The organism is Gellertiella hungarica (assembly GCF_014197145.1).
Lineage (GTDB): Bacteria > Pseudomonadota > Alphaproteobacteria > Rhizobiales > Rhizobiaceae > Gellertiella > Gellertiella hungarica.
Genome location: NZ_JACIEZ010000005.1, coordinates 56,189 through 111,479, shown reverse-complemented (window position 1 = coordinate 111,479; position 55,291 = coordinate 56,189). Strand labels below are relative to the sequence as shown.

Genomic DNA, 55,291 nt, shown 5'->3' with positions numbered 1-55,291 from the left:
ACCGCCGCATTCTCGTTCCGGCCTCGGGCTTCTACGAGTGGCACCGGCCGCCCAAGGAGAGCGGGGAGAAATCGCAAGCCTACTGGATCCGTCCCAAGAAGGGCGGAATCGTTGCCTTTGCGGGGCTGATGGAAACCTGGTCGTCCGCCGACGGTTCGGAGGTCGACACGGGCGCGATTCTCACCGTTGGCGCCAATGCTGCCATAGCCCGCATCCATGACCGCATGCCCGTCGTCATCGCGCCCGAGGACTTCAGCCGATGGCTGGATTGCCGTACGCAGGAGCCGCGCGATATCGCCGATCTCCTGCGACCCGCCGACCCCGACTTTTTCGAGGCGATCCCCGTCTCGGACAGGGTGAATGCCGTGCGCAATGTCGGTCCCGAGCTGCAGGAGCCCGTCGGCGAGGCGCAGGCGGCTGCAGCGCCCGCTCCACGCAAGGCAGCCGGAGGCGGAGGCAGTCGCGGAGAGAGCGGCGACGACCAGATGTCGCTTTTCTGACGCCGCATCGTCCTGAAACACGAAACCCGCCGGAAAGGCGGGTTTGAAAAGGCTGGGTATCCGGGGACGGGCGTTTCGGGAGGCCGTCCGCTGATCCGGTCAGGCCGGCTTCTTCTGAAGGCTCTTGGGCTTCAGCATCATCGCTGCTGCCAGAACGGCCTTCAGGCCCAGTGGTCGGTATTGTGCGGAAAGGTCGGTCTTTGCCGGCTTGTGGGCAGCACCCTGCTTGGCGCTCATCTTGTGGTTCCCCTCGAAAATCGCGATTTGCTGACGTTGCTTCGCTTGATGCTAAACTTTGTCCAATTCGGGGCATTGGCAAGCAGTTTTTTAAATTTGGAGGCGAATCCATCAAGAATGCGAGTGGAATCGCACCGGTTTCGTCGAAAACGGCGCGAAAACCGACATTTTCTGTCCAGGTCAGATGTTCCGGTCGATTTCCGATTCCGCGCCCGGAGGGCCGACTTCGCCCGCGTCGCCGACGGTCAGCGTGCCATACTGGCGATGCCAGGCGCGCGCGCCGAAGGGGAGCGAAGCGAGATAGGCAATCACCGTCGCCACCAGCACTTCCCAGGTATAGGTCATCAGCATGGCGACATAGAGCACGACCAGCAGCATGAGGGGCAGCACGAGATCGCGCGGAATGCGCCGCTTGCTCGACTTGCCCGACCAGACCGGCAGGCGCGAAACGAGAAGAAGCGCTATGGTGATGGTGTAGAGCGCGCTGACATGGGCGAAATAGACCGAGGCGGGAATGCCGAGGAAGCCGAGATAGACCGGCAGCATCACCAGCATGGCGCCTGCCGGCGCCGGCACGCCGACGAAATATTCAGACTGCCAGGACGCCTTCACCTTGCGCTCGTCCATGACGTTGAAACGGGCAAGGCGCATGCACATGGCGATGGCATAGACGAGGGCCGCGATCCAGCCGAAGGATCGCGCCTGACCGAGCGCATAGACGTAGACCACGAGCGCGGGGGCGACGCCGAAATTGACGATGTCGGCCAGCGAATCCATCTGCGCGCCGAACTTGGACGTCGCCTTCAGCAGCCGCGCGATGCGCCCGTCGATGCCATCGAGGAACGCGGCCAGCAGAACCATGCCCACCGCCATCTCGTAGCGGCCGTCGAAAGCCAGGCGCACACCGGAAAGGCCGGCGCAGATCGCCAGCACCGTGATGATGTTGGGGATCATCAGCCGAACGGGGATTTCCCGCAGGCGCGGCCCGCGGGCCGCGTCGTTGTCTTCCCTGTTCTCTTCCTGCGGCTGGATGCCTTGCATGGGAACTCCTGCCTTTGTCGAGTCTCAGCTATCAGCCGCGGCGGCCGATCAGCGGGCCCTTGTTGGAGCCGAACTCGGCGATCACGGTTTCGCCGGCAACGGCGATCTGTCCGACGATGACCCGGGGCTCCGCGCCCGCGGGCAGATAGACATCGAGGCGGGATCCGAAACGGATGAGGCCGAAGCGCTCGCCGGCGGCGATCTGGTCCAGCGGGCGGGCCCAGCAGAGAATGCGCCGCGCCACCAGGCCGGCAATCTGCACGACGCCGATTTCGCCGTGGGCGGTCTGGATGGTCAGGCCGTTGCGCTCGTTCTCGTCGCTCGCCTTGTCCAGTTCGGCATTCAGGAAGGAGCCTTCGCGATAGGAAATGCCGGTGATGCGGCCGGTCATCGGCGCGCGGTTCACGTGGCAGTTGAAGACATTCATGAAGACCGAGATGCGCAGCATCGGGTCCGTGCCGAGATTGAGGTCCGCAGGCGGTACCATCATCTGCACGGAGGAGACGCGGCCATCGGCGGGGCTGATCACGAGATCGTCGCTGTCGGGCGTCACGCGCACGGGATCGCGGAAGAAATAGGCGCACCATGCGGTGAGGATGAGGCCGACCCAGAAGAGCGGCTCCCACAGCATGCCGAGCACCACCGAGACGACGAAGAAGATCGCGATGAAGCGATAGCCTTCCTTGTGGATCGGAACGAAGGTGTTGCGGATGGTGTCGAGAAGGCTCATGGCCGGGTGTCTCCTTTTTTGGCTTTCGCTCTATCCCAGATGCGGCGTCCGGGCAATGCCCCGGGCCTGCGGCTCTTGCCGCAGGGCCTCTTCATGCGCGTCAGCGTGCGGGCGCCAGACGGTTCACCACGCCGAGTTCGTCGTCCTCGCGCACCTTCTTCAGCTGCTCTTCCGCCTGCGTGGCCTCGCGCTGGCGGTTCCACATGGAGGCATAGAGCCCGCCCTGCTCGAGAAGCCCTTCGTGGGTTCCCCGTTCGGCGATCAGGCCGTCCTTGAGCACGATGATCTCGTCGGCATTGATGACGGTCGAGAGCCGGTGAGCGATGACGAGGGTGGTGCGGTTTTTCGAAACGAGGTCGAGAGCCGACTGGATTTCCCGTTCCGTGGTGGTGTCGAGAGCGGAGGTCGCCTCGTCGAGGATGAGGATGGGCGGTGCCTTCAGGATGGTGCGGGCAATCGCCACGCGCTGCTTCTCGCCGCCCGAAAGCTTCAGCCCGCGCTCGCCCACCTTGGTCTTCGGGCCATCCGGCAGCCGGCGGATGAAATCGCCGATCTGGGCGATTTCCGCTGCCGCCATCACTTCCTCGTCGGTGGCGCCGGGCCGGCCGTAGCGGATGTTGTAGGCGATGGTGTCGTTGAAGAGCACCGTATCCTGCGGGACCATGCCGATCGCCGCGCGCAGGGATTTCTGGGTGACGTCGCGGATATCCTGCCCGTCGACCGTAATCGCTCCAGACTGGATGTCGTAGAAGCGGTAGAGCAGGCGGGAGAGGGTGGACTTGCCGGCGCCGGAAGGACCCACAACCGCCACCGTCTTGCCCGCCGGCACCTCAAACGAGATGCCCTTCAGGATCGGGCGCTCCGGATCATAGGCAAAGTGAACGTCGCGGAAGGCGATCGCACCCTGCCGGATCGCGAGCGGCACCGCATCCGGACGGTCCGTGACCTCCGCCTCCACCTCGAGAAGCTCGAACATCTGCTCGATGTCGGTGAGGCCCTGGCGGATTTCGCGATAGACGAAGCCGATGAAGTTGAGCGGCTGCGCGAGCTGCAGCAGCATGGCATTGACGAAGACGAAATCGCCGATCGTCTGTTCGCCGCGCTGCACGGCAAGCCCGGACATGATGAGCATGACGGTCGTTCCGAGCCCGAAGATGACGCCCTGTCCGAAGTTCAGCCAGCCGAGCGACGTCCAGACATCAGTGGCGGATTTCTCATAGCGGGCCATGGAGGCGTCGAAACGCTTCGCCTCCATGTCCTCGTTGCCGAAATACTTGACGGTCTCGAAGTTCAGCAGCGAGTCGATGGCCTTGGTATTCGCTTCCGTGTCGCTGTCGTTCATCGCCCGCCGGATGGAGATCCGCCAGTCGGATGCCTTTACGGTGAACCAGATATAGGCCCAGACGGTGACGGCGGTCACGGCGAGGTAGGAAAAGCCGTAGCCCCACCAGAAGATGGCCGCCGTCAGCACGAATTCGAGAATGGTCGGGACCGAATTGAGGATCGTGAAGCGGACGATGGTCTCGATGCCCTTGGTGCCCCGCTCGATGATGCGCGAGAGACCGCCGGTCTTCCGCTCCAGATGGAAGCGCAGCGACAGCTGGTGCATGTGCACGAAGGTCTTGTAGGCAAGCTGCCGCACCGCATACTGGCCGACGCTGGCAAACAGGGCATCGCGCAGCTGGTTCAGCCCGAGCTGCAGGATCCGCGTGAGATTGTAGGCGATGATCAGCGCGAGGGCCCCGACGAGAAAGGCCGGCACCAGCCCCTGCAGGTCCAGCTTGCCGTTCAGCGCATCGGTGGACCACTTGAAGAAGTAGGGCACCAGGATGAGGATGAATTTCGCGATGACGAGAAAGAGGGTGGCCCAGACGACGCGCATCTTCAGGTCCGGGCGTTCGGAAGGCCACATGTAGGGCCAAAGGTTCTTCAGCGTCCCGAACGGATTGGTCGCATCCGCCGAAACGATCTTGTTCTTTCCCGCCATGCCTGTCTCCTGAAGGATGCGATCCGCTGGCATTCGGGCCCGCGCCGCAATCCGGAAAATGCCGATGCTGAAAACACGTGAAGCGGCGATCCCCCGAACCGCCGCTTCAAGCGAGATATGCCCTCGTGGAGCCGATTACAATGGCGGGGCGGGCGGTTTTCGCGAGCCGCCCACGCCTTTCCCGACCCTTACTGGATCTTCTGGCCGTGCAGGCGCTGCTTGTGCAGCTCCTCGGCGTTCGGCAGGGCCTTGTCCGGCACGCCGAACACCTGACCGGGCAGGATGCGGTCCGGATTGCGGATCTGCTCCCGGTTGGCCAGGTAGATGGTGGTATAGCGCACGCCGAGGCCATAGACGCGGCGCGATATCTGCCACAGCGTGTCACCCTTGCGGATGATGACGGTGTTCTTGCTGCCCGTCAGCGGTGCCTGCTCCACCTTGGTCGGCTCTTGCGAAGAGGCTTCCGGCGCGGCGGGCTTTGCGGCCTCCGTGGCAGCGGAAAGCGCCTTGGCAGGGGCTTCGTCTGCCGCCGGTTCCGTGGCGGGCGCGGGCTCCGTGCCCCCGGCGACCGGCGCGACGGCGGCTCCGGCCGGCGATACGGTCTTGCCGATCAGCTCGCCGATCCGCGCGAGCTCCGCGCCGGCATTCGCGCCGCTGTCGGGGAGGGCCTTCAGGATCGCGAGCGCCTTGAGCGCGTTCTCGCGGGTGGTTGCGACCATCTGCCGGCTGGCTTCGTCCGCACCGGCAGGCAGCGTGAAGTCGGCAAGCGACTGCAAGGCGATGACCGTGGCCGAGCGGGCGGCCGCGAATTCTTCCGCGGTCGGCGTCTTGCCGTCGGCATAGAGCTTTTCCAGCAGGCCGAACGCCTTGACCGCCTCGGCGCGGCGCTGGTCGAAGGCACCGTCGCCGAGCGGCTGCAGCGGCGATCCCGTGGCAGCCGCATCGGTGGCGCCGGGCGTTGCAACGGCCGCAACCTGTTCTCCCTCGGGCCGGTCGAAGGGCACTTCCGCGCGGAAGGCAATCTTGCCATCCGATCCTTCCTGGTCGACCCGGATCTTGTGGCTGCCGACCGAGAGCGGCAGAACCCCGTCGACGACGAAATGTCCGTCGTCGCCGGTGGCGCTTTCGCCGATCTTCTTGTCATCGGCATAGGCGATGACTTTGGACTTCGGATCGGCGGTGCCCGCGACGAAGATCCGGTCGCCTTCCAGTTCGACGGCGGAGATCTGAAGTGCCGCCTTCACCCCAGCATCGGCCTGTGGGGCAGGAGCGCCGGTTTCCGTCGCGGCCCCTGCGGCGTTCGCATCGGCGGTTGCAGCCGGTGCGGCAGCGGGCGTGGCGGCAGCGGTTTCCTGGCTGGCGGGCGTCTTCGTGCCGGGTGCGGTGATCACGCGGCTTGCCTCGCCGGGCTTGGAGACCATGGCGAGCAATTCGCCGTTCGGCTCTTTCGGAACCGAGACGGTGGCCACTTCCTCCGAAAGCGTTGTCTTTCCGTCCTTGCCGGTCGCCTTGAGCGTGAGCTGGTGGTCGCCCGGGGAAAGGGGATTTTCGAAGACGGCGGCAAAATCTCCGCCTGCGCCGGCTTCGGTGGTGGACACGACCGCGTCGCCGTCGAGGATCTCGACCTTCGCGCCTTCGGCGGCCTGTCCGGCGATCACGGTCGAACCATCGGGCTCCACACGAAGCAGGTCGAACCTTGGAACGGCCGGGAAGGCCTCGGTCGGCTGTGCCGGTGCGGTCTGGGCCGTGGCGCTTTCGGTGGTCGTGGCATTGGCCGGGGTTGCGGCCGGCGCTGCGTCCTGTCCGGTGGAGGCTGCGGCCGGTGCGGCCGGTGCTTCACCGGTCTTGGCGGCATCCGTCTGCGTGGCGGCGGCCGGTGCCGCGGCGGCAGGGGCTGCGGACTCGACCGGCTTTCCGGAAAGGGCAGCCTGGATATTGTCCAGCGCCGCCAGAATGCCTGCGGCATCCTTCGGCAGGGCCTTGACGATCTCGAGCGCCCTGGCGGCGTTGTCCTTGGCCTTCTTCAGCATGTCGGCGGCGGCCCCTTCGGCGCCAGCCGGAATCTCGATGCCCGTGACGCCGGAGAGGGCGGCCTCGATCTTGCCGCGAGCGGCGTCGATCGCGGCCTGATCCGGCACCTTGTCGTCCGTGAAGAGGTCCTTCATGGCGAGGGTTGCGGCACCCGCATCTGCAATCAGGCGGCTTGACTTGTCGACGGTCGCGCCCAGATCAACCATGTTGCTGGCCTGCTTTGCGGTGGCGCTCGCGGTGTCCGCGGCCTTTCCGGCAGCGTCCTTCAAGGCGTCTGCATTGTGCCGCCAGGCATAATAGGCGCCTCCACCGAGAAGCACGACGAGGATGGCGATCAGCACGCCCTTCTGAGTTTGGTTCATGCAAGTCCCTCCGGGCATCCCGCCCGCAAGGTGCGGTCAGGACACATCGCAAATGTCAGGTCTGAAAATCCCCCTGTCCGAACGATCATTCGGACATTCTGAAAATTGCTACCGATTCTGCCGCCGTTCCACAAGCGTTCTCCGCCCAGGACAGGCGTCCGACACGATATTTATCAACGACCAAGCTTGACGCGGGCGTTCATTCGGGGTTCCCGTCAGGCCATGTCTATTTCCGATGTCTCGATTCGATCCATCTGCGTCTATTGCGGTTCCCAGCCCGGCAACGACGCCTCCTATGTCCGGGCCGCCGAAATTCTCGGCGAGTCCATTGCCGATCACGGCCTGCGTCTCGTCTATGGTGGCGGCACGACCGGCATCATGGGCACCGTCGGCCGGGCGGTGAAGGCCCATGGCGGCGGGGTGACCGGCATCATTCCGCAATTCCTCTTCGGGCGCGAGAACGTTGCCCGCGACAGCGCCTTCATCGACGACCTGATCGTCACCGGCGACATGCACGAGCGCAAGCACAAGATGTTCGAGCGCGCCGATGCCTTCGTCACCCTGCCTGGCGGCATCGGAACGCTGGAAGAGATCGTCGAGATCATGACCTGGGCCCAGCTCGGCCGCCACCGCAAGCCGATGGTTCTCGCCAACATCAACGGCTTCTGGGATCCGCTGATGGATCTCGTCAATCACATGCGCGGCGAGGGCTTCATCCATACCGGCCACCTCGTGCAGCCGATTCTGGTGGCCGATCCGGCCGACATCGTCCCGGCCATCCTGAAGGCTGCAAAGGAAAACGGCGCCCCCGAAGGAGACGCCGCCGTCATTTCCCGTCTTTGAGGCCGGAAGGGCTTCAGCGGCTCTTGCGCGCCTTCTGGAGCATCGATCCCGTATAGACCACCAGTGCCAGCCAGATGAGCGGAAAGGCGATCATCTGCGCATGGCCGAAGGGCTCGCCGAACACGAAGACGGCGAAGATGAAGATCATCGTCGGTGCGATGTACTGCATGATGCCGATGGTCGACAGCCTCAGAAGCTTGGCGCCGTTCGCATAGAGCATCAGCGGCACGGCGGTGACCGCGCCGCAGCCGACCAGCAGCGCCGTATCCGAAAGCGGGCTGGCGCTGGTCAGGAAATGGCCCTTGCCCGTCGATTGCAGGTAGATGATGTAGCCAAGCGCCGGCAAGGCCAGGATCATCACCTCGAGGAAGAAGCCCTGGTTCGGCCCGACGGGGAGCGTCTTGCGGAAGAGGGCGTAGAAGCCCCAGGATATCGTCAAACCCAGCGAAACCCAGGGCAGGCCCCCGGCCTCGTAGGTCAGAACCGCAACGGCGGCGACGGCAAGCGCGATGGATACCTTCTGGGCACCCGTCAGCTTTTCCTTCAGCAGAAGCGAGCCGAGCGCCACACTGAACAGCGGGTTGATGTAATAGCCGAGCGCCGTATCCAGCGCCCGGCCGGCACCGATGGCCCAGACATAGAGACCCCAGTTCACGGTGATCAGCGCTGCGGTCATGCAGGCAAGCAGCAGCGTGCGCGGCGACCGCAGTGCCGCCTTCAGGTCGTCCGTCCGCTTCAGCACGATCAGCACCAGCCCGGCGATCGGCAACGACCAGATGATGCGGTGCGCAATGACTTCCGAGGGCGGAATATGCGCAACCGCCTTCATGTAGACGGGCAGGAACCCCCAGAGAAGATAGGCTGAGAGCGCATAGAGAAAGCCGCCGAGCGTATCCTCGTTCTTCGGCAAGGCCGCCGCGCTTTGATCGGTCATGGAAATAGCCTTTGCATGGAATGAAAGCAGGGGAGTACCCCACAACCCGTCCGGGCACCAATTCATTTCTCTGAAGGGTGTGTAAATTGGGGTGGTGGAAGCATGTGCCTGCGCGCTTATCGGGGCTTTCAGGCTTGATGCAGCATTGCCTAATTGAGGCTTTCCATATGTTCCCGATGTGGTAACCTTCGCTTCAGGATGCCGGTTGAAATCGGCATCCCGGGGCTTCGAAAACCCCGTACACGATGCGGCCGTGCCTTGATCGGCACGTCCCGAACCCATTAGCGTCTTGGCCATGGCGGCCGGGAGGCCTCGGTCATGTCCAGAACTTCGGTTTAAAAGCCGGGGCGGTCGTTCGTGTACGGCTTTTCGAACTCCCGGTCACCGGTGGCTGCTGAATGGCTGCCGGTGGCTCCCAAACCCGAGGGAGAACCGCCGGATGGACATAACCCAGATGTACATGGCTTCGCCGGACTGGCTGAAGCTCGCCTTCATCCTTGCGCCCTGCCTGACCGCCGTCACCGCGCTTGCACTCTGGGCCTATGTGAAGATCAGGACCACCCCTCCCCAGAAGGACAACAGCGACGGCTTCGTGACCTACAATGTCGATGAGATCGAGACGCAGTTCGTGGCGCTCAAGGAATGAGGGTTGCCTTCTGATGAAATGAAAGTTAGAAAAGAAGAATATATGTGAAGGATCTCGCGCCCATGACGATGTTTAGTTATCATAAGGGGATGGAAAAGGCGCAGATCATGCACCAGCCGGATGGCAAGCTTTTGGTTCTCGATCCGACGACCGACACTTATGTCGAAGTGCCGGGCGCTGGCTCAATGAGGGAAACCTCCTTCAAGCTGGACAAGCGGATTGATCTGACGAGACCGATTTACGAACAGGTGGTTGCGCTAGGCAGTCGTAACCCCCGTGAAACCCTGAAGAATACCTGAAATCGTGACAGGGGCTTTGCTGGATAGCCACACACTGTACTGGCTGGTGGCTGAGCCTGAGCGCCTTTCTGTACCCGCACTACTGGCCATATCCGAAAGCAGCCGGAACTCCAGACTTTACATATCACCCATCTCTGTCTGGGAGCTGGCCACGGCTGCATTGAAACCGCAGGGGAGAAATCCTCCCAAGCTCGGCACGGGTTCGCCATCGGCCTGGTTCAAGCAGGCTTTTCGTGCAACCGGGTCGCGGCTCGTGCCCATACGCGCAGAGATTGCTCTGGCAGCGGCGGAAGTGGCGCAGCATACCGGCCATAAAGATCCTGGCGACTGCTATCTGATTGCAACTGCGCGCGTGAGGGATGTGCCGGTCATCACCCGAGATCGGGTGATTCTGGATATTGCCGCCAGCGGGTTCGTCAAGGCGCTTCCCTGCTGACCCTCACTCAGCCGCAATCCGCCCGGCCAGATCCCGGTTCTTCATCAGCTTGTAGATGATCGAGTCCATCAGGGCCTGGAAGGAAGCATCGATGATGTTGTCGGAGACGCCGACGGTCCACCAGCGGATGCCGGTGGCATCGGTGGATTCGATCAGCACGCGGGTGATGGCCTCCGTGCCGCCGTTGAGGATACGCACCTTGTAATCCACGAGTTCGAGGTCCGCGATCTCGGCCTGGTAGGAGCCCAGGTCCTTGCGCAGCGCCAGATCCAGCGCGTTGACGGGGCCGTGGCCCTCGGCGACGGACATGACGGTGGTGCCGTCTACGGCCATCTTCACCACCGCTTCGGATACGGTCTTCAGGTTGCCATTGGCGTCGAAGCGCCGCTCCACCATCACGCGGAAGCTCTCGACCGAGAAGAAGTCCGGCACGGTGCCGAGAATGCGGCGGGCAAGAAGCTCGAAGCTGGCATCCGCACCCTCATAGGCATAGCCGGTCGCCTCGCGCTCCTTCACCAGCGCAATCAGCCGGTCGAGCTTCGGATCGTCCTTGTCGACGCTGATGCCGCGCCGCTTCAGCGCGTTGAGGAAGTTCGACTTGCCGCCCTGGTCCGACACCATGACCTTGCGGAAATTGCCCACCGTTTCCGGCGGCACGTGTTCGTAGGTCTTCGGGTCCTTCAGCAGCGCCGAGGCATGAATGCCCGCCTTCGTGGCAAAAGCCGAAGCGCCGACATAGGGAAGCTGGTGGTCGGGCGAGCGGTTGAGCAGCTCGTCGAAGGAATGGGAGAGGTGGGTAAGGCCGGAAAGCCGATCCGCGTCTATGCCGATCTCGAACCGGTCCGCATAGACAGGCTTCAGCGCCAGCGTGGGGATGATCGTCACGAGGTTCGCGTTGCCGCAGCGCTCGCCGATTCCGTTCAGCGTCCCCTGGATCTGCCGGACACCCGCTTCCACGGCGGCCAGAGAATTGGCAACCGCCTGCCCGGTATCATTATGCGCATGGATGCCGAGATGACTGCCGGGAACGCCTGACGCAATCACCGCGGCGACGATCTCGCGCACCTCCTGCGGCTGCGTGCCGCCATTGGTATCGCAGAGCACGATCCAGCGCGCGCCGGCTTCATAGGCCGTGCGGGCGCAGTCGAGTGCATAGGCCGGATTGGCCTTGTAACCGTCAAAGAAGTGTTCGCAATCGACCATGGCTTCCCTGGAAGCCGCGCGCGCCGCCTCGACACTGTCGCGGATCGAGGCGAGGTTCTCCTCGAGCGAGCAGCCGAGCGCCACATGCACATGGTAATCCCAGCTCTTGGCCACGAAACAGATCGCGTCCGCTTTGGCCTGCAGAAGAACCGCAAGCCCGGGGTCGTTGGAGGCCGAAACGCCGGCACGCTTCGTCATCCCGAAGGCGACGAAGCCGGCCGATGTCGTGCGCTTCTGCCTGAAGAAGGTGGTGTCGGTCGGGTTCGCGCCCGGATAGCCGCCCTCGATGTAATCCATGCCGAATTCGTCCAGCAGCCTGGCAATCGCGATCTTGTCCTCGACGGAGAAGTCGATGCCGGGCGTCTGCTGCCCGTCCCGAAGCGTCGTGTCGAAGAGGTATATCTTTTCGCGGTTCATGATTGCTGTCCGTATCGGAAAGGTGTTGGTCAAAGCTGTGCGAAATGGTCGGTGGCGCGCACCAGCGCATCGGTAATCCCGGGCTCCATGGCGGAATGGCCGGCGCCCTCGATGATCTCGAAATGCGCCTTCGGCCAGGCCTTGTGCAGCGCCCAGGCATAGCGCAGCGGGCAGGGCATGTCGTAACGGCCGTGGATGATGACGCCGGGAATGTCCTTCAGCCGGTCCGCATTGCGGATCAGCTGGCCTTCCTCCAGCCATCCGGCATTGACAAAGAAGTGGTTCTCGATGCGCGCGAAGGCGAGGGCAAAGTCATCCTGGACGAAGGTGCTGGAGTTCCCGGCATCCGGCAACAGCGTGATGGTCTCGCCTTCCCAGAGGCTCCAGGCCTTGGCACAGGCTATCTGAAGCGCGCGGTCGCTGCCGGTCAGGCGGCGATTATAGGCCAGCATCATCTCGTGCCGCTCTTCAGGCGGGATCGGCGCGATGAAGCGCTCCCACTTTTCCGGAAACATTTCCGAGACGCCGAACTGGTAATACCAGTCGAGCTCTGCCCTGGTGAGCGTATAGACGCCGCGCAGCAACAGCTCCGTGACCCGCTCCGGATGGGTTTCCGCATAGGCGAGCGCCAGCGTCGAGCCCCAGGAGCCGCCGAAGACCTGCCATTTTTCGACGCCCACCATCTCGCGCAGCCGTTCGATGTCCGCGACCAGATGCCAGGTGGTGTTCGCCTCCAGATTCGCATGCGGGGTGGATTTGCCGCAGCCGCGCTGGTCGAAGAGCACCACGTCGTAGATTTCGGGATTGAAGAAGCCGCGCTGCATCGGATTGATCCCGCCGCCGGGACCGCCATGCAGGAAGACGGCCGGCTTGCCGCCGGGCTTTCCGACGCGCTCCCAGTGGATCACATGCCCGTCGCCCACATCCAGGTGCCCGGTCGCATAGGGTTCGGTGATCGGATAAAGCTTGCGCAACGTCTCGGTCATCGGCATGTCCTCTCAGCGGTTCACATAGATCAGCACGCCCGCCACCACGAGCACGATCACCACACCCTTGGCGATCAGGCCGTAGAGCAGCCATTTCGGCATGCCGAGTTCGGGTTTTTCAGGGGGTATGGTCATGACCCTATCCTTCCGGCGGCGCTGGCGCGGAGCTTGATGCGCCGCAATCGTGAAGGGCGCTGTGTTTGCCGCACGGCACCGCCTGCAGGGCGTTTCCCTTGCCGGACCGCACCCCCCTCTGCCCTGCCGGGCATCTCCCCTTCAAGGGGGGAGATCGGGATGGGCTTTAGGTGGGCAGTCCCCAGCCATCGTTCATGCGGATGAGACGGCGATTGTTTGGGGAAACAACAAAACGCAATGTCGATCTCCCCCCTTGAGGGGGAGATGTCCCGGCAGGGACAGAGGGGGGTGCAGCACGGCAAACCCGGCGTTTTGCCTTGACTGAGGGGGGTATGCGTCCGCAAACTCCACATCCTACCGCTTCACCTCCCACGTGGTCACGCGTTCGCCGGTCGCCGGATCCTTTCCGTCCTTGAGCTGCACGCCCCTGGCGGAGAGGTCGTCGCGGATCTTGTCGGCCTCGGCAAAGTTCTTCGCCTTCAGCATCTCGAGCCGCATGGCCACGAGCGCCTCGACGGCGGCGGAAAGATCCTCGCTCACCTCCACCTTCTTCGGCTTGATGCCGAGAAGGTCGGCGCTTGCCGCAAAGCGGGCGGCGGCTTCGGGCGAGGACGATGCCTCGGCCGCAAGCGCATGCAGTGCCTGGATGGCCGCAACCGTATTGAGATCGTCGGAAAGCGCCTCCAGCACCCGTTCGTCGGGCGCCGCACCGTTTGCCTCCGCCACCGGCCATTTGGCGATCAGCCGCTCTGCCTCTTCCAGCCGCTTGGCCGAAAAATCGATCGGCTCGCGGTAGTGCGTCATCAGCATGGCAAGACGCAGCACTTCGCCGGGCCATTTGCGGCCGGCGAACTTATCCGTCTCCAGAAGCTCGTGGATGGTGAAGAAGTTGCCCTCGGACTTGGACATCTTCCGCCCCTCGATCTGCAGGAAGCCGTTGTGCATCCAGACATTCGCCATGACCGGCGTGCCATGGGCGCAGCGCGACTGGGCGATCTCGTTCTCGTGGTGCGGGAAGATGAGGTCCAGCCCGCCGCCGTGGATATCGAAGACCTTGCCGAGATAGCGCTCGCTCATGGCCGAGCATTCGATATGCCAGCCCGGACGGCCACGGCCCCAGGGGCTTTCCCAGCCGGGTTCGCTTTCGGAAGAGAGCTTCCAGAGCACGAAATCGCCGGGGTTTTTCTTGTGTGCCTCGACGGCGATGCGCGCGCCCGCCTGCTGCTCGTCGAGATTGCGCCTGGAAAGCTGGCCATAATCCGGCATGGCGCGGGTGTCGAACAGCACCTCGCCTGATGCCTCGTAGGCAAAGCCCTTGGCGATCAGCGTCTCGATGATCGCGATCATCTTGGCAATGTTTTCCGTCGCGCGTGGCTGCACGGTCGGCTCGAGGCAGCCCAGCGCCTTCGTGTCCGACTGGTACTGCCGGTCGGTCTTCTCCGTCACCAGCCGGATCGCGTCGTTGAGCGGCAGGCCTGGATGGTCGCGCAGCGCGCGGGCATTGATCTTGTCGTCCACGTCGGTGATGTTGCGGGCATAGGTCACATGCGCCTCGCCATAGACATGGCGGAGCAGCCGGAACAGCACGTCGAAGACGATGGCCGGGCGGGCATTGCCGATATGGGCGAAATCATAAACGGTCGGGCCGCACACATACATGCGCACATTGTCGGGATCGATGGGCGTGAAATCGACCTTCGTCCGTGTGAGCGTGTTGTAAAGCTTCAGGGTCGTGCCCATGGGATGCGTGTCTCCAAACCAAAAATGACGGAACCGGCCGGGCCGGGTCGTTTGTCATCAGGGATGGAATGAAGACGAAAACGGCCAGGCCAGCGACGTGCTAGCGAATAATAATGCAGCAGATGCAAAGGGCCGTGTTCATGGCACGCTTTATGGCGCTAAAGCCGTGGGGGCGTCAAGGGGTAAGGCGGCGCCGGATCACTCCGGCAGCCGGTATTCCTTCAGCTTCTTTTCACGGACCACATAGAGCCTGCCGGTTTCGGTCAGCTCCGGCCCGCAGAGCGGCAGGATGGCCGCGGCCACTTCGGACGGATGCGGCAGGGTTGCCGGGTCTTCGCCGGGGAAGGCCTGGGCGCGCATGGCGGTGCGGGTGCCGCCCGGATCCACCGAAACCACGCGCAGCGGCGTGCGCTGGCTTTCGCCGGCCCAGGTGCGGGCGAGGGCTTCCACCGCCGCCTTGGAGGCGGAGTAGGGGCCCCAGAAGGGAGCGCACTTGTGCGCCGCGCTCGAGGACAGGAGGATGGCGCGGCCCTGATCGGACCTGGTCAGAAGCGGATCGAGCGAACGGATGAGCCGCCAGGTGGCGGTCACGTTGACGGCCATTACCTTCTCGAACACCTTGGCTTCCACATGGCCGATCGGCGAAATGACGCCGAGGACGCCCGCGTTGGCGACCATGATGTCGAGCTTGCCCCAGCGCTCGTAGATCGCCCCGCCAAGGCCGTCGATGGCCTTCATGTCGGTGAGGTCGAAGGGAACGAGGGTTGCCGAACCGCCGACGGCCTTGATCGCGTCGTCCAGCTCCTCGAGGCCACCCACGGTGCGGGCGCAGGCAACCACGTGGGCGCCGGCCTTGGCCAGTTCGAGGGCGGTAAAGTAGCCGATGCCGCGGGATGCGCCGGTAACGACGGCAATCCTGCCTTTCAGGTCGGTGGTCATGCTCAGCCTTCTCGTTCAGTTCTGCAGGTCGGTCGATCAGCCGTTGGTTGCCAGCATGGAAACCTTGCGGCCCATCTTCTCGCCTTCCTTGTCGAGAAGCCGGGTCGGATAATCGCCGGTGAAATAGTGGTCGGTGAATTGCGGGTTTTCCGGATCGCGCTTCACGCCGCCGACCGCATCATAAAGTCCGTCTATGGACAGGAACTCGAGCGAATCCGCGCCGATGAAGCGGCACATGGAGGCAAGGTTCTCGTGCTGGTTGGCGAGCAGCTTCTCCCGGTCCGGCGTGTCGATGCCGTAGAAATCAGGATGATAGATCATCGGGCTGGCAACGCGCAGGTGCACTTCCTTCGCACCCGCATCGCGGATCATCTGCACGATCTTTACCGAGGTCGTGCCGCGCACGACGGAATCGTCCACCAGCACCACGCGCTTGCCCTCGATCATGGCCCGGTTGGCCGAATGCTTCAGCTTCACGCCGAAGGCGCGGATCTGCTGCGTCGGCTCGATGAAGGTGCGGCCCACATAATGGTTGCGGATGATGCCGTATTCGAAGGGGATGCCGCTCTGCTGGGCATAGCCGAGCGCAGCCGGCGTGCCGCCATCCGGCACGGGCACCACGACATCGGCATCCACGGGCGCCTCCTTGGCGAGGTTCATGCCCATGTTCTTGCGCGTCACATAGACGCTGCGGCCGCCGACGACGGAGTCCGGACGGGCGAAATAGACGTATTCGAACAGGCAGAGCTTCTCCGGCTGCGGCCGGGCCGGCGGGCGCGATTCGATAGAGATCGAACCGTCGGGCTGCAATTCGCAGATGACGACTTCGCCGTTCTTGATGTCGCGGACGAACTTCGCGCCGATGATGTCGAGCGCGCAGGTTTCCGAACAGAAGATCGGCTTGCCGTCGAGCTCGCCCATGACCAGCGGACGTATGCCGATCGGGTCGCGCGCGGCGATCAGCTTGGTGCGCGTCAGCGCCACCATGGCATAGCCACCTTCCATCTGGCGGATCGCGTCGATGAAGCGGTCGGTGGTGGAGGAGTGCCGCGAGCGGGCAATCAGGTGCAGCACCACTTCCGTGTCGGAGGTGGACTGGCAGATGGCGCCAGTCGCGATGATCTGCCGGCGCAGCGTCAGGCCGTTGGTGAAGTTGCCGTTGTGGGCGATGGCGATGCCGCCCTCCTCGAGCTCGGCAAAGAGCGGCTGCACGTTGCGCAGCGCCACTTCGCCGGTCGTGGAGTAGCGGGTATGACCGATGGAGGCCGCGCCCGGCAGGCGGGCAAGCGTTGCCGGCTTGGTATAGTGGTCGCCGACAAGCCCCATGTGCTTTTCCGTATGGAACTGGCGTCCGTCGAAGGAAACGATGCCCGCCGCTTCCTGCCCGCGGTGCTGGAGCGCGTGCAGGCCGAGCGCCGTCAGCGTTGCGGCTTCGGGATGCCCGAGAATGCCGAACACGCCGCATTCTTCATGCAGCGTATCGCCGTCGAGGATATCCCGGAAAGGGGTCGTGTGGCTGTCGATCATCGCTTTAAAGCCCTTCAAAAGCTTCGAATGGGAAATGCGTCGAAACGGCACCGGCGCCCGGTTCCGTTCCACCGGGCGCATCCTTCGAAGGCCCGGTCTTCATGTTCACCGGGTTCAGTTCGTCGTCGTCGCGGGTGCTTCTTCCTGCGGAGCTGCGCCATTCTCGGGCGTCGCCGGCACATCCGCGCCGCCCATGCGCTTCTTGATCTGCTCGTCGATGTCGGCCGGGAGCGCAGACTGCAGCTTGACCACAAGCGCATCCAGCATCGGCTTGGACTTCGAGTTGTTGACCCATTCGGGGCGCTGCTTCACGTCGACCAGCCAGTTCCAGAAGGCGACCGCGACCACGAGCAGAAGAATGCCGCGGGCCGCGCCGAACAGGAAGCCGAGCGTCCGGTCGAGTGCACCGATGCGGCTGTCGATGATGAAGTCGGCAATCCGCATGGTGATGAAGGAAATGATGATCAGCGCCACGAAGAAGATCACGGCGGCGGAGCCGATGGCGGCAATCTTCTGGTCATCCGTGTATTTCAGCGCATAGGGCGTGAGCAGCGGGTAGAAATAGTAGGCGGATGCCGCCGCGCCGCCCCAGCTGGCAATGGAAAGCACCTCGCGCGAGAAACCGCGCACCATGGCCAGCACGGCGGAAAACAGCGTTACGCCAATGACGATCCCGTCGAAGATGGTGATGGGCATCCGAATTTTCTCCAGGGCAGCCCGTTGTCCGGCGGGTCCGCCAAAGCCGCGTTTTCAGTTCGCCCGCCCGCCGCAAGAAAACCGCCGGGCAGGGCCTCGTCACTCGTCTTCTGCAGGCCGGAGCGCGCCGCGCGAGCCGGCGATGCGCGCCACCAGATCCGGCAGGCTGTCGATCTCGCTCCAGCGTCCGCCGTGGCCTTTCGGCATGTCTGCGGAGCCGGCGGGGAGGATGGCCGCCGAGAATCCCAGCTTCTCTGCCTCCTTGAGGCGCTGGGCGGTGTGCGCAACCGGCCGGATTGCCCCGGACAGGCTGACCTCGCCGAAATAGACGCAATCGGCCGGAAGGGCAAGACCGGCAAGCGACGAAACCAGTGCGGAAGCGACTGCCATGTCGGCTGCGGGCTCGCTGATGCGATAGCCGCCGGCCACGTTCAGGTAGACGTCATGCTGGCCGAGCCGGACACCGCAATGGGCTTCCAGCACGGCCAGGATCATCGCGAGGCGCGACGAATCCCACCCGACCACGGCGCGGCGCGGCGTGCCGAGCGACGTGGGCGCGACGAGCGCCTGCACCTCCACCAGCACCGGGCGCGTGCCCTCTATGCCGGCAAAGACCGCCGCACCCGGCGCCTTCTCGTTGCGCTCTCCGAGAAAGAGTTCGGACGGGTTCGAGACCTCCCGCAGGCCCCGGTCCGACATTTCGAAGACGCCGATCTCGTCGGTCGGGCCGAAGCGGTTCTTGACCGTGCGCAGGATGCGGTAGTGATGTCCGCGGTCTCCCTCGAAGTAGAGCACGGCATCCACCATGTGCTCCACCACGCGCGGGCCGGCGATCTGGCCTTCCTTGGTGACGTGGCCGACCAGCACCATGGCCGCGCCGGTCTGCTTGGCAAAGCGGATTATCGCCTGCACGCCGGTGCGAACCTGGGTCACGGTGCCGGGCGCGCTTTCTGCCGTGTCGCTCCAGAGGGTCTGGATCGAGTCGATGATGACGAGGTCCGGCCGTCTGCCTTCGCCGATGGTGGCGAGGATGTCTTCCACATTGGTCTCTGCCGCCAGCAGCACGTCCGTCGATGCGGCTTCGAGCCGCTGGGCGCGAAGCCGCACCTGCGCCACCGCCTCTTCGCCCGAGACGTAGATGATCCGGTGCCCCCTGCGGGACAGTGCGGCTGCGGCCTGCATCAGCAGCGTCGACTTGCCGATGCCGGGATCGCCGCCGATCAGCACCGCAGAGCCACGCACGAAACCGCCGCCGGTTGCGCGGTCGAGCTCGGAAATGCCCGTGTGGATGCGCGGCGCTTCCTCGATCTCGCCGGACAGCGATGTGAGCGTCACGGGGCGCCCCTTTTTCGGCACCTTGCCGGGCCCCGCGCCGATGCCGCCCATCGGATCTTCCTCGACGATGGTGTTCCACTCGCCGCAGCCGTCGCATTTGCCGGCCCAGCGGCTGTGGACCGTGCCGCAGTTCTGGCAGACGAATTGGGTGCGTGCCTTGGCCATGGAAGTCCTTTGCCGGGTGAACGGCCGTCAAGCTTGATCGGGTGGGAGACCTGCCTTCGTCAGAAGGATTCGCCCCTTAGATAGAGACGCTCGTAGCGCAGTCCAAGGGCCGTCAGCAAATCATATTCGATCGTGCCCGCCGAGGCCGCGACTTCGGCGATCGGGCGCTCCGGACCGAAGAGCTGGATGTAGTCCCCCGCGCGGATCGCGCCCGGCGGCAGGTCGGTGACGTCGAAGATCGACGTGTCCATGGTGACCCTGCCGACCACCGGCAGCAGATGACCGTCGAACCAGGCGCGCCCCGAGGGGGATCCGTCCTGCCGCTGCAGGATGTTGCCGCCGGAAAATCCGCGGGAGAAGCCATCGCCATATCCTGCAAAGGCAACCGCCAGGCGGCTGTCGCGGTGAAGCCGCTGGGAGGCGCCGTAGGACACCGCTTCGCCTGCCTTGGCCTCGCGCACCTGAAGGATGCGCGCCTCCGCCGTGGCGACCGTCCTCAGCGGAGCCGGGATGGGCGCGCCGCCGGTCGCGCCATAGAGCGAAATGCCGGGACGGGTGAGATCGAAATGATAATCGGCTCCGAGAGCGATGCCGCCGGTTGCCGCAAGGCTCGCTTCGATCCCCTCGAAGGCCTCGGTGATGACGCGGAACCGGGCAAGCTGCTCGGCATTTTCGGGCGCGCCGGGCGTATCGCCGCACATCAGATGGCTCATCAGCAGCACGGGCGAGAAGGCTTGCGGCAGCGACGCATCCTCCGCCAGCTCCAGGGCCTCCTCGACGGTGAGGCCGAGGCGGTTGAAGCCGGTATCCACCTGCAGCGCGCAGGGGTAGGGGCCGTAATCGGCCAGAACGGCCATCCAGTGCGTCAGCTGTTCATAAGAGGCAATCACCGGCACCAGGTCGTTCTCGAAGAAGATCTGCTCCGTACCCGGCCAGACGCCGGACAACACGAAGATCCGCGCCTCGGGTGCCACCGCCCTCAGCGTCGCACCCTCCGGCGCCGTCATCACGAAGAAGTCGCGGGCGCCGGCATCATGCAGCGCCTCGCCGCAATCCTCCACCCCCAGCCCATAGGCATCGGTCTTCACCACCGCGCCCGCCCGCGCCGACCCCGACAGCCTGCCCATCGTCCGCCAGTTCTCCACCAGCGCCTCCAGATCCACCGTCAGCCGCAACGGCGCATCTTCGAAGGCGAGCGAACCGGGAAGGGGGTAGGCGAGGTCTGACATGGGAAGCTTTCTCAGAGGATTGCGAGACTCGGACACGAGCATCCCCTACCGTAACCCGCTCTGCGGTGAAAGTGTGATGGCTCTGGTGGGGCGACGAGTTTGACGCACCGCACCCCCCTGTGCCCTGCACGGCGTCGAGTTTGCGGATGCGTACCCCCTCTGCCCCGCATGGCGTGGAGTTTGCCGATGCGTACCCCCTTCTGCCCTGCAAAACGTCGGGTTTGCCGATGCGTACCCCCCTCTGCACTGCCGGGCATCTCCCCCTCAAGGGGGGAGATCGGGATGGGGTTTATGATGGCAGTCCCCAGCCACCGTTTCAGCGGATGAGACGCTTGTTGTTTGGGGAAACCACAAAACCCACGGTCGATCTCCCCCCTTGAGGGGGAGATGTCCCGGCAGGGACAGAGGGGGGTGCGGTACGGCAAATGCGGCGCTCAATCTCCCCCCTTGAGGGGGAGATGTCCCGGCAGGGACAGAGGGGGGTGCGGTACGGCAAATGCGGCGCTCGATCTCCCCCCTTGAGGGGGAGATGTCCCGGCAGGGACAGAGGGGGGTGCGCCTCGGCAAATGCGGCGCTCGATCTCCCCCCCTTGAGGGGGAGATGCCTCGGCAGGGGCAGAGGGGGGTGCGGTGCCTCAAACTCGGCGCCCGGCACCTTCCGTCTGCGAACCCCTTCGGCGCCTTCCCCCGGGGTCAGTGTTCCTCGTACTGCGTGAAGCTCGGGTCGGCGAGATCGGCGAAGCGGGTGAACTCGGCCTGGAAGGCGAGCTTGACGGTGCCTGTCGGGCCGTGGCGCTGCTTGGCGATGATGACGTCGGCGGTGCCGCGCACCTTCTCGAAATGGGCTTCCCATTCCGGATACTTCGGATCGTCGGGATCGCGCGGTTCCTGGTTCTTGACGTAGTATTCCTCGCGGAACACGAAGAGCACCACGTCGGCGTCCTGTTCGATGGAGCCCGATTCGCGAAGGTCGGAGAGCTGCGGGCGCTTGTCGTCGCGGCTTTCCACCTGACGGGAGAGCTGGGAGAGCGCGATGATGGGAACGTTGAGTTCCTTGCCGAGCGCCTTCAGGCCCGTGGTGATTTCGGTGATTTCCTGCACGCGGTTCTCGCCGGCCTTCTTGGAGCCGGTCATGAGCTGCACGTAGTCGACCACGAGCACGTCGAGGCCGCGCTGGCGCTTCAGGCGGCGGGCGCGGGCGGCGAGCTGGGCGATGGAGATGCCACCGGTCTGGTCGATGTAGAGCGGCACCTTCTGCATCATCATGGAGCAGGCGACGAGCTTCTCGAAATCCGCATCCGTGAGATCGCCGCGGCGGATCTTCGAGGACGAGACTTCGGTCTGCTCAGAGATGATACGGGTGGCGAGCTGTTCCGCCGACATTTCGAGCGAGTAGAAGCCGACGACACCGCCATTGCGGGCCTTCATGGATCCGTCGGCCTGCACCTCGCCCTCATAGGCGGCGGCGATATTGTAGGCGATGTTGGTCGCAAGCGAGGTCTTGCCCATGCCGGGACGACCCGCAAGGATGATAAGGTCCGAACGCTGCAGGCCGCCCATCTTGGAATCGAGCGACTGGATGCCGGTCGAGATGCCCGAGAGGCCCCCGTCGCGTTCCTTGGCGGCAGCGGCCATGTCGATCGCCTGCGCGACCGCATCGTTGAAGGACTGGAAACCGCCGTCATAGCGGCCGTTTTCCGCGAGATCGAAAAGCCGGCGTTCCGTGTCCTCGATCTGCGCCTGCGGCGGCATGTCGAGCGGCGCGTCATAGGCGATGTTGACCATGTCCTCGCCGATGGTGATCAGCGCCCGGCGCAAGGCGAGATCGTAGATCGCCCGGCCATAGTCTTCCGCGTTGATGATCGACACCGCTTCAGCCGCAAGCCGCGCAAGGTACTGCGCGACGGTCAGGTCGCCCACCTTGGCATCCGCCGGCAGGTGCGTCTTGATCGTCACCGGGTTGGCGGTGCGGCCCATGCGGATGATGTCGCCGGCCACCTCGAAGATCTTGCGGTGCAGCGGCTCGAACAGGTGGATCGGCTTCAGGAAGTCGGAAACGCGGTAATAGGCATCGTTGTTGACGAGGATCGCCCCCAGCAAAGCCTGCTCCGCCTCGATGTTGTTGGGTGCTTCCCGGTAATGGGGCTCGCCCGGAGGAGGGGGTGCGATCTTGCGCGCGGCGTCATTCATCGGCGGAACCTGTCTCATCGTGTGAAGCGATAACCCTTAACCGAGCCGTCGGCCGATAAAACGGCAAATCCGGCTGCCCACAGTGATTCACAGGGCATGGGGAAAAGCCGCCGGCAAAAGCCGCAAAACCCGTCATTTCTGTTGACAGTGACATCGGGCGAATCGCTCGCGGGTCGTGCGGCAGTCTACCATCGTGATAGTGTAGAACAAAACAAAAACGCCCGGGCAAGCCCGGGCGCTCCGTTCTCCGATGGAGGAGATGATTACTCTTCGTCGCCGTCGCGGTCGGCTTCCGGATCGAAGAAGTCTTCCGGACGCAGGGCGTCTTCGTCAACGCCGTAGATGGCGTCGGCGGAGGTGAGGGTTTCACCCTTGGCCTGGCGGGCAGCTTCTTCGGCCGAACGGGCAACGTTCAGCTCGACGGAGGCTTCGACTTCGGCGTGGAGCGCCAGCTCGACCTTGTGCAGGCCGATCGACTTGATCGGGGTGTTGAGGACGATCTGGTTGCGGCCGACGTTGAAGCCTTCGGCAGCGAGGACCTCAGCAACGTCACGGGCAGCGACCGAGCCGTAGAGCTGGCCGGTTTCGCCGGCAGCGCGGACGACGACGAAGGACTTGCCGTTGAGGACGTCGGCGATCTTCTGGGCTTCAGAGCGGCGCTCGACGTTGCGGGCTTCGAGCGTTGCGCGTTCGGCTTCGAAGCGCTTCTTGTTGGCTTCGTTGGCGCGCAGCGCCTTGCCGAGCGGCAGCAGGTAGTTACGGGCAAAGCCGTCGCGAACCTTTACGGTTTCGCCCATCTGGCCGAGCTTTGCGATGCGTTCAAGCAGGATGACTTCCATTGTCTTGTTCCTTTCGGTGTAAATCGGAAATGTCAGGATTTCGGGGTGTCGGCGGCACCGGCTCCGGGAGCCGAGGTCAGCGCGATGGCCTGCCGCGTATCCATGAGGCCGAGCACCATGATGGCGATTGCCGGCAGCAGCAGGAAGAACGAGGCGGGATAGAGGAGCACCAGCAGCGGCAGCCGCCAGGGCTTGCCGCGGGTGCGGAAATGCAGGACGGCAAAGCCGGCCATCAGGAAACCGGCGCCGAAGGCACCGCAGACCGTGGCGCCGACGAGGCCGAGAGGGCCATCCACGAAGGAGAGCGCCAGCCCGCCGAGCATCACGAAGATCGCATTGCGGTTCATCCGCAGCGCCGAGTTCATGTTTTCGCGCGGACGCACGGGGCGGCCCGTCGTCGCGACGATGCGGGTTGCCAGGTAATAGGTCACGAACTGCGTCGCCACCCAGGTCATGGCCTGCGCGGCGGGGAGCACGTGCAGCAGCACGCGCTTGGTCTGTTCGATCGCGACCGGATCGGGGGCAGGTGCGCCCGGCTGGCCGGCGGAGGCCTGCATGATCATGTCGACGAGCTGGTCGATGAGCTCCGGACCGTAGCCGATCATGTAGCCGGTCAGCAGCACGGCCACCGAGACGATCAGGCAGAGATGCAGGAGGATGTTCGGCAGCGGATACCAGGCGAGCATGTCCTTCGGTCCGCCGAGCTCGACCGCGGGACGGGCGAGGTTGGCCAGATGGCTGATCCAGCCGGCCGGCAGGAAGGAAATGATCGCCACGAAGAGGCCAGCCTTCGGCGCCACGGCAACGGCAATGGTGCCCGATGCCGCAAGGACCGCAAGCGCTGCGGCCGCATGGCCCCAGCCGAGGCCGGCAATCAGGATCGGAAGCGTGGAAATGGCATAGAGCGTGAAGGACAGGCTGGCGTTCTTCAGCGCGCCGAGCACGAGAAGTGCTCCGGTCACCCCGGCCAGTATGCCGATAGCGGCAATTTTCTTGTCCAGCTTCATCACGTCTCGCTGTCCTGCGGCTTTCGCAGTTAGAGGCGCCGGCCAGTGCCGGTTCGGCCCCAACATGGGTTTTGGTTGCACGTGCTCCGATCCGCGCCCAACGGGGAAGGGAGGAGGGCAGGGCGGAAACCGCCTTGCCCGGAGTCACCGTGATGCCGCAACGGATGCGGCATCACGCAGAGCGAGTATCAGGATACGACGTAGGGCAGCAGGCCGAGGAAGCGGGCGCGCTTGATCGCCTGGGCGAGTTCGCGCTGCTTCTTCTGGGAAACGGCCGTGATGCGGGACGGAACGATCTTGCCACGCTCGGAGATGTAGCGCTGCAGCAGACGAACGTCCTTGTAGTCGATCTTCGGAGCGTTCGCGCCGGAGAAGGGGCAGGTCTTGCGGCGGCGGTGGAACGGGCGGCGTGCCGGGGAAGAGGATACTTCAGCCATCGGTCAGATCTCCTTATGCACGGTCTTCGCGCGGACGGCGCGGACGGTCGGAACGGTCACGGTCGAAACCGCGCTCCGGGCGGTCGCCATCGCGGCGCGGACGGTCGTCGCGGTCGCGCTTCTGCATCATCGCGGACGGGCCTTCTTCATGGGCTTCGACGGCGATGGTCATGTAACGAAGGATGTCTTCGTTGATGCGCATCTGGCGCTCGACTTCATGGATCGCAGCTGCCGGAGCGTCGATGTCCATGAGAGCGTAGTGAGCCTTGCGGTTCTTCTTGATGCGGTAGGTCAGGGACTTGAGGCCCCAGTTTTCGATACGGCCAACCTTGCCGCCGAAGGATTCGATGACGCCCTTGTACTGTTCGATAAGGGCATCGACCTGCTGTCCGGATACGTCCTGACGAGCAAGGAAGATGTGTTCATAAAGAGCCATTGGCTTGCCTTTCTTGCGTTTCAATGCATCCGGTTTCGGCGGCTAAGCCTCAACGACTGCTCCTGTTCGGCGCCGGGCCGAGGCAAGAAAAGCGTTTCCGAGACGGTCGAGAGCGGAGACACGGGAGGCTGGAACCCTTGGTTCCGAGCGGTGCGGCCGATGCCGTACCTGCCCTCCGTTCAGCCACCAGCCAGAAGACCGGATGTTGCGAACAGGCGCGCTTATACGCATTTTCGCGGGGGAAGCAAGGGGAAAGGCCGATTTTGCCGCCCCCTTGCCGGTTTTGCCTCAGGAATCGAGGTGCGAGCGCTGCAAGCCCCGTTCGCCGCCGTGATAGAGCGCGAGCACCGCATAGGGGATGATGTCGGGCGCTGCCTCGTGGACCTCGGCAAGGTCTTCCTCGCTCACCGCTTCGCTTTCCTCTTCGGGATCGGCGATGGCGACCAGGCCCATCAGGTTCATCAGCGCCTCGGAGACTTCCTCGTCGCTGCTCTCGAGATAGGCGTTCCAGGAATCGATCCGGAGGTCCATGGCGCGGCTGAAGCCGATCGCCCAGATCTCCCAGATGACTTCCTCCGTCTCGGCGTCGATGTCGTAGATCGGCTCGAATGTCTCGCCGGACAGCTCGTCGTCGATGCTCTTCTTGTAGTCGCGCACCAGTGCCTTGAAGGCATTGGCGTCGGCAAGGCTTTCGAAGGGGCCGTTGTCGTCCTCGCTGTCCCAGATCTCGCGCAGCCATTCGTCATCGGGGATGACTTCGGGCGAGGTGAGGATGCCGCAGAGATAGCCATTGAGCTCGCTGAGCACCATGGCCGCGTTTTCGCCCAGCGCTTCCAGGGCCTCATCCATGCGGATGGCCAGCTCGGGCAATTCGTTGAAACCGTCTGCGTCGTCCATGTCAGAATCACTTTCGTTCGGTGGGGCCGGAGCCCCGCAATAAAAAGATGCGGCGTCCCGCGACGCCGCATCTTAGGGGATTAATCGCGATCTGTCCCGGAATTACATCGGGAGGGGGTATTTACGGTGAATCCGCTCGATTCCCTTGAGCACGTCGGTGGAAAGCACGACGTCCTTCGAGCCGATCGCCACTTTCAACTGATCCATGGTCGTCGCGCCGATGATGACCGATGTCATGAACGGGCGGGTCAGGCAGAAGGCAAGCGCCATGGCGGCGGGGTCCAGGCCGTGCTCGCGCGAAAGCGTTACATAAGCGCGCGTCGCCTCCTCCTGGGAGGGCACGAGGCGACCGCCGATATCGCCGAAATCCGCCCGCGATCCCTTGGGCCGGGCGCCGTCCAGATACTTGCCGGTGAGGAGACCGCCCGCGAGCGCGGAATAGGCCAGAAGCCCCACATCCTCGTGATGGCTCACTTCCGCGAGGTCGAGATCGTGGTGGCGGTAGTGCAGATTGTACTCGTTCTGGATCGAGGCGACCCGCGGCAGGCCCTTCTGCTCGGCCAGTTCCAGATATTTCATCGTGCCCCAGGCGCTTTCGTTGGAAAGGCCGATGGCGCGCACCTTGCCCTCCTTCACGAAGCCGTCGAGGGTTTCGAGAATCATCAGGATGTCGGCCCTTGCCTTGTCGCGGTCCTGGCGGGTCACGTCGAAGCCCCAGTACTGGCGCCAGTGGAAATGCCCGCGGTTCGGCCAGTGGATCTGGTAGAGATCGATGTAGTCCGTCTTCATCCGCCTCAGGCTGCCTTCGAGGGCTTCCTTCATGCCGGCGGCATCGATCGGGCGCCCGCCGCGAATATAGGGCCGGCCGGGGCCGGCAACCTTCGTCGCCAGGATCACGTCCTGCCTCTTCCCCGTCTTTTCGAACCAGGTGCCAATATAGTCCTCGGTGCGCCCCTGGGTTTCGGCCGAAAGCGGCGTCACCGGATAAAGCTCTGCGGTATCGAAGAAATTCACGCCCTGGGCGATGGCGTAATCCATCTGTTCATGGGCCTCGGCTTCCGTGTTCTGGGTGCCCCAAGTCATGGTGCCCAGGCAGATTTCCGAAACGGACATGCCGGTGCGGCCAAGCAATTTGTACTTCATGGAAATGCTCCGTGGAAAAGGGAGTCGGCAGGATGCGAGAGGATGCCCAATGTAATGGCAAAGGCCCGCTCTTCAAGGCCGCTCCGCCGCAATATGGTTCGCTTCGCAGGCCATTTCATGCGGCGCCGCACACTTGACTCATTCTGGCAGAATGTGAATGGAAGGAAAAAATCAGCTTAGGGAGCCTGAGAAACATGGCAGTTGCATTCACCTTTCCGGGCCAGGGCAGCCAGGCCGTCGGCATGGGCAAGGAACTGGCGGCCGAATTCGCCGAAGCCCGCGCCGTCTTCGAGGAAGTGGACGAGGCGCTCGGCGAAAAGCTCTCCGCCACCATGTTCGAGGGGCCGGAAGAAACCCTGACGCTCACCGCCAATGCCCAGCCGGCCCTGATGGCCGTGTCCATGGCGCTCATCCGCGTGATGGAAGCGCGCGGTCTGGTGCTGAAGGACATGGTTGCCTATGTCGCCGGTCATTCGCTCGGCGAATATTCCGCGCTCTGCGCTGCCGGCACCTTCTCGATTGCCGATACCGCCCGGCTGCTGCGCATTCGTGGCAATGCGATGCAGGCGGCCGTTCCTGTCGGCAAGGGCGCGATGGCGGCGATCATCGGTCTGGAGCATGGCGACGTGGAGGCGGTCTGCGCCGCGGCCCGCGCCGAAGGCTCGGTGCAGATCGCCAATGACAACGGCGGTGGCCAGCTGGTCATCTCCGGCGAGAAGGCTGCGGTGGAAAAGGCCGCGGCGCTCGCCTCCGAAAAGGGCGCCAAGCGCGCGCTGATGTTGCCCGTCTCCGCCCCCTTCCATTCGACCCTGATGGCGCCTGCCGCCGACGCCATGCGCGAGGCGCTGGCCAGGGTGGAAAAGAAGAGCCCGGTCGTTCCCGTCGTCGCCAATGTCCGTGCCGCGCCGGTGACCGATGCGGACGAGATCGCCCGTCTACTGGTCGAGCAGGTGACCGGTCAGGTCCGCTGGCGCGAGACCGTCGAGTGGTTCGCCCGCAACGACGTCACTACCCTTTATGAAATCGGATCCGGCAAGGTGCTGACCGGTCTTGCCCGTCGCATCGACAAGTCGGTGAACGGCGTTGCCGTGAATTCCGCCGCCGATATCGATGCCGCGCTCGCGGCCCTCAATGCCTGATCCCTCCGGGCCGGCGACAGGCCGGTCCTCACCCTGGAAAGGATGACCTCCATGTTCGATCTTACCGGCCGCAAGGCTCTCGTCACGGGTGCAACCGGCGGCATCGGCGAGGAAATCGCCCGCGCGCTGCACAGCCAGGGGGCCATCGTCGCCCTGCACGGCACCCGCGCCGAAAAGCTGGAGCAACTGGCCAACGAACTCGGCGAGCGCGTGCATGTCATGCCCGCCAACCTGGCCGACCGCGACGCCGTGAAGGCGCTTGGCGAAAAGGCCGAGGCGGAGCTCGGCGGCGTCGACATCCTCGTCAACAATGCCGGCATCACCAAGGACGGCCTCTTCGTGCGCATGAGCGATGCCGACTGGGATGCGGTTCTGGAAGTGAACCTCACCTCCGTCTTCCGCCTGACGCGCGAACTCACCCATCCGATGATGCGCCGCCGCTTTGGCCGCATCATCAACATCACCTCGGTGGTCGGCGTGACCGGCAATCCGGGCCAGGCGAACTACTGCGCCTCCAAGGCCGGCATGATCGGCTTCTCGAAGTCGCTCGCCCAGGAGATTGCCACCCGCAACGTGACCGTCAACTGCATTGCGCCCGGCTTCATCGAATCCGCGATGACGGAGAAGCTGAACGACAAGCAGAAGGAAGCGATCATGGGCGCGATCCCGATGCGCCGCATGGGCACGGGCGCCGAAATCGCCTCCGCCGCCGTCTACCTCGCCTCGTCGGAGGCGGCCTACGTGACCGGCCAGACGATCCACGTCAACGGTGGCATGGCCATGATCTAAATCGGTTTGCAACCGCAGCCGGACACGGTGCGCTTCGGGCAAAAATGCATGTTGAACGAAGCTTTCCCGGCCATTTTCTGGCTTTGCGGCGACTGCAAACCGTGTTAAGCGGGCCATGACTGTTGAGATCCCTGGTGGTTTGACAGCATGGGAAGGGGCTTTTGGCCGCCTTCCTCACGGGACCGGGGGGATGTGAACGGAATGTGCCCGCATGATGGCGTCCGGGCTCCCGGTCGCGGCAGGCAATTTATCAGTACGGATGTCCCAGCGGCATCCAGGTGAAGTCAAAGGTCGAGGAAACCGACATGAGCGATATCGCAGAACGCGTAAAGAAAATTGTTGTTGATCATCTTGGCGTAGACGCCGACAAGGTTGTTGAAGGCGCAAGCTTCATCGACGACCTGGGCGCAGACTCGCTCGACACGGTTGAGCTGGTCATGGCTTTCGAAGAAGAATTCGGCGTCGAAATTCCGGATGACGCAGCTGACTCGATCCTCACCGTCGGCGACGCCGTGAAGTTCATCGAGAAGGCCCAGGCCTGAGCCTCGGTTTCCTAACGATATGGCGGGTCCTCGAGAGGGCCCGTCCTTTTGCCCGGGTTTCCGGGCATTTCTTTCTTGATCAGTCGAAACTGACCGACATTTAGGGGTGGATTACGGACGATGAGACGTGTCGTTATCACCGGTACCGGCATGGTATCTCCTCTGGGCTGCGGAACGGAAGTCACCTGGAACCGGCTGCTCGCCGGACAGAACGCTGCCCGCCTCGTCACCGAATTCGAAGTCGATGATCTCGCCGCGAAGATCGCCTGCCGCATCCCCACGGGGGATGGCTCCGACGGCACCTGGAATCCCGACCAGTGGATGGAGCCGAAGGAACAGCGCAAGGTCGACCCCTTCATCGTCTATGGCATGGCTGCGGCCGACATGGCGCTTGCCGACGCCAACTGGCATCCCCAGACGGAAGAAGACCAGATCGCCACCGGCGTTCTGATCGGGTCCGGCATCGGCGGCCTCGAGGGCATCGTCGAAGGCGGCTTCACGCTGAAGGAAAAGGGGCCGCGCCGTCTGTCGCCCTTCTTCATTCCCGGCCGTCTGATCAACCTCGTCTCCGGCCACGTCTCCATTCGCCACAAGCTGCGCGGGCCGAACCATTCGGTGGTCACCGCCTGCTCGACCGGCGCGCACGCCATCGGCGATGCGGCGCGTCTGATCGCGCTCGGCGATGCCGACGTGATGGTTGCCGGCGGCACGGAAAGCCCCATCTGCCGCATTGCGCTTGCCGGCTTTGCCGCCTGCAAGGCGCTTTCCACCCAGAACAACGACAATCCGCAGGCCGCCTCGCGCCCCTACGACCGCGATCGTGACGGCTTCGTCATGGGCGAGGGCGCCGGCATCGTCGTGCTCGAAGAGCTGGAGCACGCCAAGGCTCGCGGCGCGAAGATCTATGCCGAAATCGTCGGCTACGGCCTTTCCGGCGATGCCTTCCACATTACCGCCCCCTCCGAGGATGGCGATGGTGCCTATCGCTGCATGGGCATGGCCCTGAAGCGCGCCGGCCTTCAGGCCTCCGACATCGACTACGTGAACGCCCACGGCACATCGACCATGGCCGACACCATCGAACTCGGTGCCGTCGAGCGTCTGGTGGGCGATGCGGCCTCGAAGATCTCGATGTCGTCGACCAAGTCCGCCATCGGCCACCTGCTGGGTGCAGCCGGGGCCGTCGAGGCCATCTTCGCGACGCTGGCGATCCGCGACAACATCGCTCCGCCGACATTGAACCTCGACAATCCCGAGCGCGAAACGAAGATCGACCTCGTGCCCCACAAGGCGCGCGAACGGGAGATCAACGTCGCGGTTTCGAACTCCTTCGGCTTCGGCGGCACCAACGCCTCGCTGGTTCTGCAGCGCTACAAGGGGTGAAGCATTTCGTGCGGAGGCCAAGGCCTCCGGCATCTTCAAGGAAAAGCGCCCCCGGCCAGTTCGGGGGCGGGATTGGCGGGACGGGCAGAAGCCTGTAAGGCGTAACCTGTTTTCGCCGCATTGCTTGGTCATGTGTCGGGCAAACAAATCATGAGGATGACGTGAGCGACAGCGACCACACCAACGACCAGCCCGCCGCACGCGAAACCCCCGCGCAGGCGACTGGCGGCAGCCCCATCATTCCGAAATCGGCCAACGAAGCGCTGAAGCCCGAGCGGGTGCCCATGCCGCCGATGCGTTCGAAGCGGGCGCGCAGCCAGATCGTGATCTTTTTCAACTTTCTGATGACGCTTGCGGTGATCGGCACGGTCGCCCTGGCCGGCATCGCCTACTACGCGCTCTCGGCCTTCAATGCGCCCGGGCCGCTGGAGACCAACACGACCTTCCAGGTGCGGGAAAAGCTCGGCCTCGGGGAGATTGCCAACGGCCTCGAGCGCAACAACATCATTTCCGATGCCCGGATCTTCCGTGCCATTGCCCCCACCTACCTGAAGGGCGAGACGCTGAAGGCCGGCGAATACGAGATCAAGGCCGGCTCCTCTATGAAGGATGTCATGGAGCTGCTGCGTTCCGGCAAGTCGATCCTCTACTCGATTTCCTTCCCGGAAGGCCTCACCGTCAAGCAGATGTTCAATCGCATGATGGCCGATCCGATCCTCGAGGGGGAACTGCCGGCGGAAGTGCCGCCGGAGGGCAGCCTGCGGCCGGATACCTACAAGTTCTCGCGCGGCACGACCCGGATGGACATCATCAACCAGGCCCGCGCCGCCCAGCAGAAGCTCGTGGACGAAATCTGGGAGCGCCGCGATGCGTCCCTGCCGCTCGAGAACAAGCAGCAGTTCGTGACGCTTGCCTCGATCGTCGAGCGCGAGACCGGCAAGGCTGACGAGCGCCCCCGGGTGGCCTCCGTCTTCATCAACCGTCTCAAGAAGGGCATGCGGCTCCAGTCCGATCCGACCATCGTCTACGGCATCTTCGGCGGCGAGGGGAAACCGGCGGATCGCCCGATCTACCAGTCCGACCTGAAGAAGGACACGCCCTACAACACCTACATCATCAAGGGGTTGCCGCCGGGGCCCATCGCCAGCCCGGGCAAGGCGGCACTCGAAGCCGTGGCCAATCCCTCGCGCACCGATGATCTGTACTTCGTCGCGGACGGCACCGGCGGCCACGTCTTCGCCTCGACGCTGGAAGAGCACAACGTGAATGTGAAGCGCTGGCGCAAGCTGGAAGCGGCGAAGGGTGCGGGCGAGGAGATTGCTGTCGACGGTCAGCCCGCCGACGAGGCGGCTCCCGAGGCAGAGGAAGCCAAGCCTTCCAAGAAAAAGAAGAAATCGAACTGACAGGGACAGGGACCGCATCGGGAGCGGTCCGTTGCCGGGCGAAGAGCGCCAGGGGTGGAGGCAGCAGATGGCATTGCAGTCCATGACGGGTTTTTCCCGGCGGGAGGGAACCGCCGGTCGTTACCGCTGGGTGTGGGAGCTGCGCTCCGTCAACGGCAAGGGACTGGACGTGCGGCTCCGCCTGCCGACCGGCTTCGAACACCTGGAAGCCCCGCTCAAGGCGCTCGCCGGGGAACGCCTGACGCGGGGCAACGTGCAGGCCGGATTGGCCATCACCGTGGCAGAAAACCGGCTGGAAGCCGCGGTGAACCGCGATGCGCTGGCGGCTGTCCTCGCGCTCCGCGAACAGCTGGGCGATCTTGTCGACCAGAAACCCCTGTCACTCGACCAGCTGCTCTCCATCCGCGGTCTCGTGGAGTTCCGCGAAGCGGAGGATGACGATGCGCAGCGGCTCGCCCGGGACAAGGCCCTTGTGGAAGGCTTTGCCGATGCGCTTTCCGGGCTCGTCGCGATGCGCGAGGCGGAAGGGCAGGCGCTGATGGCCGTTCTTTCGGGCCACATCGACCAGATCGCGGCGCTTGGCGACATCGTGGAGAACGACCCGAGCCGCCGTCCGGAAGAAATCGCCCGCCGGCTTCAGGCGCAGGTTGCCACGCTCATGGAAGGCACCTCGTCGCTCGACCGCGACCGGCTGCATCAGGAGGTGACGCTGCTCGCCACCCGCGCCGATATCCGCGAGGAGCTCGACCGGCTGAAGGCCCATGTCTCGGCTGCACGCGACCTTCTGGCGAAAGGCGGGCCGGTGGGCCGCAAGCTGGACTTCATGGCACAGGAATTTAACCGGGAATCGAATACCATCTGTTCGAAGTCGAACAGCGCGGCAGTCACGGCGGCGGGCATCGAGCTCAAGGTCGTGATCGATCAGTTCCGCGAACAGGTACAGAATTTGGAGTAATGGCATGAGCGGGGGCTCGTCAAAGAATACCACCATCCAGCGTCGCGGCCTTATGCTCGTGATTTCCTCGCCCTCGGGGGCGGGCAAGTCCACGATCGCGCGCAATCTGCTGGAGTCCGATATCGGTCTCAGCCTGTCAGTCAGCGTAACGACCCGCAAGCGCCGCCCGAGCGAGATCGACGGCGTGCACTACAACTTCATCTCCGTGAAGGAGTTCGAGCGCCTGCGCGATACGGACGCCCTGCTCGAATGGGCCGAGGTGCACGGCAATTATTATGGCACGCCCCGCGAGCCGGTCGAAGCGGCGATGGCCGAGGGCCGCGACATGCTCTTCGACATCGACTGGCAGGGCGCGCTTCAGCTGCAGGAAAAGATGCGGGCGGATGTCGTCGCGATCTTCATCCTGCCGCCGACCATGACCGAACTGCAATCTCGCCTGCACCGGCGTGCCGAGGATACGGCCGAGGTCATCGCCACGCGGCTCAACAATTCGCGCGCCGAGATCGAGCACTGGCGCGAATATGACTACATCATCGTCAACGACGACCTGCAGCATGCCTACGAGTCGATGCGCTCCATCGTGTCGGCCGAGCGCCTGCGGCGCGACCGGCGCCCCGGCCTTTTCGATTTCGTGCGTGGCCTGCTCGAGGAAACGCCGGTCATCAGCTGAGGCGGAGCGCCTCTCCCGCAAGGGCGAGGCGCATCAAAGCAGGGCAACCGCGATCAAAGACAATTCGCCAGCGCGATGAACTCTTCGACGGAGAGCGTTTCCGCGCGCCGCGAGGGATCGATGCCGGCGCGGGAAAGCAGCGCTTCTCCGCCCACCGGCTTCAGGCTTTGCCGGAGCATCTTGCGGCGCTGGCCGAAGGCTGCTGCGGTGATCCGTTCGAGCTTGCCCGCCGCGCAAGGCAGCGGCGCCGGCCGCGGGGTCAGATGCACCACCGTGGATGTCACCTTCGGCGGCGGCACGAAAGCCTGCGGGGGAATGTCGAAGGCGGCACGCGCCTCGGTCAGCCAGCCGCAGAGGACCCCGAGCCGTCCGTAGTGGTCGTCGTCTTCGCTGGCGGTTATCCGCTCCACCACTTCCTTCTGCAGCAGAAGCGTCAGGCTGTCCCAGAAGGGAGGCCACCCCTTTTCCTTCTCGGGCAGCAGCCAGTTGATGAGGAGCTGCGTCCCGATATTGTAGGGCAGGTTGGCGATGATCTTCACCGGCCCTTCCGCCCCGGCGGCAAGGGCCGCGAAATCGGTCTTCAGCGCGTCGCCTTCGATGACGGTCAGGCGTCCGGGATAATGCGCCGCAATCTCGGCAAGCGCTGGAAGGCAGCGGCTGTCCCGTTCGATGGCGATCACGCGCCGGGCACCGAGCGCCAGGATCGCGCGGGTCAGCCCGCCGGGGCCGGGCCCGACTTCGATCACCGTCGCGCCCTCCAGCGAACCCGCCGTCCGGGCGATCTTCTGGGTCAGGTTCAGGTCGAGCAGAAAGTTCTGCCCGAGCGCCTTCTTCGCATCCAGGCCGTGGTGCTGGATGACTTCGGAAAGACGGGGCAGGCCGTCGAGGGCAGCCATCAGCGCTTGTCCTCCAAGGCACGCTCACCGAGATCGGCGGCGAGCCTGAGGGCGGCAACGAGGCTCTGCTCGCGGGCAATGCCCTGTCCGGCTATGCCGAAGGCCGTGCCGTGATCGGGAGAGGTGCGCACGAAGGGCAGGCCGAGCGTCACATTGACGGAATCATCGAAGCCGAGCGCCTTGGCCGGAATGAGCGCCTGATCGTGATACATGCAGACTGCCACATCGTAGCGCGCCCGCGCCTGCTCGTGGAACATGGTGTCGGCGGGGAGGGGGCCGAAGGCATTGATGCCCTCGGCGCGAACCTTCTTGATTGCCGGTGCGATGATGTCGATCTCCTCCATGCCCATGGCGCCGTCTTCGCCCGCATGGGGGTTGAGCCCCGCAACGGCGATCCGGGGCGCCTCGATGCCGAAGCGCTCCTGGAGGTCGCGATGGGTGATGCGGCAGGTCTCCACGATCAGCCGCTCGGTGATCTGGCCGGGCACGTCCTTCAGCGGAATGTGGATTGTCAGCGGAATGGCCCGGAGGAGGGGGCCTGCCAGCATCATCACGGGAAGCACCGGTTGGCCGGTTCGTTTCGCCGCGAGATCGGCCAAGAACTCCGTATGGCCGGGAAAGCGGAAGCCCGCCTTGTAAAGCACCGACTTGGCGATGGGATTGGTCGCGACCGAGGAAACCTCGCCGCGGAAGCAGAGATCCACCGCCTTCTCGATGGCGCCGATCGTGCCGCTTGCCGATGCGGGATGGGGATGGCCGGCCACCACGGCGGCACCCGCCGGTACCGGCAGCACGGGCAGGGCGTCGGGGAAATGCCTTAGGGCGTCGGCGGCGTCGCTCTCGCGGACCGGCACGTCAAGGCCGAGATCGCGCGCCCTCTGGGCGAGGATCGCGGGATCGCCGATATAGACAAACGGGGGTATGGCCAGCTCGGCGCGTCGGGACCAGGCCACGAGGCTGATGTCGGGTCCGATACCGGCCGGGTCTCCCTGCGTCAGGCCGACCGGCCGGGTAACGGTACGATCCAGCATGATCCCTCACAGACCGGTGATGCGGGCCTTCTTGCGAAGCTCTTCGAGGAACTGCTCTTCGCGCGGATCCTTGCCCTTCTGCTTCGCAAGGTCCTCGGCACGGAACACCACTTCGGCGGCATAGTCGTCGTTGACCTGGCGCTGCTTGCAGATCGCCAGATATTCGACGCCGCGCGGGGTTACCAGCGTGCCGGTGGTGTTGCCCTTGGCCTTCTCGATCAGCGGCTTCCACTCCGGCGGCATGGCCGGCAGGAGAACGCGCCCCAGGTTGATGATCGAAACGTCGCGCATGGTCGCGGCAAAGGCCTTGGAGCCGTCGCAGCCCGGGAAATTCTTGCGGGAGGCCTCGGCTTCCGCCTTCCGCTTGCCGGTGATCTTGCCGCGCTTCGATTCCGGAATGACGAAGACCACCTGCTGGAGGAAATATTCCGTCGTCACCGGCTTTTCCTTGCCGCCGAGACGCTGCGCCAGATCGGCGCCATTCGACTTCGCGGGGTTGAAGCGGGCGCTCATCACGCGCGGCCAGCTCATCTGCACGGCGATGTAGGATTTGAAATGCGGTGCGGTGACACCTGCCTGATCGAGGATCTTGGTCAGCTGTGCCGGCGTCAGCTTGTTGCTCTTGGCAAAGCGTGCAAAGGCGGCATCCACGTCCTCGGTGCTGACGGATGCCTGCATCCGGAGGATTTCGCGGCGCTTCAGCTCTTCGTCCACCAGTTGCTGCTTTGCCATCGCCGTCAGGTTGCCGCGCTGCTTCTGCAGGCGCAGGAAGGCGGCGCGATGCGCGATATCGCCATTGGTGATCGCCGTGCCGTTGACCGTGATGGCAACGCTTGTGGAGGCAGCATGGGCCGGTGCCGTCAGCGCGGGCAGTCCGGCAGACATGGCCAGGATGGCCGTTCCCAGAAGCAAACCGCGCAATGCCGTCTTCGCAAACATGATCCTCGTCCCTTTCCACAGCAGACCGGCCCGGCCTGCGCCTTGATCGCATTCCGGGCCGAATAGCACAATTTTTATGACCAAACAAAGGCCTGCCCGGCGGGCCGGCCTGGCCCGCACGGCATCTCCTTCGCCGTCAGCCGCCGATATTGATGTCGCCCAGCGTGCGGAAGGTCAGGCGGGCGCCGATCTTCCTGTCGACACCGCTGGTGTTCGAAACGTCCCGATCGTCGGAGTAGAGCAGGGTGAACACCAGGCACTCGTTGGTATAGGAGAAGCCGGCGGTACGCTTGCTGACGATGTTGTTGTTCATGTCCCAGGCGGCGGAGCCGAAGACCGACCAGTTGTCGTTGATCGCCACGGTCGCCGACCCCTGAACCTCGTCGGTGCTCGTCGAGTCCGCATAGATCGGCTGCGAGGAGATGTGGGTGTAGGTCACCGAGGAGGTCAGGAAGTCCCCGCTGTAGGCGAGGGTGGCACCTGTCCGCTCCGGCGAGAAATCGTCCTTGTCGAGACGCATGTTGCCGGTGAGCGAAATGCCGAAGGGTGTTTCGACGCCGAACATGGTCACGAAATCGGAGACATCTTCCTCCAGGCCGGAATCGGCGCCCGCATTGACGAGATCCTCGGTCGCAAAGGAGTTCAGACCCGCCAGGTGATAGGACTGGCCGAACACGCCGTTGAGGCCCCAGCCATTGTCGAAGCTGCCGGTGTAACGGATGCCGAGATTGGCCCGGGTCCCGCCCTCCATCCGGTCGAAGCCGGAGAACTTGTCCCGCTCGAACAGGTTGGTGCCGTCGAACACGAAGCTCTGGGCATCCTCGTTCGGCAGGCCGCCGGCATACTGCTCGTCCGGGCGGACGAAAATCTGGCCGATCGGCTCGATGATGTGCGAGCTGCTCGCGGTCGAGATCAGGATCGGATAGCGCGCCTCGAGGCCGGCGGTCACCATGCCGCGGGCCAGCGTGTCGTTGTTGTGGAAGTCGCCCGCATAGCCGAAGCGCGCGGGATCGATGGCGTTCGGCGATGTCATGTCGACATTGATGCCGTCGGCACGCGCAGACAGGATCGGCGTCAGCAGCAGGCCGCCCGGAACAGTCAGCGTGCGCTGCCAGACGGCTTCCGATGTCAGGCGCGTATATTCGCCGGGAAGCCCGCGGAAGCGGTCGAAGCTGCCATTCTCGACGGTATCGTCGAGCGTGCGGCTGATGTGGGTCAGGTTGGTCTTCACGGTCAGCTCGCCGCCGGCGATCGGCTGCGGTGCGGTGTAATCGTAGTCTAGCGTCGGGAAGACCTTGGCCTGGCGGTCTTCACGCTTGCTTGCCGGATCCGCGTCCTGCACATCGAAATAGAAGGCGCGCAGGTCGAAGTAGTTCCGCCGGCCAAGGCCGGTAAGATAGGCCGTGTTGGTGTGAACGGAACCGTTCGCGCCCGTGATGTCGTAGGTGTGCGAGAAGTTGTTGTCGCTCTGCAGCATAACATCCCAGCCGAAGGTCCAGCGCGGGTTGATGCGGAAGGCGCCGACGGACTGAACCATGCCGCGCTTGTCTTCCAGCGCGTCGCTCGTGTTGGCGGTAAATGTTCCGGGGTCGCGCTGGTCGATGCCGGCAAAGCGCAAGGTATGCGAACCGGTTTCGAATCGCTGGCGGAACTCGCCCTCGAGCAGGAGACCCTGCTCGGAAAAATAGGTCGGGCTCAGCGTGGCATCCATGCTGCCGGAGATCACGTAGTAATAGGGTACGGTGACGCCGAAGCCGACATTCTCGTTCAGCCGCATGGTGGGGAAGAGGAAGCCGGACTTCCGCTTGACCGTGTGATCCGGCACTTCGATGAAGGGCAGGTAGACAAGCGGCAGGCCGAGAAACTCGAAGCGGGCGTTCTCCAGGCGAATCGTATGCGTCTCGCCGTTCTGGATCACCTTCTGTGCCTTCACCTGCCAGAGCGGCGGCTTTTCCGGATTCTCCGCGCAGGGCAGGCAGGCGGTGTAGACGCCGTTGTGCAGGATCATGTCCCGGTCGCCGACGCGTTCGGCGCTCTCGGCCACGAGGCGGGTATTGTCCGGGGTCTCGATGCGGAGCGAATTGACGAAGCCGTCGGCAAAGGTGTCGGTGACGTCCATCGCATCCGCATAGACGCGGTTGCCCGACGGCTCCACCAGTTCGATATTGCCGGTCGCGGTCAGGCGGCCGCTCTTCTGGTCATACTCGACCTTCTGAGCGACCAGCTTGTAGCCGGCATAGTTGATCTGCACGGCGCCAACCGCCGTGACCTTGTTCAAATCCCTGTTGTAGACGAGATCGTCCGCAGCGAGCAGCAGTTTGCCGTCGCTTTCGGGCGCCTTCAGTTCCTGCGCAGTCGCGATAGAAGGAACCAGGCAAGCGGACGATATCGCAGCCGTACCCGTAAGCAGGGCGGTTGCGAGCGTCCTGATCAATTTGCGGTCTTTTGCCGCCACTAGCCGTCCTCCTGATGGAGCAGAATCGTTGAGCCCAACGCGAGCGCCACGAATACCGGGATCCATGTCGCGATAAAGGGCGGCACAACGCCGCTGCTTCCAAATGCTTTAACCAGCACCGTCACCACATAAAGCACGAAGCCCGAAACGATGCCACCCAGAATCACAGCGGTCGGCTGTGCAAAACGGCTGAATCGAAGCGTCACTGTTGCAGAAATGAGGGTCATCGCGACAAGCAGCAGCGGCAGCGAAAGCAGCGAGTGGAACTGCGTTTCCAGCGCCTTGGTGGAAATTCCGAAGGAGCGGGCGGCCTCGATTTTGTTAGAAAGATCATAAAAAGCAACGGTTTCCGGGCTTGTCAGCCGTTCGCGCACGAATTCGCGTTTCAGGTTCGTCGGCATCTTCACCTCGGGCTTCACCACGAGGATTTCGCCGGGCCGCGATTCCTTCACGTCCTTAAGCAACCAGTAACCATCTTCCAATTTTGCCGAGGCGGCATCCTGTCTCAGGATGATCCGGCCGTCCGACGAGAAGTGGATCACGACGACGCCGGAGAGCTGCAGGCCGTCGTCCATGACCGTCTCGGCGCCGATGATGGCATCGTCGTCTTCATAGATCTGGCGGATCCACGGCGGCGTCTCGTTCTTGGCATGCGGCTTCTTTCCCTGCCACTTGCTCTCGACGGTGAGCGCCGTGCGCTGACCCCAGGCGGCGAGGGGATTGAGCACGCCCACCGCGACGATGCCCGTGAGGAAGGAGGCGACGACGAAGGGAGCCATGAACTGCCAGACGGAGATGCCCGCCGCCCGCGTGACCACGAGCTCGTACTTCCGGTTCAGCGCGATCAGGGTTGTCATGCCGGCAAACAGCACGATGAAAGGCACCGTCTGCTGAAGGATCAGCGGCAGCCGAAGCGCCGTCATCAGCAGCCCTCCGGACACCGTGTAGCCGGGAAGGCCGGACATCTGGTTCGATGTCTCGTTGAAGTCGATCAGGAAGATCAGCGACACGACGCCGAGGACGAACCAGACGATGGTCATCACGTGGCGGCGGAAGAAATAACGGCTGAGTGTCCAGGGCATGTCAGGTCCGCCCGTTCTTCTGGCCGTCGGTCAGCCTGGTCACCAGCGGCTGAAGCCGGTCGCGCGCCGATGCCGTCAGTCTGTCGGCGACCTGCAGGCGCCGGCCCCGGAAGAGGAGCCAGGATGTAACCGCCACCGCGACGATCGGCACGGCATACATGGCCGGAATGTAGGCCGCATCCGTTTCCACCTGGTTGCTGAAGTAGAAAGAGGCCCAGCGCAGAAGGAAGGCAAAGCCGAGCGCCGTGACCATCGGATGCACCCGCGCCTCGCGCTGCGAGCGGGCGTCACCCGCGATCACGAGCGCGATCAGCGCATAGACCAGCGGGAAGCTCCATTCCGTCAGGCGCCGGTGGAGTTCGGCACGGAACTCGCCCGGGTTTTTCTGGAATTTCTCGTCGTTGGGATCGGGATTCCACAGGAAGGGCAGATCCCGGTCGGTGGACTGAAGCGTCGCCTGGCCGCGGGTCTGGGAAAAATTGGAGAGGTCGAAGGTGTAGGAATCGAAACGCACCACGGAAACATCCCCCGTCGTCGTCTTCCGGTGCACCTCGCCGTCGCGCATGATGAGCGCGGTACCCGCCTCGTCCACCGCACCTTCACGGGCATAATAGATCAGCTGGAAGGCGGGATTGCGCGTATCCGAGATGAACAGCCCCTCGAGCGTGCGGCCGGCAAGGCGGCGCGAGATCTGGATGTAAAGGTCGGTGTCGAGCTGCCGGAAGCTCTTCTCCTCGATCACGGAGGAGAGCAGGTCCGCATAGGCGGATGCAATCAGTTCGCGGAACGTCACGCGCACCTTCGGTTCCACCCCGTTGTCGACGACGAAGGACAGGAGGCTGAGGGCGGCTGCCAGGACCAGCACGGGTTTGAAAATCACCGAACGCCCGGCACCCGAGGCCTCGATCACGGTGAGTTCCGAGTCCGTGTTCATCGTGGTCAGCGTCTGCGAAACGCCGATGACGGTCGCGAATGGCAGGACCAGCGGCAGCACCATGGGCACGATGCAGGAGGCGAGAAGCATGAAGGAGCCGATGGACTGGCCGTTATCGGTCACGAGATTGACGCGACCCAGCACCTGCGTCGTCCAGATGATGGCGAGCACCGGCAGCAGCGCAACCAGCACCATCTTGGCGGACCGCTGAAGGATGTATTTCTCGATGATTTTCATGCATCGCCTTCTTACAGAGCTTCCCCGGTCATGGGAAGCGGCTGAGACCTGTCCACGATCAATATGACGATAATGGGCCGCGGCCGCCGCATTGGGTGGGATTTATCCGGACCGGCGCTTGCAACATCGTGTTTTTTATCGATGATCGGCGCATCTTTTGCCAGATTTCGAAAGTGGATTCCATGGCCTTCGACCTCGACATTTCCTTTGCGCCAAAGGCAGGCCTCGCCGGCGGCGATGCCATTCTTCTCACCTTTTCCGATGCGATCAGCCCATCCGGCGTGGCCGATGCCGATCCTGCGGCCGTGCTGGAGCGCGCCGTGCGTGCGGCAGAATTCAAGGGCAAGAGCGGCTCCTCCGTCGAAGTCCTGGCCCCGCATGGTTCATCTGCCGACCGGCTGGTGGTGCTGGGGCTTGGAAAGCAGGCCGATCTAGCACGGCATGACTGGCTCAAGGCTGGAGGCAGCGCCGCCGGCAAGCTCGGCAAGGCCGATACGGCGGTGATCTACCTGGATCTGCCGGGACGGGCGGCGGAGGCAGAGGAGGCGGCCGAATTCGCGCTCGGCATGCTGCTCCGCGCCTACAGCTTCGACACCTACAAGACCGGCAAGGCGGGTTCTGCCGGCGACGGCGAGGGCGACAAGAGCGAGAAGAAGAGGAAGACCGTAAAGGTCACCCTCGTTACCGCATCCGCTTCCGCCGCCGCCAGGGCCTATGCCGATGCGCAGGCCGTCGCCGGCGGCGTCATTCTCGCCCGCGATCTCGTGAACGAGCCGCCGAACGTGCTCGGTCCGGTCGAGTTCGCCGCCCGCGCAGAAGCGCTTTCCGCGCTCGGCGTCGAGGTGGAAGTGCTGAGCGAAAAGGAAATGGGCGCTCTCGGCATGGGCGCGCTCCTCGGGGTGGCGCAAGGCTCTGCCCGTCCGCCGCGCCTTGCGATCATGCAGTGGAAGGGCGGCAAGGCAAAGCAGAAGCCCGTGGCCTTCGTCGGCAAGGGCGTGGTGTTCGATACCGGAGGCATCTCCATCAAGCCGGCCTCCGGCATGGAGGAAATGAAGGGCGACATGGGTGGTGCTGCCGCCGTGATCGGCCTGATGCATGCGCTCGCCGCGCGCAAGGCCAAGGTGAACGCGATCGGCATCCTCGGCCTTGTCGAAAACATGCCCGATGGCAATGCCCAGCGTCCGGGCGACATCGTCACGTCGATGTCGGGCCAGACCATCGAGATCATCAATACGGATGCCGAAGGCCGGCTCGTGCTTGCCGATGCGCTCTGGTATTGCCAGGACCGTTTCAAGCCGCAGGCGATGATCGATCTGGCGACCCTGACCGGCGCGATCATGGTGGCACTCGGGACCGATCATGCCGGCCTCTTTTCCAACGACGATACCCTGGCCGAACGCCTTTTCGCCGCCGGTCAGGCAACCGAGGAGAAGCTCTGGCGGATGCCGCTCGGCAAGGCCTATGACAAGCTCATCGACAGCAAGTTCGCGGACATGAAGAACACGGGCGGCCGCAATGGCGGGGCGATTACCGCGGCCCAGTTCCTCAAGCGTTTCGTCAACGACACGCCCTGGGCGCATCTCGACGTTGCCGGAACCGCGATGGATTCGCCGAAGAGCGAGATCAGCCAGTCCTGGGCCTCGGGCTTTGGCGTGCGCCTGCTCGACCGTCTCGTGCGCGACCATTACGAGGGGTGAGGAAAACGGTGGCTGAAATCCTCTTCTATCATCACACGGAGCGGCGTCTCGAAGACACGCTGCCACCGCTTCTGGAGCGCAGCCTGGAGCGGGGGTGGCGCGTCGCCGTGGAGATGCGCGATGCCGATCTGATGGAGAAGCTGGACCAGCATCTGTGGACCTATCGGGAAGACAGCTTCCTGCCGCACGGAACCGAAGCCGCGCCGAGCCCGGAGGCCCAGCCGGTCCTTCTCACGACATCGCCCGAGAACCGCAACCGCGCCGATGTGCGGTTCCTCGTCGGCGGTGCTGCGGCGGAGAATGTGGACGCATACCAGCGTCTCGTCTTCCTGTTCGATGGCCTCGATCCCGATCAGGTGGAGCATGCCCGGGGGGAATGGAAGCGGCTGAAGGCCGCCGGCCACCAGCTCACCTACTGGCAGCAGAACGCGCAGGGACGGTGGGAAAAGAAGGCCTGAGGCGGCGCTGCCGCCTCCATCGGCTCAATCGTGGAAGGCCTCCGTCACGCGGCGCTTGCCCAGCATGAAGGCATCTGCCACATGGGTCAGCGGCGCGAGATCCGTATCGCTCCTGCCGGCTGAAATGATTTCGGCGAAGCGGCGATAGAGGCTCGGATACTCGTCGTCCGCCGCATTCAGCTGCTCCCTGCCGTCGATCGTCAGCTTCGATCCGCCGCTTTCCAGAACCATGAGGCCCTTGTCCGTCTCGGCGCGGATGTCCCACGTCTGCTTGCCCGTCTGGCGCCAGTCGAATTCGGCGTTGACGGCAAGGCCCGCCTGATCGCGGAAGGCAAGCGAGGCCGCGATCGGGGCGTCGCGGTTTTCCGGGAAGGTGAGTTCCGCTCCGGTGAGGAACACCGGATTGGGCAGGATATGGGTCATGATCGAGAGCGCGTTGATGCCCGGATCGAAGACACCGAGGCCGCCAGCCTGCCAGATCCATTCCTGGTTCGGGTGCCAGTGGCGAACATCCTCCTTCCAGATGATCTCCACGGAGCGGATCGCGGCCCCGGCGAGAAAGGCGCGGGTTGCCTCGACCGCCGGCGCATAGCGCGAATGCCAGCTGGCAAAGAGCGAGAGACCCTTGCTGTCGGCAAGGCGGATGAGATCCTGCACTTCCGAGAGCGTCGCGCCCGGCGGCTTTTCGAGGAAGACGTGCTTGCCGGCGTCGAGCGCCTTGCGCGCCGCGTCGTAGCGGTATTGCGGCGGCATGCACAGCGAGACCGCGTCGATGGCCGGAACCGCCTCGAGCATCGCCTCGATGCTGGAATAGGCCGGTACGCCGTCCACGGTTCCATGGCGGCTCGCGGTCGCGATCAGCTCGAAGTTGCCGTTGCCCGCAATGGCCGGGAGATGCTGGTCGCGCACGATCTTTCCGACGCCGACGATGGCAAGTTTGATGGGCGACATGGTTCCTCCGGGCTTCTGAAACAGCGCGGGCATTCTTAGCCAGCAGACCCCGAACCGGCAAGGCTTCGCGGCCGCTTGTCCGGAGATTCTTCCGGAAAATGAACACCTGTTCCAGAATGTGGAACCAGAATCTCGCTTTGGAGTTTGACAAATTGTCTCATATGGATAAAAAGTCAGTCATGATCAGCAAGAAACTCCAATCCTCCCTTCCGGTTTGCGATGCCATCGCCCGTCTGCTGCATCCCCATGCGGAGGTCGTGCTGCATGACCTGGCGAGCGAGCGGGTGGTCCATATCGCAAATGCGCTCTCGCCGCGGCGGGTGGGCGATCCCTCCCTGCTCGAGGATATGGGCGATCTGGCGGCGGCGGGCGACGTCATCGGGCCTTATGAAAAGACCAATCCCGATGGCCGGCGGCTTCGTTCCATCTCCTCGATCGTCCGGGACGGGGAGGGCGAGGCGATCGGCCTTCTCTGCATCAATCTCGACGTGGAGATCTTTGCCCGCATGGCCGGTTTGCTCACCGCCTTTCTCGCGGTGCCCGCGCAGGGCGGACGGCCGGAGGGGCTCTTTGCCGGCGACTGGCGCGAGGCGGTCAACGAGACGGTCGGGCGTTTCCTCGCGGACCGCAACGTGGCGCTCTCCGGGCTGGATGCCGCAGGAGAGGATGCCTTGCTCGCCCGGCTCGACCGCGACGGCATCTTCGGCTTCCGCAAGGCGGCCCCATATGTCGCGGAGGTCTTCGGCTGGTCACGCGCCAAGCTTTACAATCGTCTGAGCCGCGTCCGCATGACGCAAAAGGGAGAATGAATGTCCGCCCGCCCGAACAGTGCCGCCTTTGCCGCGCCCTTCCGCGACTTTGCCCTCGAGACCTATTTCTCCCGCTGGGAGTTCAAGGCCCGCTTCAATCTGGCCGGTTCGGACCCGGAAACCATGACGCTGAACGAACTGCTGGCCCTCGGCACCGAGGAGGATCGCCGGGCCTTCGGTGACATGAGCCTCGGCTATACCGAAACCTGGGGCGCGCCTGCCCTGCGCCGGACGATTGCCGGCACCTACGAGACCATGGAGCCCGAGGACATCCTGTGCTTTGCCGGCGCCGAGGAGCCGATCTATGTCGCCGCCCGCGTGCTGCTCGGGCCGTCCGACCACGCGATCATCGTGACGCCGGGCTATCAGTCCGCCGAAACCATCGCGCTCTCCATCTGCCCGGTGACCGCCGTGCCGCTCGACCCGGAACGCGACTGGGAGCTGGATGTGGACCGCGTGCGCGAGGCGATCCGGCCCAATACGCGGCTTCTGTCGATCAACTTTCCGAACAATCCGACGGGCCATGTCATCCCGCGCGAAAGTCTCGATGCGCTGGTGACGCTGTGCCGCGAGCATGGGATCTGGCTGTTCAGCGACGAGGTCTACCGCCGGATGGAGCGTCGCCCGGAAGACCGGCTGCCGCAGGTGGCCGACATCTACGAGCGCGGCATATCGCTGAATGTGCTGACCAAGGCTTACGGCCTGCCGGCCCTGCGCATCGGCTGGCTTGCCTGCCGCGACCGCGAATTCCTTCAGCGCTGCGAGCGCTACAAGCATTATCTGTCGATCTGCAATGCGGGACCTTCGGAGCTCCTCGCCGATATCGCGCTGAGGGCGGCGGATCATGTCACCGACCGCATCCGGTCCATCACCGAAGCCAATCTGGCCGTGCTGGAGGAGTTTTTCGCCCGCCACCGGGACCTGTTCGACTGGCATGTGCCAAAGGGCGGCTGCATCGGCTTCATCCGCTATCGCGGTGGCGATGGCGTGGAGGCGTTCACGGCACGGCTTGTCGAGGAAACCGGCGTGCTGCTCCTTCCGGCAAGCGTCTACCGCTCGGAGCTGGCCGCCGTCCCGGAAGACCGGTTCCGCATCGGCTTCGGGCGGAAGAACACGGCCCAGGCGGTGGAAGTCCTGGATCGCTGGCTTGGCGGGCGCTAGCGGCGGGCTTCCAGCGCCCCGGTATCAATCCGCCATCGCCTCTTCATATTCCGCCGACAGCATCAGCCACTCGTCCTCGGCCGTTGCCAGGCGGGCGGCTGCGTCGGCGCGCTCCTTGGCCTTGGCGGCGGCCTTGGCCGGGCTCTTCTCGTAGAGCGCCGGATCTGCAAGTTCCGCATCAAGTGCCTGAATCTGTTTCTCCAGTCTTGCCGTCAAGGATTCGAGTTCATTGATCTTTTTCTTGAGCGGCGCAAAGGCGGCGCGCTTTTCGGCGGCCTGCTTGCGCTGGTCCGCCTTGTTGACGGTTTCTTCGCCCGTCGCCTTTTTCGCCTCGTCCTTCTTCGGCGTCGAGACGATCTCCGCGCGATAATCCTCGAGATCTCCGTCGAAGACCTGCACGGTGCCGTCCTTCACCAGCCAGAGCCGGTCGACGGTCGCCTCGATCAGGTGGCGGTCGTGCGAGATCAGGATGACGGCGCCGGAATAGTCGTTCAGCGCCTCGATCAGCGCACGGCGGCTGTCGATGTCGAGATGGTTGGTCGGTTCATCGAGGATGAGCAGGTTCGGAGCATCGAAGGCGGCAAGGCCCATGAGAAGACGCGCCTTCTCGCCCCCCGAAAGATCCTTGGCGGGCGTGTCCATCTTTTCCGTCGCAAGGCCCATCTGGGCAACGCGGGCGCGTACCTTCGCCTCCGGCTGGTCCACCATGCGCTTGCGCACATGCTCCACGGCGCTCTGGGTGGGAATGAGGTCGTCGAGCTGGTGCTGGGCGAAGAAGCCGATCTTCAGATGCGGCGCGAGCTTCACCTCGCCCGATTCCGCCTGAAGCCGGCCCGAGATGAACTTGGCAAAGGTGGACTTGCCGTTGCCGTTCGAGCCGAGCAGGGCAATGCGGTCGTCGGTGTCGATCCTCAGGTTGAGGCGCTTCAGGATCGGGTTGCCGGGCTCGTAGCCGACAGCGCCGCCCTGAATGGCGATGATCGGCGAGGCGGCCGTCCGCTCGGGTTCCGGGAAGGAGAAGCCGAGCACCGTATCCTCGACCACGGCCGAGATGGTGCCCATGCGCTCCAGCGCCTTCACGCGGGATTGCGCCTGCCGCGCCTTGGTGGCCTTGGCCTTGAAGCGGTCGATGAAGCTCTGCAGGTGCTTGCGCGCCGCCTCGTTCTTGGCGGCTGCCTTGTTCTGCAGCTCGTCGGCCTCCGCCTTCTGCCGCTCGAACTGGTCGTAGGAGCCGCGATAGAAGGTGAGCTTCTTCTTGTCGAGATGCACGATGGCATTGACGGCGGTGTTCAGCAGATCGCGGTCATGGCTGATGATCATGACCGTGTGCGGATAGCGGCGGATGTACTCCTCGAGCCAGAGCGTGCCTTCGAGGTCGAGATAGTTCGTGGGCTCGTCGAGAAGCAGCAGGTCGGGCTCGGAAAAGAGCACCGCCGCCAGCGCCACGCGCATGCGCCAGCCGCCCGAAAAGGACGATGCCGGACGCTGCTGCGCCGCGTGGTCGAAGCCGAGGCCGGCGAGGATGCTGGCCGCGCGCGCTTCCGCCGCATGGGCGCCGATATCGGCAAGGCGGGTCTGGATCTCGGCGATCCGATGGGGATCGGTCGCCGTCTCCGCTTCCGCAAGAAGGGCTGCACGCTCCTTGTCGGCCTTCAGCACGATCTCGATCAGCGGCTCCTCGGTGCCCGGCACTTCCTGTGCCACCTGACCGATGCGCGCGTTGCGCGGCAGCGAGACGGATCCGCTTTCGGAGGGGAACTCGCCGGTGATGATGCGGAAGAGGGTGGATTTGCCAGCCCCGTTCTTGCCCACGAGCCCCGCCTTCGTTCCCGATGGAAGGGTCACGCTGGCATGGTCGATGAGAAGGCGTCCGGCGACGCGGGCGGAAAGGTCAGATATCGCGATCATGCGCGCGGTTTTGGCCGAAACCGTCGCCGATGGCAAGGGCGGCTCAGAGCCACGCCTTGCCTTCCGAGCGGAGGAAATAGATGAGGTCGAGCGTGAGGGAAGGCTTTCCGAGCGCCGTCAGCGTCGCATGGCACTGGCCCCGGTGGTGGGTCTGGTGGTTGAAGACATGCGAGAGCGTGACGCCACGCTTCTGGGTGATCCGGTCGGTCTTGCCGATGGGAGAAAAGGTGAAGCTCTCGTCGAGCGCCTCTTCCGTCAGTCCCTCCACATAGGCGGCCAGGCGCGCGTCCTCTGCGATGCGGGCGTCCCGCAATGCCTCGAAATCCGTGTAGAGCACCTGGTCCAGCGCTGTCGGCAACATGCCTTCGCCCGTCAGCCGGTGAAGCCATACCCTGTCGGCGACCATGATGTGATTGAGCGTGTTGAGAAGCGGGCCGAAGAAGGCGCCCTTGTCGGTTCGCAGTTCTTCCGGGGTCAGCGCGGCGGCCGCTTGGTAAAGCAGGTTGTTGGCCCAGCCGTTATAGGCCGCGAACATCCGGAAATGGTCTCTCATCGCGCTTGCACTCCCTTGCCGTCATGCCCGGACCATAGAACAGGACCGCGAATGGGTGGCGTCAATTCTTTTGATTGGACGCATCCATTTTGCTGATCGAAGCTTTCTCTCCACACGCTCTCGGGAAAGATCAGGAGAAACGACGTGACCATCACGCTTTACACCCTTCGCGGAGCCGACCCCGCCTGCACCTTCTCGCCGCACTGCTGGAAGGCCGTCATGGCGCTGAAGCACAAGGGGCTGGATTTCGAGGAGCGGCCGCTCCGCTTCACCGATATCGCCCGCACCGAAGGCGGCTTTTCGAAGACGGTCCCGATGCTCCGCGACGACGGGCATCTCGTCTCCGACAGTTTCGCGATCGCCGAATATCTCGAGGAAACCTATCCCGAGCATCCAAGCCTCTTCGGCGGAGACGGGGGCAGGGCCCTTTCACGCTTCGTGGAGGCCTGGTCCCAGAGCGTCATTCACCCCGCGATCAGCCGGATCGCGGTGCATGAGATCTGGGAGCTGCTGGACCCCGAGGACCAGCCCTATTTCCGCGAGAGCCGGGAAACGCGGCTCGGAAACACGCTGGAAGGCATGGCGGCAAACAGTCCCGCCGAGGTGGCTGCCTTCGACGCCAGGCTGGAGCCGCTGCGTGCCCTCGTGAAGCGCCAGCCGTTTCTCGGCGGAGAGGAACCGCTCTTTGCCGATTACATCGTCTTCGGTGCGCTGCAATGGCTCCGCATCGTCTCGACCCGCTGGCCGCTCGCCCCGGAAGACGGCGTGACCGCCTGGTTCGAGCGCTGTCTGGATCTCTTCGAAGAGACAGGGCGCAAGGTGCGGGCGCGGGCAGGCTAGGGCCGCCGTCATTTTCCGTCACAATCGGGCTCCCCCCTTGTTTTCGGGCCGGGAGGCGGGTAAACACCGCCCACTTTTCCCCACCACCCAAGAGGATGAATTCCGATGGCGATTGAACGTACCTTTTCGATGATCAAGCCGGACGCAACGAAGCGCAACCTGACGGGCGCGATCACCAAGATGCTCGAAGACGCCGGCCTGCGCGTCGTCGCTTCCAAGCGCGTCTGGATGAGCCGCCGCGAAGCCGAAGGCTTCTACGCCGTTCACAAGGAACGCCCCTTCTTCGGCGAACTCGTCGACACCATGACCTCCGGCCCGACGGTCGTCCAGGTTCTGGAAGGTGAAAACGCCATTGCCAAGAACCGCGAGATCATGGGCGCCACCAACCCGGCCCAGGCTGCCGAAGGCACCATCCGCAAGACCCACGCCCTCTCCATCGGCGAAAACTCCGTTCACGGCTCCGACGCTCCGGAAACCGCCAAGATCGAGATCGCCTACTGGTTCGCCGAGACCGAAATCGTCGGCTGATCGGCCGCTATCCGCGAGAACCAAGGAAAACCGGCGCAATCCTGCGCCGGTTTTTTCGTTTCGGCACTATCCCGCGTCCCCGGCTTCGGTCGGTTGCGGCTGCGCTGGCCGGGCGCCCACCATGGCCATCTTCACACGGTACCAGGCGGCAATCCAGAGGATGGCGAGAACGAAAGCCGGAAATTCCAGCATGACTGCCAGCTTTATCCAGTCTGGCGAAACGGCGTAGAGATCGTAGAAATTCATCGATTTGTCCCCCGGGGTGAGAGCCGCCAGAGCGAACTCTCTGGCGGCCAGGGGAGTTAAGAAACCGTCCAACAAACGGCCGTCGCTGCCTTTAGGCTTTCGCCCTGGACATGCGCAGCAACCTCCCCGGCCAAAGAGGCAGGCGAGTGCTTTTAAAGCACGGGTTCGCATTCCCCGTGAAGGGGCTTTGCGCACCGATGTCGGATAGGGTTCTTACGCCCCAGAACAGGCTTTGCCCGTCCGGTTCGCAATATAAGACAATCCGTAAATAATGAAAAGAGGCGGCTGTCCGGTCAGGATGCCTTTGCGGCCCCCGGGCAGGTCTGATCCGGCGAATAATCGGCCGAGCCATCCGCCTTGTAGACATCAGGATTCTTGTCATAGGCCGGACCGGTCACCAGCGGCTTTGCCGCGAGGATCGACTGGTCCAGGCTGGAGATGACGGTGGTCTCGATTTTCTGGATTTCCGCCTTGTCCGGACCGTTGATGGTGATGGTCACGCGATAGGGCTTGTCCTTCATGACGCAGCGCAGGGGCGGGCTCTCCAGCGGGATCCTTTCCCAGAATGGGAAGATCTTGATCGTGGAAACGAGGGGCGGGCCGCCCGCCGGGTTCTCGTATTCCGCCGTCACCGTGCTGCCCTCGGGAATGGTGCCCGTCTTGCGCAGCGCGATCTCGTAGACCGCCGTCGAAAGCCGGTAGTTGAAGATGAACAGCTTGCCGGCAATCTCCGTCGGCCCGTTCTCGTTGCTGCGCTGGCAGCCGGCGAGCGGCAGTGCCGCGAGCGCTGCGAGCAGGATCATCTTCTTCATGGTTTCTCCTCCGTGTCATCCCCGGCCGGCTTGCCGCGTCTGGCGGCATAGTGCCGGCTTGCCTTCTCCCGGTTTCCGCATATGGCCATGTCGCACCACAGGCGGCTGCGGTTCTTCGATCGGTCAATGAAGAGCCAGCCGCAATGCCCGCACACCTTTGTCCGGTCCGCAGCCGGACTGGAAATCAGCATGAGCGCCGAGCGGGCCGTCGAGGCGATCAGGTCTCCCTTCGCCGGATCGCGGCGGATGGCGCCGGCAATTTCCTCCAGCAGATCCGCCAGAAGCCGATCGTCCTCCCGGCCTTCCGCGCGGGCCCTGAAGTAGCGGTCGATCGCCTCCCGCAGCGCGAGGAGCTGCGGTGCATCCTGGGGGGAAAGGGGATGGAGTACGCCGAACGACGCGCGCTCCGCCGAATGGGCAGAGGCCGCCTGCGGCAGGGCCGCAAGATTGGCGGGATCGGCCAGCCGGTCGAGGCGGCGTTCCGGCAAATGCCTGAGGATGACGCTGTTGGCGATGTCGAATGCCAGCGCGCCACCTACGAAACGATGGGGTGTCCAGGTGAAGCTCATGGTGGAATTATAACTGGTAAAACGCATTTTGCCAGTTATAATTCTCGCAAAAAGGAGTCCGTGATGGGATATCTCGTCCAACAGCTTGTCCTGGGCCTCTCGCTGGGGGCACTGTATGCGTCCCTGGCCTTTGGCTATTCGATCGCGTTCGGCGTCACGAAGCGTGCGGATATCGCCTATGGCGGCTTCTTTGCCTTCGGTGGCCAGATCTATGTGCTGTTCGTGGATCAGGGGTTCAACGAATTGCGGCTGATCCTGCCGGCCGCGCTCGCTTTCGGAGCCTGCGTGTCATTCGCCTATGCCTCGGGGATCGGGCTCTTCGCCGGACGGCACATCATGGGACCCCTGGTGCGCGTTTCGCCCAATGCGGTGATCGTCGCGGCCCTCGGGCTGCTGATCGTGCTGATGGAAACGGCGCGCCTGGCATCGGATACGAGAGATCTCTGGCTGCCGCCGCTTCTGGCCGAGCCGGTGACGCTTGTCGTCATAGGGGGCAGGGCGGTGCAGCTCACGGGCATGCAGCTCCTCAATACGGGCCTGTTCTCCATCCTCGTGGCCACCGGCCACTACATCCTCACGCGCACCCGTTTCGGCCGACACTGGCGCGCCGTCACCGAAGATCCGCTGGCGGCGGGCCTGTGTGGCGTGAATGCGCCGAAGGTCTTCGTCGTCGCCTATGTCGCCTCCACGATGGTCGCGGCTGCAACGGGCATGATCGCCACCAACTACTACGGCAACATGGATTTCGGCTCGGGGATCATGTTCGGGCTGAAGGTGCTGCTGATCGCCGCCGTCGGCGGTTACGGCGAACCGCTGAAATCCGCGGGAGGGGCTGCCGCGCTGGGACTTGCCGAGACCCTGTGGGGGGCCTATGCGCCCTTCGTCTGGCGCGATCTCGCCGTCTTCTCGCTGCTCGTCTTCGTGCTGGTGATCAGCCGCCGGGAGCGGGTCATTCCCTGAGGGGTCAGTCCTGCTTCCAGCGAAGCCGGGCCGTGTCGTCGGCATCGCGTGCGGCCACCCATCCGCCCTCGGTGCCGTCGCGCCCGTGTTCCTTCTTCCAGAAGGGGGCCGATGTCTTGAGGTAGTCCATCACGAAATTCGCGCCGTCGAAGGCGGCCTGCCGGTGCGACGAGGTTGCGGCCACCAGAACGATCTGGTCGCTCGGCTCCATCCGCCCGTAGCGGTGGACGATGGCGAGCCCGAGAAGCGCAAAGCGCCCGATGGCCTCTTCGCCGATCCGGGTCAGCTCCGCCTCCGCCATGCCGGGATAATGCTCGAGCTCGAGGGCTTCGAGCCGCCCGGCCTCGTCGCGGCAGAGGCCGGTGAAGGTCACGAGCGCCCCGACATCCGTCCGCCCATCCGTCAGCGCATGGACGATGGCACGGGTATCGATGTCCTCTCGCTGGACGGAGACGATAGGGCGCAGGATTGACGGCACGGGCATCAGCCTCCGGTCATCGGCGGGAAAAGGCCGATTTCGCGGGCACCGGCAATCCTCTCGTGACGCTCGGCATGCTCCTGGTTGATGGCAACGCGAATGGCATCGGGAAATTCCAGCGCCGCCTCGTATTCCTCGCCGAGCGTCCTCAGATGCGCCAGCAGATCGCCGACCGTTTCCACGGAGGCCGGAAGATCGAGGTCTTCCTCGGACTTGCCGATGCGCTCGCGGACCCAGGCAAAATAGACGAGCCGCGTCATCAGTCGTCTACCACGTGCTTCAGGCCGGCGCGGAAGTAGTCGTAGCCGGTGTAGATGGTCAGAAGGGCGGCCACCCACAGCAGGAAGATGCCGAACTGCGTGGTGTAGGGCAGCACCTTGTCGCCTGCCGGGCCTGCCAGCAGGAAGGCAAGCGAGAGCATCTGCACCGTGGTCTTCCACTTCGCGATGCGCGTCACGGGAACCGAAACCTTCAGCTCGGCCAGGTATTCGCGCAGGCCCGAGACCAGAATTTCACGGCACAGGATGATGATTGCCGCCCAGAGCGACCAGCCGGCGATGGTCTTCTCCGTATCGGCCGCCATCAGCAGCAGGCAGGTCGCCACCAGCAGCTTGTCCGCGATCGGGTCCAGCATGCGCCCGATATTCGAGGTCTGGTTCCAGATCCGCGCGAGATAGCCGTCGAAAAAGTCGGTGATCGAGGCGACCACGAAGATGACCAGCGCCGCCCATCGCGCGAAGTCGGAGCTTTGCAGCTTTCCTTCGATGAAGAAGCACAGAACGATCAGCGGAACGGCCAGAATCCGGCCATAGGTCAACAGATTTGGAATATTGTATGCGCGCGAGGCCATGAATCAGCTTCTTCTGTTCCAAGGGGGATGACACTAAGATGAAGGTCCGTTCCATCCAGCGTCAATGGTGGTTACGACAAATCCCATCGCAATATGCGATTTTTGCGGCGGTCCGCTCAGCTTCCGTCACTTTCGTGAAAATGTCCGTAGATCGTCCGTGCCATCGCTTCCGAAATGCCCTCGACGGCCATGAGGTCTGCGACCGCTGCGCGTGAAACCGCCTTGGCCGTTCCGAAGTGCTTCAGCAGCGCCCGCTTGCGCGAGGGGCCGATGCCGCCGATCTCGTCGAGCGGGTTTTTCACCATTTCCTTCTTGCGCCGCGCCCGGTGGGAGCCGATGGCGAAGCGGTGCGCCTCGTCGCGCATGCGCTGGATGAAGTAGAGAACCGGATCGCGCGGCGGCAGCGTGAAACCGCCGGCCACGCCCGGCGGAAAGAAGCGCTCGCGCCCGGCATCGCGATCCACGCCCTTGGCGACGCCGATGGCAATGACATGGTCGGTGATACCGAGCTCGTCGAGGATCGAGCGAACAGCCGTCATCTGTCCCTGGCCACCGTCGATCAGGATCACGTCCGGCCAGGCGGGGAAGGGCATGTCCGCCAGGTCTTCCGTCGAGGGTGCTGCAGAGCGGTCGGGCAGGCCCTCTTCCT

The 55,291-nt window shown here is 64.1% G+C and carries 57 protein-coding genes (2 of these 57 cut by a window edge); 19 read left to right on the top strand and 38 right to left on the bottom strand.

Annotation, left to right across the window (positions count from 1 at the left end; translation table 11 throughout):
• On the top strand, window positions 1–500 hold the 3' portion of the coding sequence (locus GGR23_RS13790) for an SOS response-associated peptidase family protein (RefSeq protein WP_183366878.1). It extends 295 nt beyond the left edge of the window; the window shows 500 of its 795 coding nt (coding positions 296–795); the start codon falls outside the window, past its left edge; its stop codon occupies window positions 498–500.
• Window positions 501–599: 99 nt separating this feature from the next.
• Here the strand turns inward: GGR23_RS13790 and GGR23_RS13785 are convergent, their stop codons facing one another.
• The 5 genes from GGR23_RS13785 to GGR23_RS13765 all read right to left on the bottom strand — a co-directional run bounded on the left by GGR23_RS13785 (window position 600) and on the right by GGR23_RS13765 (window position 6,888).
• Window positions 600–737 (bottom strand): hypothetical protein, encoded by a 138-nt coding sequence (locus GGR23_RS13785; protein ID WP_183366877.1) that lies wholly within the window; start codon window positions 735–737, stop codon window positions 600–602.
• 180 nt (window positions 738–917) lie between these two features.
• Complete coding sequence (gene pssA / locus GGR23_RS13780) at window positions 918–1,778, bottom strand: CDP-diacylglycerol--serine O-phosphatidyltransferase (RefSeq protein WP_183366876.1); 861 nt, start codon at window positions 1,776–1,778, stop codon at window positions 918–920.
• 31 nt (window positions 1,779–1,809) lie between these two features.
• The gene (locus GGR23_RS13775) at window positions 1,810–2,508 is read right to left on the bottom strand and encodes a phosphatidylserine decarboxylase (protein ID WP_183366875.1); all 699 of its coding nucleotides are present in this window, start codon (window positions 2,506–2,508) and stop codon (window positions 1,810–1,812) included.
• Window positions 2,509–2,608: 100 nt separating this feature from the next.
• The gene (locus GGR23_RS13770) at window positions 2,609–4,495 is read right to left on the bottom strand and encodes an ABCB family ABC transporter ATP-binding protein/permease (protein WP_183366874.1); all 1,887 of its coding nucleotides are present in this window, start codon (window positions 4,493–4,495) and stop codon (window positions 2,609–2,611) included.
• Between the two features lie 188 nt (window positions 4,496–4,683).
• On the bottom strand, window positions 4,684–6,888 hold the full coding sequence (locus GGR23_RS13765) for a LysM peptidoglycan-binding domain-containing protein (protein ID WP_183366873.1): 2,205 nt from the start codon (window positions 6,886–6,888) through the stop codon (window positions 4,684–4,686).
• Between the two features lie 222 nt (window positions 6,889–7,110).
• Here GGR23_RS13765 and GGR23_RS13760 point away from each other — a divergent pair, with 222 nt between their 5' ends.
• On the top strand, window positions 7,111–7,731 hold the full coding sequence (locus GGR23_RS13760; RefSeq protein ID WP_183366872.1) for an LOG family protein: 621 nt from the start codon (window positions 7,111–7,113) through the stop codon (window positions 7,729–7,731).
• A 13-nt stretch (window positions 7,732–7,744) separates the two neighbouring features.
• Here GGR23_RS13760 and rarD read toward each other — a convergent pair whose 3' ends face one another.
• Window positions 7,745–8,665: an EamA family transporter RarD gene (gene rarD / locus GGR23_RS13755; protein ID WP_183366871.1), complete on the bottom strand. Its 921-nt coding sequence runs from the start codon at window positions 8,663–8,665 to the stop codon at window positions 7,745–7,747.
• 439 nt (window positions 8,666–9,104) lie between these two features.
• Here rarD and GGR23_RS13750 point away from each other — a divergent pair, with 439 nt between their 5' ends.
• The 3 genes from GGR23_RS13750 to GGR23_RS13740 are packed head-to-tail and all read left to right on the top strand — an operon-like array spanning window position 9,105 to window position 10,046.
• Window positions 9,105–9,311 carry a hypothetical protein gene (locus GGR23_RS13750; RefSeq protein ID WP_183366870.1) on the top strand — a complete coding sequence of 69 codons (207 nt, stop codon included), beginning with the start codon at window positions 9,105–9,107 and terminating at the stop codon, window positions 9,309–9,311.
• Between the two features lie 44 nt (window positions 9,312–9,355).
• Entirely contained in the window at window positions 9,356–9,610 is a 255-nt protein-coding gene (locus GGR23_RS13745) for a hypothetical protein (RefSeq protein WP_183366869.1), read from the top strand.
• Window positions 9,611–9,614: 4 nt separating this feature from the next.
• The gene (locus GGR23_RS13740) at window positions 9,615–10,046 is read left to right on the top strand and encodes a PIN domain-containing protein (RefSeq protein ID WP_183366868.1); all 432 of its coding nucleotides are present in this window, start codon (window positions 9,615–9,617) and stop codon (window positions 10,044–10,046) included.
• Between the two features lie 3 nt (window positions 10,047–10,049).
• Here the strand turns inward: GGR23_RS13740 and cimA are convergent, their stop codons facing one another.
• The 16 genes from cimA to GGR23_RS13665 all read right to left on the bottom strand — a co-directional run bounded on the left by cimA (window position 10,050) and on the right by GGR23_RS13665 (window position 27,367).
• Window positions 10,050–11,666, bottom strand: a complete 1,617-nt coding sequence (gene cimA, locus GGR23_RS13735; protein WP_183366867.1) for a citramalate synthase — start codon at window positions 11,664–11,666, stop codon at window positions 10,050–10,052.
• Window positions 11,667–11,695: 29 nt separating this feature from the next.
• Window positions 11,696–12,652, bottom strand: a complete 957-nt coding sequence (gene pip, locus GGR23_RS13730; RefSeq protein ID WP_183366866.1) for a prolyl aminopeptidase — start codon at window positions 12,650–12,652, stop codon at window positions 11,696–11,698.
• Window positions 12,653–12,664: 12 nt separating this feature from the next.
• Complete coding sequence (locus tag GGR23_RS23460; protein ID WP_281375735.1) at window positions 12,665–12,787, bottom strand: hypothetical protein; 123 nt, start codon at window positions 12,785–12,787, stop codon at window positions 12,665–12,667.
• A 354-nt stretch (window positions 12,788–13,141) separates the two neighbouring features.
• A complete protein-coding gene (gene cysS, locus GGR23_RS13725; protein ID WP_183366865.1) occupies window positions 13,142–14,527 on the bottom strand; it encodes a cysteine--tRNA ligase in 1,386 nt (461 codons plus the stop codon).
• Window positions 14,528–14,725: 198 nt separating this feature from the next.
• Complete coding sequence (locus GGR23_RS13720; protein WP_183366864.1) at window positions 14,726–15,466, bottom strand: SDR family NAD(P)-dependent oxidoreductase; 741 nt, start codon at window positions 15,464–15,466, stop codon at window positions 14,726–14,728.
• 36 nt (window positions 15,467–15,502) lie between these two features.
• Complete coding sequence (gene purF / locus GGR23_RS13715) at window positions 15,503–16,993, bottom strand: amidophosphoribosyltransferase (RefSeq protein ID WP_183366863.1); 1,491 nt, start codon at window positions 16,991–16,993, stop codon at window positions 15,503–15,505.
• 114 nt (window positions 16,994–17,107) lie between these two features.
• Complete coding sequence (locus GGR23_RS13710) at window positions 17,108–17,689, bottom strand: CvpA family protein (RefSeq protein WP_183366862.1); 582 nt, start codon at window positions 17,687–17,689, stop codon at window positions 17,108–17,110.
• A 99-nt stretch (window positions 17,690–17,788) separates the two neighbouring features.
• A complete protein-coding gene (gene radA, locus GGR23_RS13705) occupies window positions 17,789–19,189 on the bottom strand; it encodes a DNA repair protein RadA (RefSeq protein WP_183366861.1) in 1,401 nt (466 codons plus the stop codon).
• A 59-nt stretch (window positions 19,190–19,248) separates the two neighbouring features.
• Entirely contained in the window at window positions 19,249–20,418 is a 1,170-nt protein-coding gene (gene alr, locus GGR23_RS13700; protein ID WP_183366860.1) for an alanine racemase, read from the bottom strand.
• A 693-nt stretch (window positions 20,419–21,111) separates the two neighbouring features.
• The gene (locus GGR23_RS13695; protein WP_183366859.1) at window positions 21,112–22,608 is read right to left on the bottom strand and encodes a replicative DNA helicase; all 1,497 of its coding nucleotides are present in this window, start codon (window positions 22,606–22,608) and stop codon (window positions 21,112–21,114) included.
• A gap of 263 nt (window positions 22,609–22,871) precedes the next feature.
• Window positions 22,872–23,447, bottom strand: a complete 576-nt coding sequence (gene rplI / locus GGR23_RS13690; RefSeq protein ID WP_183366858.1) for a 50S ribosomal protein L9 — start codon at window positions 23,445–23,447, stop codon at window positions 22,872–22,874.
• A 32-nt stretch (window positions 23,448–23,479) separates the two neighbouring features.
• On the bottom strand, window positions 23,480–24,457 hold the full coding sequence (locus GGR23_RS13685) for a DUF2232 domain-containing protein (RefSeq protein WP_382341592.1): 978 nt from the start codon (window positions 24,455–24,457) through the stop codon (window positions 23,480–23,482).
• Window positions 24,458–24,642: 185 nt separating this feature from the next.
• A complete protein-coding gene (gene rpsR, locus GGR23_RS13680; RefSeq protein ID WP_183366857.1) occupies window positions 24,643–24,891 on the bottom strand; it encodes a 30S ribosomal protein S18 in 249 nt (82 codons plus the stop codon).
• A gap of 13 nt (window positions 24,892–24,904) precedes the next feature.
• Window positions 24,905–25,327 (bottom strand): 30S ribosomal protein S6, encoded by a 423-nt coding sequence (gene rpsF / locus GGR23_RS13675; protein WP_183366856.1) that lies wholly within the window; start codon window positions 25,325–25,327, stop codon window positions 24,905–24,907.
• Between the two features lie 288 nt (window positions 25,328–25,615).
• Entirely contained in the window at window positions 25,616–26,224 is a 609-nt protein-coding gene (locus tag GGR23_RS13670; RefSeq protein ID WP_183366855.1) for a YecA/YgfB family protein, read from the bottom strand.
• A gap of 102 nt (window positions 26,225–26,326) precedes the next feature.
• A complete protein-coding gene (locus tag GGR23_RS13665) occupies window positions 26,327–27,367 on the bottom strand; it encodes an aldo/keto reductase (protein WP_183366854.1) in 1,041 nt (346 codons plus the stop codon).
• Window positions 27,368–27,561: 194 nt separating this feature from the next.
• Here GGR23_RS13665 and fabD point away from each other — a divergent pair, with 194 nt between their 5' ends.
• The 7 genes from fabD to gmk all read left to right on the top strand — a co-directional run bounded on the left by fabD (window position 27,562) and on the right by gmk (window position 34,248).
• Window positions 27,562–28,506, top strand: a complete 945-nt coding sequence (gene fabD / locus GGR23_RS13660; protein WP_183366853.1) for an ACP S-malonyltransferase — start codon at window positions 27,562–27,564, stop codon at window positions 28,504–28,506.
• Window positions 28,507–28,557: 51 nt separating this feature from the next.
• A complete protein-coding gene (gene fabG, locus GGR23_RS13655; protein ID WP_183366852.1) occupies window positions 28,558–29,295 on the top strand; it encodes a 3-oxoacyl-[acyl-carrier-protein] reductase in 738 nt (245 codons plus the stop codon).
• 305 nt (window positions 29,296–29,600) lie between these two features.
• On the top strand, window positions 29,601–29,837 hold the full coding sequence (locus tag GGR23_RS13650) for an acyl carrier protein (RefSeq protein ID WP_027675866.1): 237 nt from the start codon (window positions 29,601–29,603) through the stop codon (window positions 29,835–29,837).
• Between the two features lie 120 nt (window positions 29,838–29,957).
• A complete protein-coding gene (gene fabF / locus GGR23_RS13645) occupies window positions 29,958–31,220 on the top strand; it encodes a beta-ketoacyl-ACP synthase II (RefSeq protein WP_183366851.1) in 1,263 nt (420 codons plus the stop codon).
• Between the two features lie 161 nt (window positions 31,221–31,381).
• Entirely contained in the window at window positions 31,382–32,623 is a 1,242-nt protein-coding gene (mltG, locus tag GGR23_RS13640; protein ID WP_382341584.1) for an endolytic transglycosylase MltG, read from the top strand.
• Window positions 32,624–32,690: 67 nt separating this feature from the next.
• Entirely contained in the window at window positions 32,691–33,578 is an 888-nt protein-coding gene (locus GGR23_RS13635) for a YicC/YloC family endoribonuclease (RefSeq protein ID WP_183366850.1), read from the top strand.
• A 4-nt stretch (window positions 33,579–33,582) separates the two neighbouring features.
• Window positions 33,583–34,248: a guanylate kinase gene (gene gmk / locus GGR23_RS13630; protein ID WP_183366849.1), complete on the top strand. Its 666-nt coding sequence runs from the start codon at window positions 33,583–33,585 to the stop codon at window positions 34,246–34,248.
• A gap of 53 nt (window positions 34,249–34,301) precedes the next feature.
• Here gmk and rsmA read toward each other — a convergent pair whose 3' ends face one another.
• From rsmA to GGR23_RS13600, 6 genes are all read right to left on the bottom strand, one after another.
• Complete coding sequence (gene rsmA / locus GGR23_RS13625; protein ID WP_183366848.1) at window positions 34,302–35,144, bottom strand: 16S rRNA (adenine(1518)-N(6)/adenine(1519)-N(6))-dimethyltransferase RsmA; 843 nt, start codon at window positions 35,142–35,144, stop codon at window positions 34,302–34,304.
• On the bottom strand, window positions 35,144–36,175 hold the full coding sequence (gene pdxA / locus GGR23_RS13620; RefSeq protein WP_183366847.1) for a 4-hydroxythreonine-4-phosphate dehydrogenase PdxA: 1,032 nt from the start codon (window positions 36,173–36,175) through the stop codon (window positions 35,144–35,146). Before pdxA ends, rsmA begins: the two co-directional genes overlap by 1 nt.
• A gap of 6 nt (window positions 36,176–36,181) precedes the next feature.
• Window positions 36,182–37,114 (bottom strand): SurA N-terminal domain-containing protein, encoded by a 933-nt coding sequence (locus GGR23_RS13615; RefSeq protein ID WP_183366846.1) that lies wholly within the window; start codon window positions 37,112–37,114, stop codon window positions 36,182–36,184.
• 136 nt (window positions 37,115–37,250) lie between these two features.
• Window positions 37,251–39,569 (bottom strand): LPS-assembly protein LptD, encoded by a 2,319-nt coding sequence (locus GGR23_RS13610; RefSeq protein WP_343066683.1) that lies wholly within the window; start codon window positions 39,567–39,569, stop codon window positions 37,251–37,253.
• Window positions 39,569–40,651 (bottom strand): LPS export ABC transporter permease LptG, encoded by a 1,083-nt coding sequence (lptG, locus tag GGR23_RS13605; RefSeq protein ID WP_183366844.1) that lies wholly within the window; start codon window positions 40,649–40,651, stop codon window positions 39,569–39,571. Before lptG ends, GGR23_RS13610 begins: the two co-directional genes overlap by 1 nt.
• Window position 40,652: 1 nt before the next feature.
• Window positions 40,653–41,822, bottom strand: coding sequence for an LptF/LptG family permease (locus GGR23_RS13600; RefSeq protein ID WP_183366843.1), 1,170 nt, complete (start codon window positions 41,820–41,822; stop codon window positions 40,653–40,655).
• A 182-nt stretch (window positions 41,823–42,004) separates the two neighbouring features.
• Between GGR23_RS13600 and GGR23_RS13595 the strand changes: the two genes are divergently transcribed.
• Window positions 42,005–43,519 carry a leucyl aminopeptidase gene (locus GGR23_RS13595; RefSeq protein WP_183366842.1) on the top strand — a complete coding sequence of 505 codons (1,515 nt, stop codon included), beginning with the start codon at window positions 42,005–42,007 and terminating at the stop codon, window positions 43,517–43,519.
• A gap of 8 nt (window positions 43,520–43,527) precedes the next feature.
• Window positions 43,528–43,977 carry a DNA polymerase III subunit chi gene (locus GGR23_RS13590; RefSeq protein WP_183366841.1) on the top strand — a complete coding sequence of 150 codons (450 nt, stop codon included), beginning with the start codon at window positions 43,528–43,530 and terminating at the stop codon, window positions 43,975–43,977.
• A gap of 24 nt (window positions 43,978–44,001) precedes the next feature.
• Here the strand turns inward: GGR23_RS13590 and GGR23_RS13585 are convergent, their stop codons facing one another.
• Window positions 44,002–44,928: a Gfo/Idh/MocA family protein gene (locus GGR23_RS13585; RefSeq protein ID WP_183366840.1), complete on the bottom strand. Its 927-nt coding sequence runs from the start codon at window positions 44,926–44,928 to the stop codon at window positions 44,002–44,004.
• 179 nt (window positions 44,929–45,107) lie between these two features.
• Between GGR23_RS13585 and GGR23_RS13580 the strand changes: the two genes are divergently transcribed.
• Window positions 45,108–45,737, top strand: coding sequence for a helix-turn-helix transcriptional regulator (locus GGR23_RS13580; protein ID WP_183366839.1), 630 nt, complete (start codon window positions 45,108–45,110; stop codon window positions 45,735–45,737).
• The gene (locus GGR23_RS13575; RefSeq protein WP_183366838.1) at window positions 45,738–46,898 is read left to right on the top strand and encodes an aminotransferase class I/II-fold pyridoxal phosphate-dependent enzyme; all 1,161 of its coding nucleotides are present in this window, start codon (window positions 45,738–45,740) and stop codon (window positions 46,896–46,898) included.
• Window positions 46,899–46,922: 24 nt separating this feature from the next.
• On the opposite strand, the gene GGR23_RS13570 is transcribed toward GGR23_RS13575, so the two are convergent.
• Window positions 46,923–48,806, bottom strand: coding sequence for an ABC-F family ATP-binding cassette domain-containing protein (locus GGR23_RS13570; RefSeq protein ID WP_183366837.1), 1,884 nt, complete (start codon window positions 48,804–48,806; stop codon window positions 46,923–46,925).
• 43 nt (window positions 48,807–48,849) lie between these two features.
• Window positions 48,850–49,359: a DinB family protein gene (locus GGR23_RS13565; RefSeq protein ID WP_183366836.1), complete on the bottom strand. Its 510-nt coding sequence runs from the start codon at window positions 49,357–49,359 to the stop codon at window positions 48,850–48,852.
• 144 nt (window positions 49,360–49,503) lie between these two features.
• Here GGR23_RS13565 and GGR23_RS13560 point away from each other — a divergent pair, with 144 nt between their 5' ends.
• Both GGR23_RS13560 and ndk read left to right on the top strand, forming a co-directional pair.
• Window positions 49,504–50,199 carry a glutathione S-transferase N-terminal domain-containing protein gene (locus GGR23_RS13560; protein ID WP_183366835.1) on the top strand — a complete coding sequence of 232 codons (696 nt, stop codon included), beginning with the start codon at window positions 49,504–49,506 and terminating at the stop codon, window positions 50,197–50,199.
• A gap of 105 nt (window positions 50,200–50,304) precedes the next feature.
• Window positions 50,305–50,727, top strand: a complete 423-nt coding sequence (gene ndk / locus GGR23_RS13555; RefSeq protein ID WP_183366834.1) for a nucleoside-diphosphate kinase — start codon at window positions 50,305–50,307, stop codon at window positions 50,725–50,727.
• A 66-nt stretch (window positions 50,728–50,793) separates the two neighbouring features.
• On the opposite strand, the gene GGR23_RS13550 is transcribed toward ndk, so the two are convergent.
• From GGR23_RS13550 to GGR23_RS13540, 3 genes are all read right to left on the bottom strand, one after another.
• A complete protein-coding gene (locus GGR23_RS13550) occupies window positions 50,794–50,973 on the bottom strand; it encodes a hypothetical protein (protein ID WP_183366833.1) in 180 nt (59 codons plus the stop codon).
• Window positions 50,974–51,266: 293 nt separating this feature from the next.
• Window positions 51,267–51,785: a hypothetical protein gene (locus GGR23_RS13545; protein WP_183366832.1), complete on the bottom strand. Its 519-nt coding sequence runs from the start codon at window positions 51,783–51,785 to the stop codon at window positions 51,267–51,269.
• The gene (locus GGR23_RS13540; protein WP_183367053.1) at window positions 51,782–52,354 is read right to left on the bottom strand and encodes a CGNR zinc finger domain-containing protein; all 573 of its coding nucleotides are present in this window, start codon (window positions 52,352–52,354) and stop codon (window positions 51,782–51,784) included. Before GGR23_RS13540 ends, GGR23_RS13545 begins: the two co-directional genes overlap by 4 nt.
• A 63-nt stretch (window positions 52,355–52,417) precedes the next feature.
• Here GGR23_RS13540 and GGR23_RS13535 point away from each other — a divergent pair, with 63 nt between their 5' ends.
• A complete protein-coding gene (locus tag GGR23_RS13535; protein WP_183366831.1) occupies window positions 52,418–53,314 on the top strand; it encodes a branched-chain amino acid ABC transporter permease in 897 nt (298 codons plus the stop codon).
• A gap of 4 nt (window positions 53,315–53,318) precedes the next feature.
• Here GGR23_RS13535 and GGR23_RS13530 read toward each other — a convergent pair whose 3' ends face one another.
• From GGR23_RS13530 to uvrC, 4 genes are all read right to left on the bottom strand, one after another.
• Entirely contained in the window at window positions 53,319–53,798 is a 480-nt protein-coding gene (locus GGR23_RS13530) for a molybdenum cofactor biosynthesis protein MoaE (RefSeq protein WP_183366830.1), read from the bottom strand.
• On the bottom strand, window positions 53,798–54,052 hold the full coding sequence (gene moaD, locus GGR23_RS13525; RefSeq protein ID WP_183366829.1) for a molybdopterin converting factor subunit 1: 255 nt from the start codon (window positions 54,050–54,052) through the stop codon (window positions 53,798–53,800). Before moaD ends, GGR23_RS13530 begins: the two co-directional genes overlap by 1 nt.
• Window positions 54,052–54,642, bottom strand: coding sequence for a CDP-diacylglycerol--glycerol-3-phosphate 3-phosphatidyltransferase (pgsA, locus tag GGR23_RS13520; RefSeq protein WP_183366828.1), 591 nt, complete (start codon window positions 54,640–54,642; stop codon window positions 54,052–54,054). The genes moaD and pgsA overlap by 1 nt, the downstream gene beginning before the upstream one ends.
• Window positions 54,643–54,758: 116 nt before the next feature.
• Window positions 54,759–55,291, bottom strand: the final stretch of a protein-coding gene (gene uvrC, locus GGR23_RS13515) for an excinuclease ABC subunit UvrC (RefSeq protein WP_183366827.1). The gene runs 1,504 nt beyond the window's last position; 533 of the gene's 2,037 nt are visible here — the last part of the coding sequence; its start codon lies beyond the right edge, outside the window; it ends in the stop codon at window positions 54,759–54,761.

Excerpts from the sequence above, each read along its gene's own strand:
- GGR23_RS13600 (WP_183366843.1), bottom strand. The coding sequence starts at position 41,822 with ATGAAAATCATCGAGAAATACATCCTTCAGCGGTCCGCCAAGATGGTG.
- GGR23_RS13570 (WP_183366837.1), bottom strand. The coding sequence starts at position 48,806 with ATGATCGCGATATCTGACCTTTCCGCCCGCGTCGCCGGACGCCTTCTC.
- cimA (WP_183366867.1), bottom strand. The coding sequence starts at position 11,666 with ATGAACCGCGAAAAGATATACCTCTTCGACACGACGCTTCGGGACGGG.
- GGR23_RS13720 (WP_183366864.1), bottom strand. The coding sequence starts at position 15,466 with ATGACCACCGACCTGAAAGGCAGGATTGCCGTCGTTACCGGCGCATCC.
- rpsF (WP_183366856.1), bottom strand. The coding sequence starts at position 25,327 with ATGGCTCTTTATGAACACATCTTCCTTGCTCGTCAGGACGTATCCGGA.
- fabF (WP_183366851.1), top strand. The coding sequence starts at position 29,958 with ATGAGACGTGTCGTTATCACCGGTACCGGCATGGTATCTCCTCTGGGC.
- pdxA (WP_183366847.1), bottom strand. The coding sequence starts at position 36,175 with ATGCTGGATCGTACCGTTACCCGGCCGGTCGGCCTGACGCAGGGAGAC.
- GGR23_RS23460 (WP_281375735.1), bottom strand. The coding sequence starts at position 12,787 with ATGACCATACCCCCTGAAAAACCCGAACTCGGCATGCCGAAATGGCTG.
- moaD (WP_183366829.1), bottom strand. The coding sequence starts at position 54,052 with ATGACGCGGCTCGTCTATTTTGCCTGGGTCCGCGAGCGCATCGGCAAG.
- GGR23_RS13765 (WP_183366873.1), bottom strand. The coding sequence starts at position 6,888 with ATGAACCAAACTCAGAAGGGCGTGCTGATCGCCATCCTCGTCGTGCTT.
- GGR23_RS13695 (WP_183366859.1), bottom strand. The coding sequence starts at position 22,608 with ATGAATGACGCCGCGCGCAAGATCGCACCCCCTCCTCCGGGCGAGCCC.
- GGR23_RS13595 (WP_183366842.1), top strand. The coding sequence starts at position 42,005 with ATGGCCTTCGACCTCGACATTTCCTTTGCGCCAAAGGCAGGCCTCGCC.
- GGR23_RS13530 (WP_183366830.1), bottom strand. The coding sequence starts at position 53,798 with ATGCCCGTGCCGTCAATCCTGCGCCCTATCGTCTCCGTCCAGCGAGAG.
- GGR23_RS13710 (WP_183366862.1), bottom strand. The coding sequence starts at position 17,689 with ATGCCCATCACCATCTTCGACGGGATCGTCATTGGCGTAACGCTGTTT.
- fabG (WP_183366852.1), top strand. The coding sequence starts at position 28,558 with ATGTTCGATCTTACCGGCCGCAAGGCTCTCGTCACGGGTGCAACCGGC.
- GGR23_RS13545 (WP_183366832.1), bottom strand. The coding sequence starts at position 51,785 with ATGAAGAAGATGATCCTGCTCGCAGCGCTCGCGGCACTGCCGCTCGCC.
- fabD (WP_183366853.1), top strand. The coding sequence starts at position 27,562 with ATGGCAGTTGCATTCACCTTTCCGGGCCAGGGCAGCCAGGCCGTCGGC.
- pgsA (WP_183366828.1), bottom strand. The coding sequence starts at position 54,642 with ATGGCCTCGCGCGCATACAATATTCCAAATCTGTTGACCTATGGCCGG.
- GGR23_RS13535 (WP_183366831.1), top strand. The coding sequence starts at position 52,418 with ATGGGATATCTCGTCCAACAGCTTGTCCTGGGCCTCTCGCTGGGGGCA.
- GGR23_RS13760 (WP_183366872.1), top strand. The coding sequence starts at position 7,111 with ATGTCTATTTCCGATGTCTCGATTCGATCCATCTGCGTCTATTGCGGT.
- purF (WP_183366863.1), bottom strand. The coding sequence starts at position 16,993 with ATGATCGACAGCCACACGACCCCTTTCCGGGATATCCTCGACGGCGAT.
- pip (WP_183366866.1), bottom strand. The coding sequence starts at position 12,652 with ATGACCGAGACGTTGCGCAAGCTTTATCCGATCACCGAACCCTATGCG.
- GGR23_RS13575 (WP_183366838.1), top strand. The coding sequence starts at position 45,738 with ATGTCCGCCCGCCCGAACAGTGCCGCCTTTGCCGCGCCCTTCCGCGAC.
- GGR23_RS13650 (WP_027675866.1), top strand. The coding sequence starts at position 29,601 with ATGAGCGATATCGCAGAACGCGTAAAGAAAATTGTTGTTGATCATCTT.
- GGR23_RS13565 (WP_183366836.1), bottom strand. The coding sequence starts at position 49,359 with ATGAGAGACCATTTCCGGATGTTCGCGGCCTATAACGGCTGGGCCAAC.
- rplI (WP_183366858.1), bottom strand. The coding sequence starts at position 23,447 with ATGGAAGTCATCCTGCTTGAACGCATCGCAAAGCTCGGCCAGATGGGC.
- GGR23_RS13615 (WP_183366846.1), bottom strand. The coding sequence starts at position 37,114 with ATGTTTGCGAAGACGGCATTGCGCGGTTTGCTTCTGGGAACGGCCATC.
- GGR23_RS13540 (WP_183367053.1), bottom strand. The coding sequence starts at position 52,354 with ATGAGCTTCACCTGGACACCCCATCGTTTCGTAGGTGGCGCGCTGGCA.
- GGR23_RS13770 (WP_183366874.1), bottom strand. The coding sequence starts at position 4,495 with ATGGCGGGAAAGAACAAGATCGTTTCGGCGGATGCGACCAATCCGTTC.
- alr (WP_183366860.1), bottom strand. The coding sequence starts at position 20,418 with ATGTCAGACCTCGCCTACCCCCTTCCCGGTTCGCTCGCCTTCGAAGAT.
- cysS (WP_183366865.1), bottom strand. The coding sequence starts at position 14,527 with ATGGGCACGACCCTGAAGCTTTACAACACGCTCACACGGACGAAGGTC.
- GGR23_RS13670 (WP_183366855.1), bottom strand. The coding sequence starts at position 26,224 with ATGGACGACGCAGACGGTTTCAACGAATTGCCCGAGCTGGCCATCCGC.
- rpsR (WP_183366857.1), bottom strand. The coding sequence starts at position 24,891 with ATGGCTGAAGTATCCTCTTCCCCGGCACGCCGCCCGTTCCACCGCCGC.
- GGR23_RS13665 (WP_183366854.1), bottom strand. The coding sequence starts at position 27,367 with ATGAAGTACAAATTGCTTGGCCGCACCGGCATGTCCGTTTCGGAAATC.
- GGR23_RS13635 (WP_183366850.1), top strand. The coding sequence starts at position 32,691 with ATGGCATTGCAGTCCATGACGGGTTTTTCCCGGCGGGAGGGAACCGCC.
- GGR23_RS13585 (WP_183366840.1), bottom strand. The coding sequence starts at position 44,928 with ATGTCGCCCATCAAACTTGCCATCGTCGGCGTCGGAAAGATCGTGCGC.
- rarD (WP_183366871.1), bottom strand. The coding sequence starts at position 8,665 with ATGACCGATCAAAGCGCGGCGGCCTTGCCGAAGAACGAGGATACGCTC.
- rsmA (WP_183366848.1), bottom strand. The coding sequence starts at position 35,144 with ATGGCTGCCCTCGACGGCCTGCCCCGTCTTTCCGAAGTCATCCAGCAC.
- GGR23_RS13550 (WP_183366833.1), bottom strand. The coding sequence starts at position 50,973 with ATGAATTTCTACGATCTCTACGCCGTTTCGCCAGACTGGATAAAGCTG.
- radA (WP_183366861.1), bottom strand. The coding sequence starts at position 19,189 with ATGGCCAAGGCACGCACCCAATTCGTCTGCCAGAACTGCGGCACGGTC.
- GGR23_RS13775 (WP_183366875.1), bottom strand. The coding sequence starts at position 2,508 with ATGAGCCTTCTCGACACCATCCGCAACACCTTCGTTCCGATCCACAAG.
- lptG (WP_183366844.1), bottom strand. The coding sequence starts at position 40,651 with ATGCCCTGGACACTCAGCCGTTATTTCTTCCGCCGCCACGTGATGACC.
- GGR23_RS13580 (WP_183366839.1), top strand. The coding sequence starts at position 45,108 with ATGATCAGCAAGAAACTCCAATCCTCCCTTCCGGTTTGCGATGCCATC.
- pssA (WP_183366876.1), bottom strand. The coding sequence starts at position 1,778 with ATGCAAGGCATCCAGCCGCAGGAAGAGAACAGGGAAGACAACGACGCG.
- GGR23_RS13750 (WP_183366870.1), top strand. The coding sequence starts at position 9,105 with ATGGACATAACCCAGATGTACATGGCTTCGCCGGACTGGCTGAAGCTC.
- gmk (WP_183366849.1), top strand. The coding sequence starts at position 33,583 with ATGAGCGGGGGCTCGTCAAAGAATACCACCATCCAGCGTCGCGGCCTT.
- ndk (WP_183366834.1), top strand. The coding sequence starts at position 50,305 with ATGGCGATTGAACGTACCTTTTCGATGATCAAGCCGGACGCAACGAAG.
- GGR23_RS13785 (WP_183366877.1), bottom strand. The coding sequence starts at position 737 with ATGAGCGCCAAGCAGGGTGCTGCCCACAAGCCGGCAAAGACCGACCTT.